The organism is Cytobacillus oceanisediminis (assembly GCF_007830235.1).
Taxonomy (GTDB): domain Bacteria; phylum Bacillota; class Bacilli; order Bacillales; family Cytobacillaceae; genus Cytobacillus; species Cytobacillus oceanisediminis.
The window spans coordinates 1-53682 of the sequence record NZ_VLKI01000011.1 but is presented as its reverse complement, the minus strand read 5'-3'; the positions used below and the strand labels follow the sequence as shown (position 1 = coordinate 53682).

Sequence of the window (53682 nt, the reverse complement as noted above, 5' to 3'; positions counted from 1 at the left end):
TAATCCAGGTGATTAACGACGAAAAAATGTCCGGTTGATCAAAATGGTAGTTAATCTGGCTGATTAACGACGCAAACATGCCCCGGTTGATCAAAATTGCAGTTAATCCAAGTGATTAACGACGAAAAAATGTCGAGGAGATCAAAAATGGCAATTATTCCGCGGATACCGATAAAGTTCCCAACTATACAAAAGTCCACTTGGTAACCCTATTCTAAAATTAAAGATTTCCAAAACCAGATTCATCGAATCCCTTAACAAAACAAAAGAACTGCCGACATATATTGGCAGTTCTTAAGCAAATATTAACGAGAGTAGAATTCAACGATTAGAGATTCGTTGATTTCAGCTGGAAGTTCAGAACGTTCAGGCATACGAGTGAACGTTCCTTCTAGCTTGTCTGCATCGAAAGATACGAAGTCAGGTACGAAGTTGTTCACTTCGATTGCTTCTTTAACGATGTCAAGGTTGCGAGATTTTTCGCGAAGTGTGATTGTTTGACCAGGTGCAACGCGGTATGATGGAATATCAACACGAGCTCCATCAACCATGATGTGGCCATGGTTAACAAGTTGGCGAGCCTGACGGCGAGTACGTGCAAGACCTAAACGGTATACAACGTTGTCAAGACGTGATTCTAAAAGAATCATGAAGTTTTCACCGTGCTTACCAGGCATTTTGCCTGCTTTATCAAATAAGTTACGGAATTGGCGCTCATTCACTCCGTACATATGACGAAGCTTTTGCTTTTCTTGCAATTGCAATCCGTATTCAGATAATTTTCTGCGTTGGTTTGGACCATGTTGTCCAGGAGCGTAAGGACGCTTTTCTAATTCTTTACCAGTACCGCTTAGAGAGATTCCAAGGCGGCGGGATAATTTCCAGCTTGGACCAGTATAACGAGCCATTTAAGACTCCTCCTTTTGTGTTTTTATTTTGGTAAAATAAAAACAGAAACAGATGTGCACAACAATCAAGACCATTTTGTTTTCATGTACCTTCGCCCTAGCAGCAGAGGGTTACACAGTACCCCATCCCCAGAAATGCTTGTCGCCGATGGCGCCTGAAGCTAGACAAAACTAACTTCAAAGCTCTGGTTGAGGAACAAAATGAGTACATCAAGGTGCTCACATAGGCTGCAATATTTTACACAAGGAGTATTATATAATTTTTATTGGATATAAGTCAAGGTGTTATTGCTTAATTTAACTATTAGTTTTAGCAAACGATATATGCAATTATATAGGAGAAATAAGGACTAAGCTATTTTTTGCGTAAAATTATTAAACAACTAAAGAGTCATTTGGAAAGATATGATATAATGAAGAAAAAATTGGAATAGATACAGATATGGTTCTAATGAATGAAACAAGAAAAGAAAAGCGGCTGCGCTTTTTTTTAATTTTAGTGTTTATTTCTATAGCCGCTGCAGGATTTTATATGCAGCTGGTGCCTGAAACTAATGATCCGAAAGTGCTGGTTCTTCGGCAAAGCAGTGACGAAGGTTCTCCCAGAATAGCTGTATATGAATATAAAAATGGAGAACATCTGATGGCAGTATATGAAGTAGAAAGAACAAGCCCCTTTAAGTTTAAGACTTTCTATGCTTCCGCACTGAGCCAAGCTCCAGAGGAACTTGCCCCTGATCGGGAAGGGAATGGCTTCTGGGTTAAAACCGGAAATGGCTGGAGTTATTTTGCCGGGAACCTTCAGCAGGCGAAGAGGGATGAGGGGTTTAGAATGGCTTCATCACCCTATCAAATAGAATGTTCTGCAAATGGACAAACGCTTTACATTAAAAATAATACAATCAATCTGCCGAGCGGAACAAAGGCGAAAGAGATCCATTCTTTATCTGAGGATGGCCTGCTTTGGCTGATACTTACTGAAGAAGATATTAAAATTGCGCAAATTGATACGAAATATCCATAAATTTGCCGAAAAAAAATTATCTGGTTAGCTATTATAGTCTTATTGATTTAAAAATTCCTGATCTGAAACAATTGATAGGTGATGATGGAGATGGATGCGCTCGAACGCAAAATCATTTATAAATTGAAAAGCCGCTTCTTTGATATTATCGATACAGAGAACGGGTTCTTTCATTATGAAAAACTGCTGGATGAAATGCTTTCGGCCATAAAAACTCTGACCGGTGCGGAAGAAATCATTTTATATGGCTGCAATGAATGGAAACAGGAGTTTTTTGTAGAAGCTTCGACCAGCCCAGACGATCAGGCAAGTGCTGTGCCGCCTGTTATTTCCTGTAACGGCCTTAAGGCATGGGTAAGGGAAAGCAGGGAACTCAGCAGTGCGGGTATAGGGAATCAGGGGGAGGAATTAATCCTTCCATTGATGAAGGGTGACCAATTACTTGGCTGTATGATCCTCAAAGGGGGACTGGATTCTTTTAGGTTTCTGCCAGAAAATATCTTGCAGGAGCTTAGCGGAGAGTGCGGACAATTTTTAGATAAAGCCCATGGGCTTGCCAAGATTGTATCTGAGGAGAAACGGTATAAACAGCTATACCGTGTAACGGAGAAATTTCACTCTTCGATGGATATGGATATGGTGCTTGGGGAAATCATCTATACTTTGCAAGAAGTGTATCCTACCTTTACGTACTATCTATTATTGTCCCAGGACAATAATAGTCACGGAGATTTGCCGATTAGGGATCTGGAATATGACAGCGAAAATATCGCAGCCATGCAGGCATATGTAACAGGGTCTGTCCAATTTGAAGATTCCATTCAGGAAAAGCGCTCGGTACTTTATGCCCCGCTGAAAGGCAAACAGGGGGTATATGGAGTCCTGCAGGTGATTGCGCCCAATACCCTGATGTTTCCTAAAAATGAGGTGGAATTTATCACGCTGCTTGCCAATACGGCAGGGAGTGCGCTGGAAAATGCCCAGCTTTATCAGCAATCTAAGCGCCTGATAGCAGACCTTCAATTAATCAATGAAACCTCCCACCGCCTGAATTCGAATTTGCGCCTGACGGAAACGATGACGTTTATGTCGGAGCAAATATTGCGTTCATTTGACGCTGAGGAAGCGGGGTTTATTCTGTTATCGCCTGAAGGTGTCAATACAAATGTAATTAATGGGAGTACCGGCTTCTTCCAAACTAAGGATGCGGATCCCTATATTCGGTATATTAAGGAAAAAATTATTAAGGAGAGGGAATCACTTTTTATAGGGGATTTTAGCTTGCAAAATCAGGAGCTGATTTCCCGCTTTAAGTCCATTATGGCAGTGCCAATGACCCAATCAGGAGCATTAAAGGGCTTTGCGCTGGTCATGCACCGCTCTCCTTACCATTTTCCATTTGAAACGTTTAAACTCCTGCAATCATTGATTCATCATTCCACTTTAGCTTTTACCAATTCGATGTTAAGGGAAGAACTGGAGAAGATGGTTGTGACGGATCACTTAACAAAGCTATACTCCAGGAGCTATTTGGACGACCGCATACATCAATCGATGAATGAAGACCATGAAGGAACATTTATGCTGATTGATATTGATGATTTTAAAGCGATAAATGATACATATGGACATCAGGTTGGCGATGATGTTATTATCCAGGTCGCCAATGTAATTAATGGAAATATACGCGGCACTGATATAGGAGCAAGATGGGGCGGCGAGGAGCTGGCTGTCTACCTTCCGGCTGTTTCACTGTCAGCAGGGACAATCATTGCTGAAAGGCTCGTTAAAAAGGTATTTGAGAGTTCAAATCCTCGAGTGACCATTTCCTGTGGAGTCTCTTATTGGAGCAGGGGACGGAAAGACTCCTATCCGGCTTTATTTAAGAGAGCAGACAGAGCATTATATACTGCAAAGCATTCAGGCAAAAATAAAGCGGTCATCGAGTCAGCTGAAAATTCATTTATATAGGGACTGCCTCTAATTCGTTAGGCAGTCTCTTTTCTGTGAAAGTCACATTACTTTTTTCAAAACAAAACACTTTCAAAAAATAGACATTTATCATATGCTGAAAGAGAGGTTTTTTTACAGAAAATTATGAAAGCGTTTACATCGAGAGGGAGAGTTATATGGAAAGGAAATATCAGGTAAAGTTTGAGACACAAGTTATTCATGAAGGCTATGATTCAGAAATGTTCAATGGAAGCCTTGCACCGCCAATTTTTCAAACATCAACTTTTACATTTGAAACTGCACAGCAAGGTGAAAAGCGCTTTGCTGGTGAAGAGGAAGGATATATTTATTCACGTCTGGGCAATCCGACGGTTAAAATGCTTGAAGAAAGAATGGCAGCCCTTGAGAAGGGGGAATCTGCCCTTGCTTTCGGGTCCGGCATGGCTGCGGTATCCGCTGTGCTATTTGCATTAACTAAAACCGGTGATCATATATTATGCTCTCAGGGCGTTTATGGATGCACATTTGGTTTGCTTGCGATGATGGATGAAAAATATAAAACCAGTCATGATTTTTCCACAATGGAAACAAAAGAACAGCTTCTGGAGGAAATAAAACCTGAGACAGCCTGCATTTATGTTGAAACGCCCATTAACCCAACAATGAAACTGGTAGACTTGAAAATGGTTGCAGAAGTAGGGAGAGAGAAGGGGATACCTGTTATAGTCGATAATACATTCTGCTCCCCTTATCTGCAAAACCCGATTGAGCTGGGCTGCGATATTGTCATTCACAGTGCGACAAAGTATATAGGCGGCCATGGGGATGTCGTGGCAGGGATTGTCATAGGTCCAAAAGCATTTTTGGATAAAGTTTCAATGACCACTCAAAAAGATATCGGGGGAATTATATCTCCATTTGATGCCTGGCTGCTCCTCCGGGGATTAAAAACGCTAGCTGTAAGGCTAGACCGCCATTGCGAGAATACTGAAAAGCTTGCGGGATATTTATTGGAGCATCCAAAAGTTAAGAAAATTTATTTTCCGGGGGATAACCATAATCCCGATTACGAAATCGCCAAAAAACAAATGAGGAAACCAGGCGGAATGATCTCTTTTACACTGAAAGGAGATAAAGGAACAGCCCAGGCATTTATGAATGAGCTAAAGTTAATCAAAATTGCGGTGAGTCTTGGAGATGCTGAGACCTTGATCCAGCACCCGGCTACCATGACCCATGCGGTTGTGCCACAAGAATCCCGGGAGCGAATGGGGATTGAAGATACACTGCTGAGACTTTCTGTCGGCCTTGAATCATGGGAAGATATCCGCGATGATCTGGCACAGGCACTTGATAGGATTTAATAGTCAAAAAAGGAGATGCCCTTTGAAGGGACATCTCCTTTTTGTTATAGATAAGATACCAGCACTTTTGTAAATTCTTCTAAGTATTCCTGATCGAGTTCATCAAAGCGGTTTTTTTCAGGTGAGTCGATATCCAAAACACCTAGCAGATTCCCGTCTTTGATAAGAGGAACAACGATTTCCGACTCAGAAGCCGCATCGCAGGCAATATGTCCAGGGAATTGATGGACATCTTCCACACGTACAGTTTCCATTTGTTTGGCTGCCTTTCCGCAGACCCCTTTTCCAAGTGGAATCCTTACACAGGCAGGCAGTCCCTGAAAGGGCCCAAGCACAAGCTCCCCTTCTTCCATCAGGTAAAACCCTACCCAATTTGTACGGCCAAGGAATTGATTGAGCAGCGCAGATGCATTGCTGAGATTGGCAATTTGGTTCTTTTCTCCTTCAAGCAATGCAGAAAGCTGTTTGATGACTAATTTATAATTTTCTTCACGGGTTCCCCGGTATGATTCGACATTAAACATCATTATTCACCTTACTCTCTAAAAAATATGTGAATTTCCTGGCAGAAACGCAGGAAATAAGGAAGACATTGTCGAGAACTTAAAAAAGGATAAGACGATTTTAGCAAGAATGTTTAATTATAACAACTAATCCGCGTATTAAAGTGAATTTGACGAAAGAAAGCGAGGCGGGAACGGTGAGGAAAAATTCTAAAGAGGCAATTGTTTCGGCTGCTATATCCTTATTCAATACGAGAGGTTTTTCCGGGACATCCATTCGTGATATTGCCGGGAAAGCAAAAACCAATCCGGCAAATATATCCTACTACTTTGATAACAAACATGGTTTGCTTGAATATTGCTTCACTGCTTTTTTTGAAGGCTATATCGAGGAGATTGAGATGGGATTTTCCCTTATGGACCAAGGAGCAGCCCTCAGCTTGAAAAAAATAGCGGAGAATATCATGGCTTACCAATTTGATAATAGCCATTTGACTAGGCTTATTCTCCGCGAAATATCGATTGATTCACAAGTGGTCCGAGAAATTATGTCCACTTATTTGGCTAAGGAAAAATTCTATTTCAGCAAGGTTTTGGAACGCGGCTTGAAAACAAAAGAGTTTCGGTCCCATTCAGCCAATTATATGATTATCCAATTAAAAGGGCTGCTGTCCATGCCATTTTTGAATACACATTATATGGCAGAGGTGCTGCATGTGTTTCCTCACGAAAAGTACTTTGCAGAGAAATACACGAAGGAAATCTTTAATTGGATTGACGGAGTCCTATGCAATCATCATGCAGGAAAACCATATGCTGCTGTGTTGTGAAATCTGCCCAAAAACGTTAAAGACCAATTAGAGGTATTTCATGACACTGCGGCCCTGTCCCATTTCCTTTACCTGGTGCGCATCTGAACCATAAATAAGTGCAATCCCTTTTTTGAGGGCTTCTTTAGCTGCCCAATCAGGAGGATATGGTTCTTTGCAAAGGGGCTTGGAGAAACCTGCTCCATTATAGTCAAGTTCATACCCCTGAATATGTACTGCATCCAGAATCTCCGAAATTTCTTCCCTGTATTCCCTATCAACGGGATATTTTTTTTGGAATTTTTTAACCAGTGTAATATGGCCGATTCTTTTAGGTTTAAACGGACCCAAATCAGACAGGACTGATAAAAAAAGTGTTCGGAAATAATTTTTGTATACTTCTTCTATAGAACCGTATTGCTCGATCATTTTTCCAAAAACATCTGGGCTGTAGTCCAGGCATTCGTATTGGTTATCATGCCTTAAAAAGTGGACAGATAAGATGGAATCATCCAAATATTTTCCTGCATCATTTAAAAAGTTCCGGGTTTCCTGTTCAAACCCTTCAATAAAATCTACCTCGAGCCCTGCATTGATTTTGATTTTTCCTTTATAAGCCGCTTTGACCCTTGAAATATCTTCAAAATATTGTTCCAATTCTTCTTGCCTCATAGCACTGTCAGAAGCAGGAGCAGGATCCTTAAAACCCTTAGGCAATGGGGCGTGTTCAGTAAAGGAAATTTCCCGGAAGCCAAGCTCCAGTGCTTTTTCGACATAATTTTCCAATGGATCTTTCGAACCATGCGGACAGAATGATGTATGGATGTGGCCGTCTTTAAACATAAGGAATATCACCTTTCTTTTACAATTAGGAAGGAAATAAGCAATAAAAAGCGAATTGTTTGTAATTGAGAATCTCATATTGTTCAATAAAAGAGAAGGCGAGTGTCTTTTTCGTTTCTCTTACTTTTGAAAAACACCAGTCATACTCAAAAATTACTGACTGATGAATGCAACAAATTCATAAAAATATGAAATAAATAGTCAAAAAATGTCGTTTACATGGTATCATAAAAACATTGAAAATAACACACGAAATGGGAAGCGCCTTCGGGCATGCAAAACCAACTTAAATAAAACCTATACATATACATATCGGCTCGGGATCAGAACAGGGGGCTTTAACATGGAATACATAATTGGAGGTATAGTCATTCTTATATGCCTATATCTGACGGGATATTTTTTGAAGAAAAAACATTATAAAGAAATTGACAGGCTTGAAACATGGAAGATGGATATAACTGATCGCCCTGTTCTCGATGAGATGTCAAGGGTTAAAAAGCTTAATATGACAGGCCAAACCGAGGAATTATTTGAACGCTGGAGAAATGAGTGGGACGAAATTGTTACAACACAGCTTCCTGATGTGGAGGAGTATTTATTTGATGCCGAAGAGAATATCGATAAATACCGGTTTAAAAAAGCCCAGGAAATTCAGCAGAAAATTGAACAGCGTCTAAACGAAATTGAAGAGAGCATTAAAAAGCTGCTTGGTGAATTGAATGAGCTTGTTGGGAGCGAAGAAAAGAACAGGGCGGAAATTGAAGAATTAAAAGATATGTACCGCGAATGCAAAAAATCACTGCTTGCCCATCGCCATACATTTGGGAAAGCAGAAACCCTTCTGGAAAAACAGCTCGATGAGGCTTTGGCGAAGTTTGAAGAATTTGATGAGAAAACAGAAAAGGGCAATTATCTCGAAGCCCGCGAAACTCTTCTAATGATCAAAGTACTGCTGGAGGATGCCCAAAGCAAAATGGAGGCTATTCCGAACTTGATGGTGGAGTGCCAATCCAAAATTCCTTCCCAGCTGGAAGAATTAAAGGATGGATACAAGGAAATGCTGGAACAGGGCTACATCCTGGATCATTTGCAAATGGATATAGAAATTGAGCGGCTTGAACAGGAAGTAGCTGCATATGCCGGCTATGTTGACAAGGCAGAGACTGCTGAAGTCCAGAAAGGTGTAGAGGAGATCAAAGACAAAATTGAGCTGCTATACGATCTTCTGGAAAAGGAAGTTCACGCAAGACACTACTTAAGCCAGCAGGATGAAGCAACCAGAAACATGCTGTATAATAACAAAGATATTAACAGCCATCTGAAAGCAGAAATGTCGGTTGTCCGGCAGAGCTACCATGTTTCGGATAAGGATCTGGAAGTTCAGGTGCAATTAGAAAAGAAACTGACCCAGCTGTTTAAAAAGTTTGAGGTGCTCGAGCATAAGATTAATAGCCAAAGCGCTCCTCACACTGTTTTGAGGGAAGAGCTTGCTGAAGTCAAGGAACAGCTTGAGGAAATCTCGGATGAGCAGACAGCATTCGCAGAAAAACTCCAGGCATTAAGAAAAGATGAATTGTCTGCCAGGGAAAAGGTAAAAGAGCTAACCAAAAAAGTTACTGAGACCATGAGGTTTATTTCTAAAAGCAATGTACCTGGCGTTTCCCAGGAATATAAGTATTTAATCCAGGATGCAAAAGAAAGCATAGATAATGTGCTGGCGAAGCTGGATGAGAAGCCATTAAACATCCCGGCTGTACAGCAGTATCTTGAAGTGGCAGTTCTTACTGTAGACAAGGCTGCTGACTCGACCAATGACATGATTGAGACCATTCTTCTTGCAGAGAAAGTGATTCAATATGGAAACAGATATAGAAGCAGGTATCCGTCCATAGATAAAGGTCTTAAAGAAGCGGAGTCTTCTTTTAGGAGCTATGATTATAAAACAGCATTGGAACAGGCTGCTGCTTCTATAGAAGAGGTAGAGCCAGGGGCCATAAAGAAGATCGAAGAGATTATTAAAGAATAAAAAGACCAGATCCAATCGGATCTGGTCTTTTTTTGGACTTAAGCTTGTTTACTCATGAACAGGAATTGGTTTCTTGGATTCCCCAAAAGCCAGAGCCAGGAAGTAGCCAATTATGGCTCCTGTGATGGCAGGCACAAGCCAACCGATTCCCTGGGCAAAGAATGGAAGGAATTGAAGAGAGTCCGTTATGAATGCTACATCCATACCAGCTGTTTTTAATCCATCAATAAAACTGATTAGGCCTGTTGGAATTAAAGCACCTATATAGACCAAAGAGTATCCATTAAATGCATTATGCATAAAGGATAGCAAAATCAACACGATTGCCAGCGGGTAGATCATGATCAATATTGGCAATGAAATTTGAATCAGCTGAGTTAAACCGATATTTGCCACGACCATGCTAAATAAAGAGAGAATGGCCACAATGGTTTTATAAGAAATTTTCGGAAGAAGCTTAGAGAAATACTGAGCACATGCAGAGACAAGACCGACAGAAGTTGTCAGGCAGGCAACTGTAATGGCCAGTGCCAGTATCGCTGCTCCGGCCGATCCAAACAGGTATTGTGCAGAAGCGGAAAGGATAGCGCCGCCATTATCCATTTTTCCTAAAGCATCCATGCTGGTCGCTCCTATATAAGCAAGGGATAGATAAACCGCTGCTAAACCTGCAGCTGCGATCAGTCCTGCTGTAATGCATATCTTCATAAGAGCCTGTTTATTTGTAACGCCCATTCCTTTAATAGAACCAATGACAACAATCCCGAATACTAGAGCCGCAATTGTATCCATTGTCAGATAACCTTCAATAAATCCTTTAAAAAATGGCCCGTCCGCATATGCACCCTGTGGAGCTTTAAGATCACCAAGCGGTGTAATCAAACTTTTTATCACAAGGACTGCAAGAATAATGAGCAGTGCCGGTGTAAAAAGCTTGCCAATCCTGTCCACCAATTTGGAAGGGTTTAATGAAAGCCAGGCGGTGATGCCGAAAAAGATTACAGTATACAGAAAAAGTGGCAACCCACTTTTGGAAGCGGTTTCAGGCAAGAACGGAGTTACCCCAATTTCATAAGCTACAGTCCCTGTACGCGGAATTCCAAAAAGTGGCCCTATGGCCAAATACATGACGATGGTAAATACAATTCCGTATAAGGGGTGTACACGGCTTGCAATCGTCTGCAAGTCTCCATTTTTCGCTATTGCAATAATTCCTAAAAGCGGCAATCCAACACCTGTAATCAAAAATCCAACAATGGCAGTCCAGACATTTGTTCCGGCTTCCTGGCCCAGGAAAGGAGGAAAAATCATATTCCCTGCTCCAAAGAAAAGAGCAAATAACATTAGTCCAACCGCCAGAATTTGCTTTGATGTTAGTGTTTTATTCTCCATATATATCCTCCTGAATAGATAGGTCTATTTCTTAATGTTTAGAACATTTTCATATTAGCACACGTAATGAAAAAATTGTCGAATAAAAATGAAGTCTTAATATTTAGTATTTTATGATAACATCCAAGTAAACAATCAATGCTGTAAGTCTAACATTTAACAGCCTTCCACAGAGAAATAAATTCATTCACTTACTAAAAAAGGGCAAATTTGAATAATTTAATAAAGTGCCATTTCCTATCATTATCAATCATTTATATGGATGTAATCAAATACGTTTTCATTCGGAGCAGGTTATGATATGATTTACAGTTGGCAAAAGGGTTTTCGCAACGGAAGGAGAAGACCATGATTTATTTTGATAACAGTGCAACAACAAAACCATATAAAGAAGTGCTTGATTCATTTATAAAGGTTTCTTCGGAATACTATGGAAATCCATCTTCACTGCATGGCATGGGAGGCCAGGCAGAAAGGCTTTTGAAGCAGGCAAGGGAACAAATTGCTCAATTGATGAATGTCCAGCATAATGAAATTTATTTTACCTCAGGAGGGACAGAAAGCAATAATTTGGCTATAAAGGGTACGGCATTAATGCACAGGAACAGGGGCCGCCATATTATTACAACGGCAGTAGAGCATGCTTCAGTTAGTGAAACCATAGCACAGCTCCGGGACTTGGGCTACCGTATTACGATTATACCGCCAGACAGCAGCGGAATTGTAAGTGCGGAGGATATTGAGAAAGAGATAACATCCGAAACGATTTTAGTATCGGTTATGCATGTAAATAATGAAATAGGTACTATTCAGCCCATTAATGAAATAGGTAAGCTGCTGAAAAAGCATTCGAAAATTGTATTCCATGTGGATGATGTTCAGGGGATTGGAAAGGTTCCGCTTGATCTTTATGAAGCCAATGTGGACCTGTGTACCATTTCGGCCCATAAATTTCACGGTTTAAAGGGAAATGGGGCCCTGTACATCCGTGATGGCATCCGTCTTTCACCATTATTTTCAGGTGGGAATCAGGAATGGAAGCAAAGAAGCGGTACAGAAAATGTAGCCGGCATTGTGGCGATGGCAAAGGCATTGAGACTTACGATGAATAACAAGGAAAAATTTCTTGATCGGCTTTTATCTATTAAAAAGCTCCTTATGGAGGAACTTGGAAAAATGGAGGATATCACTGTCCATACTCCTGAAAGCCATTCTGCTCCGCATATTATTAATTTTTCCATAAAAGGGTTTAAAGCTGAGGTATTTGTCCACGCTCTTGAAGAGAAGGGCATTTATGTTTCCACGACAAGTGCTTGCTCGTCAAAGAAAGCGGCTGCCAGCAGTACACTGATTGCAATCGGAGTTCCGGAAAAGGATGCAAAAAGTGCCATAAGGGTCAGTTTGACTTATGGAAATTCACTGGAAGAAGCCGCAACTTTTATAGTGGCAGTGAAAGAGACTGTTAATCGGCTAAGAGAGGTTATGAAATAATGATAAATTATGATCGAATTCTTATAAGATATGGAGAAATTTCCACAAAAGGCAGGAACCGCAATAAGTTTGTAGATAAATTGAGGAAAAGCATATCCAATGTACTTCATGATTTTACCGGAATCAAAATTGAGGCTACCAGAGACCGTATGTATGTCATTCTGAATGGTGCAGATGGCAAGGAGGTTTCAGAACGGCTTAAGGGTGTGTTTGGGATCCAATCCTTCAGCCCGGCTGTTAAAACTAATAAAGATATGGAAGCGATGAAGGATGCTGCGCTGGCCTTGTTTCAAAAAAAGTATGAAGAAGGAAAGACATTTAAAATCACAGCGAAGAGGGCCGATAAGAGTTTCCCTTTAAATACAGACGAACTCAATCATGAATTTGGCGGGCATTTGCTAAAAAATGTACCGGGCTTGAAGGTAAACGTTAAAAAGCCGGATATTAACCTCCAAATTGAAATTCGGGAAGAAGCTGCCTATTTATCGTGCGAAACGTTCCAAGGAGCAGGAGGCCTTCCAGCTGGTTCCGGCGGCAAGGCGATGGTGATGCTTTCTGGGGGGATTGATAGCCCTGTAGCCGGTTATTTGTCCATGAAAAGAGGCCTGGAGGTGGAAGCTGTCCACTTTTACAGCCCGCCTTTTACAAGTGAACGAGCAAAGCAGAAAGTCATTGATCTTACGGAAAAATTGTCAAATATTACGGGGGCAGTTGCACTTCATATTGTTCCATTTACAGAAATCCAGCAGCTGATTCAGCAGCAGGTTCCCCAAAATTATACAATGACAGCCACAAGGCGCCTAATGCTTCGGATTACAGATGAAATCCGAAGGAAAAATGACGGGCTTGCCATCATAACAGGGGAAAGCCTTGGCCAGGTGGCCAGCCAGACGCTGGAGAGCATGTACGCCATTAATGATGTAACGAACACTCCTGTCCTCAGGCCCCTAATTACAATGGATAAATCCGAAATCATTGAGATTGCTCAAAAGATTAATACACATGATATATCCATCAGGCCTTTTGAAGATTGCTGCACGGTATTTGTTCCGGCTTCTCCAAAGACAAAGCCGAAACGGGACAAAGTCCGTCACTTTGAAAGCTTTGTTGATTTCGAGCCTCTTATTGCAAAAGCGGTTGAGAATACAGAGAAGATGATCATTAAGCCTCAATCAGGCAAGGAAGAGTCTTTTGAAGATCTATTCTAATCTTGTTGGATTTTTAGGTCCGGAATACGCTGCTGTACTGCAAGATTCTTATTGTGAATAATACAATAATTACCAGTAAATATTTGAATATGGCCATGTGATTCTACACATTCTATACTCACAAGGAGGTGAAATCACATGGCAAACAACAACAGCTCAAACCAACTTCTAGTTCCTGGAGTTCAACAAGCTCTAGACCAAATGAAGTACGAAATCGCTACTGAATTCGGTGTAAACCTAGGTGCAGAAACTACTTCTCGCGCTAACGGTTCAGTAGGAGGAGAAATCACTAAGCGCTTAGTTCAAATGGCTGAACAGCAAATGGGCGGTTTCCAAAAATAATTAAATAATATGGCTACAAGGAGCAGGAATTCTTTCCTGCTCCTTATTTATGTTTAAGCTATGTTAAAGCTCATTGTTGATTTTGGCCATTTGTTGATTGGAGCGGAAGGGTACGACTCCTGAAAATGCATTTGCATTTCCTTCGTGCGGTGTTTATTCGGCGATGATGGTTCAATGTCCTGCGGGGAAAAGCGTTTCATAGGGAGACCCCGCAGGCCCGCGGGCCGAGGAGGCTCCCTGGCCGCTGCGGTTGGCTTGGCTTCTTGAGCAGAATCAACAGGCAAGTCCTATGGTAAAACAGAAAATATTTTTCAAAAAATAAATAATTTAAAATTTTAGAATAATTTAGTATAATAATTTCTATAGAACAGCATCTCAGGTCAAGGCATCAGCAAAAGACATTGTTAGGGGGAGATTTGATGAAACGGGAAGATCTAATTGCACCGGAGAAATACAATCTCGTATCAGAAATGGAGCGTTATGCCGGGGATAAGGATAAGCTTGCAATCAAATGGGAAAATGAGCAGGGAGAGAAAAAAGAGGTTACATACAGAGAGCTTCTCCGTAATGCGAACAAAATTGGAAACGTTTTCTTAGAAAACGGTCTACAAAAGGGAGATGTTATTCTCATTATCGTTCCAAGGCTGATTGAAGCATATCAAGTATACATTGCTTCATTAAAAGCCGGAATTGTCGTGATACCGAGTTCGGAGATGCTCCGTACAAAAGACCTTCAATACCGAATTAATCATGGGGATGTTAAAGGTATTGTAAGTTATTATCCATATGTGGATCAATTTAAAGATATGAAGGAAGCAGGCAGCATTCCGAAATTTGTGATTGGGGGCCAAGCGGAGGATTGGATCCAACTGGACGAGGCAATGAATGAGGCTTCCGACGAACTGCCATTGGCAGATACAACCAGGGATGATATGGCGTTCCTATCCTATACATCAGGAACCACAGGAAATCCGAAAGGTGTTGTACATACACATGGCTGGGCATTCGCCCATCTAAAAACAGCTGCACCGAACTGGCTTTGCATTGAAGAAGGAGATACAGTATGGGCGACAGCAGGACCTGGCTGGCAAAAGTGGATTTGGAGCCCGTTCCTTTCCGTCCTTGGTTCAGGTGCTACTGGCCTTGTGTACAATGGGAAGTTTGAGCCGAAAAAATATTTGCAGCTTTTAGAGGATTATAAGGTAAATGTCCTTTGCTGTACGCCTACAGAATACAGGCTTATGGCAAAGGTGGACAATATCCATGAATATAAGCTTCCGGATCTCCATAGTGCTGTTTCAGCTGGAGAGCCGCTGAACCGCGAAGTGATTGATACATTTAAAAAGCATTTTAATGTAAACGTGCGTGATGGCTATGGCCAAACAGAAAATACCCTGCTTGTCGGCATTACAAAAGAAATGGAGCTTAAAGCAGGCTCGATGGGCAAACCGACTCCTGGCAACAGGGTTGAAATTGTAAATGAGGACGGAGAAGTTTGTGCTGTAGGCGAAGTAGGCGATATTGCTGTCCATGTAGAAACGCCTGCATTATTTAAAAATTACTATAAGGACCCGGAAAGAACGGCTATGCAATTCCGCGGGGATTACTATATTACTGGAGATAAAGCAAAAAAAGATGAAGACGGATACTTCTGGTTTGAAGGGCGCGGCGATGATATTATTATAAGCTCTGGCTATACCATAGGGCCTTTTGAGGTTGAAGATGCTCTGGTAAAGCACCCGTATGTAGCTGAATGTGCAGTTGTCGGCAGTCCGGATGAGGTACGCGGAAGTATTGTCAAGGCCTTCGTTGTATTAAGGGATGGCGTTGACCAAAACGATCCAAACCTTGTATCAGCTCTTCAGGAGCATGTGAAGGAGCTGACAGCGCCATACAAATATCCACGCAAAATCGAATTTTTAACCGAGCTTCCTAAAACAACATCAGGAAAAATTATGCGAGTTGAATTAAGGAAAAAAGAAGCGGAAACAGCTTCAGCACAAAACTAAACCCAATATAAAAATACAGGCGGGAAATCCGCCTGTATTTTTGTTATACTATGTGAAAATGAAATTTTTAGTATGGTAAAGGGGAAAAGATTTATGGGAACGCTATGGCACGGGGGTACTATTTATACCCTCCAGCAAGAAAATCATCAGACAGAAGCCGTTTATACAAAAGGAAACAAAATCGTTGAGCTTGGCGATTTCCGCGACTTAAAGGAAAAGTATAAAGAAGAAATACAGGAAGAAATAGATTTGAATGGGAGCACAATGCTTCCAGGATTTGTGGATAGCCATATGCATTTGATCGGGCATGGCGAAAGGCTGATTAGGCTGGATCTTTCAAAACATACCTCCAAGCAGGATGTTCTCATGGCAGTAAGGCAATTCTCAGAAACAGTTGAGGAAGGGGATTGGGTAATAGGCGAAGGCTGGAACGAGAACCTTTGGGAACAGCCTGAACCTATATACGCCCATGAACTGGATCAGGTTGTGCCTAATCACCCTGTAATGCTTAAACGTGTATGCAGACATGCACTGGCAGTCAACTCGCTTGGTCTGAAAAAGGCTAATATTTCAGAAGAAACAGAGTGCCCTCCTGGGGGAGTTATTGATATAGATGAACAGGGAAAGCCCAATGGACTATTAAAAGACCAGGCACAGGAGCTGCTATTTCATGTCCTTCCAATTGTTTCGGAAAACTATTTAAAGAAGGCGCTTCATGCAGCTATAAACGATGCTTATAAACTGGGACTAACAGGCGGACATACAGAGGATCTCAATTATTATGGAGGCTTCGGCCAAACCTATCAGGCTTTCAAACAGGTAATCGAGGGAGATGAAATGCCGTTTCGCGCCCATCTTCTTGTCCACCACGAGGTTGTTGAAGATATGGTGGAGGCAGGAGGAAGCTTTTTGGGGGGGAGCGAACATATAGAGTTCGGGGCAATGAAGATTTTTGCCGATGGAGCCCTTGGAGGGAGAACAGCTCTGTTAAGCCATCCATATGCTGACGACCCCTCCACATCGGGAGTCGCTATTTATTCCCAGGAGCAGCTTGATATCCTTGTGGAAAAAGCACGTATGCATGAAATGCCTGTTGCGATCCATACGATTGGGGATCTTGCATTTGAAATGGCATTAAATGCGATTGAACAGCATCCTTTAAAAGGAATGGGAAGAGATAGGCTAATCCATGCGCAGATTTTGCGGAAGGATCTGATTGACAGGGCTAAAAAGCTGCCTCTAATCCTGGATATCCAGCCAAGGTTTACAGCATCCGACTTTCCTTGGGTAATTGACCGCATTGGCGAAGAAAATATGGAATACTGTTATGCCTGGAAAACTCTTTTAGAGGAAGGAGTACCTTGTGCAGGCGGCTCGGATGCGCCAATCGAACCGGCCAATCCGTTTCTCGGCATCCATGCAGCTGTCACAAGAACCAATATCGATGATCCCAATACAACAGTTTATTATCCAAACCAAGCACTATCTGTTTACGAGGCAGTGAGCTTATTCACCAAAGGAAGTGCCTTTGCCGCATCTCACGAATCCGACCTTGGAATAATCAAAGAAGGCTATTTTGCAGATTTCACCATATTAAAAGAAGACATCTTTAAAATACCGAAGCAGCAAATTGCGGATATAACCGTCGATAAAACGGTAATTGACGGCAAAATTGTTTATGATGCATAAATTTTAAGTACCAGGTACCTATACCACTTCGCTGAACTGGTATAGATACCTGGTACCCGTTTAAGGAAAAAAAGATTGCCAACATTTTTCCGTTCGACTTATAATATTAATATTTCGATACTAGAAAGAATTGAGGCAATGATAATGAAAAATAATGAAGTGCAAATGGGTGCTCTTTATGCCGGGTTCGCTTACTTTTTGTGGGGAATCCTGCCGATTTACTGGAAGTATTTAAATCATGTCAATGCAGATGAGATTTTAGCAAACCGGGTTATTTGGTCGTTGTTCTTTATGCTGTTTATTCTGCTGGCCACGAAGAAGCGGCACTCTTTCATTACGACACTAAAAGGGTTCCGGACCAACAGAAAGCAGCTTTATGCTCTTGTCATTGCTTCGCTGTTAATCAGTACAAACTGGTTTTTGTACATTTGGGCGGTTAACACGGACCAAATGATCGAGGCAAGCCTGGGCTATTATATAAACCCGCTTGTAAGTGTCCTGCTTGGAATGATTGTTTTTAAAGAAAAGCTTTCTCCTGCCCAATATGTATCTTTTGGGCTGGCGTTTGCGGGAGTAATGATCTTAACCTTAAGCTACGGACGTTTCCCGTGGATTGCTTTTGTTCTGGCTCTGTCCTTTGGCCTTTATAGCTTAACAAAAAAGCTGATAAAAGTAGACTCCGCCATTGGCCTTACACTCGAAACGCTTGTGGTAACTCCTATTGCATTCCTGTATATGATTTCTCTTTTTATAAATGAAAAACAAGCTTTCTTAAATGTTTCAGCAAGCACCGACTTGCTTCTTATTGGGGCTGGAGCGGCAACTGCAATACCGCTTCTGTACTTTGCAAAAGGCGCCCAAAAGATACCGATGTCCATGCTTGGATTTTTGCAATATATTGCTCCGACTATCACATTAATCCTCGGTGTGTTTATGTACCATGAGCATTTTACAAAGCTTCATCTGCTTTCGTTTATGTGCATTTGGCTTGCACTGACCATTTATTCGATCTCAAGGACAAAGCTTTTTATTCATTTGGAAACAAAATGGAAACGTGGCAGAGATGTTGGTATTTAGAAAAAGAGTTTCGCATGATTTTGCGAAACTCTTTTTTATGGCTCTGTTATTTTTACCAGTGATTTCCACTCAAGAAGCTCAGTGAACCGCGGGCGGTCCGACGCTCCACGGCGGGGGCGCCTGCGGGGTCTTCCTTGACACGCTCCATCTTCCCCGATTTTAAACCGAACGAAGGAAATGCTGTGTAAATTCGGGGATCCCGCGCCTTCCGCTCCAACCAGCAGGGTGCTAAAATCAACATGAACTTTAATGCAGCCTTTTTACAAAAATGATCTCTTCACTTTTTCCCAGAAAGAATTGTCTTTAAGTTTTACGGTTTTGATGATTTTTTCACTGAGTATTATATCAATCTTTTCTACATGCTGGATGCTTAGAGCTTCATTGTCCATGCCCATAGTAGGGTGGTCGTTGCCGTCCTGGACAACCCTTAAAGTTAATTTGCGGTTTCCGCTCAGGATAAAAGAGGAACCGAGCGTACGATAGCGGTTGTTATTAAGAGATGCCAGTTCACTCACCTGCATACAAGGAAGCATTGGATCAACCACAGAGCCATTAACAGACTTGTTATAGGCAGTGCTTCCGGTCGGTGTGGCAACAATCATTCCGTCTCCCCTAAAGGTTTCAAAATGAAGATCATCAATAAATACATCAATTACAAATGTTTTAATAATGGCAGACCGGATGCTGAATTCATTTAAGCACTGAAAAGATGTCTGGTCATCAACCGTTACATTGATGGTTGGATAGCGCCTTACTTCCACTTGTTCATATGTCATTGCTTCCACCATTTTTGCAGTGTCGTCCAAATTAAAATCACAATAGAGGCTCAGGCTGCCGGTAGTTGAGATACCCGCATATAAGCAATCATCTCTGTAGCCGGTTTTGCGGACTGCCTGCAAAAACGTCCCGTCTCCTCCAATGCTTACAATGATATTTGCTTGCTTGTAATCAGTTACGATATTAAAATTATGCTCTTTAGCCAGATTGTATAGAGGGCTGACTTTTTCCATCATTTCGTCGTCTCGTTTGTGATAAAAATAAATGTTGCGGCGTGTAGGCATATTCATTCCTCCAAACAATAGGTTATATAAGAAGTCTAATACATGGCTTTTCTTTCCCATATAATTCATATTTTGCTATGATTATGGTTGTTGAATTCAGTTTACCTGTTTTTGAAACATTTTAAAAGTTTATACGTATGAAGAATATGTGACGGATTGGTTTGCCTTAATAATCAGTTTATGGTTATGTAACTCTGGCTGATTATGATATGGAGAGCGATGATTAAAAGGAGGATATTCAATGAATGGAAAACGTTGGGCTGCTCTGGGGATAGCGGCTGGTTTGTTTGTTTTTTCGGTCGTGCTGAATTTTGTCACGGCATTTGCTTTTACAGATATTGAAAGTTCGGTTACGGATCTGTTTGCCGGCACCAATGAGGCATTTATGGAGGAAGTGATTGAGGAAGGGAATGAAATGAAAAAAATTGCTGTCCTGGATGTGAATGGGGTTATTCAGGATACGGGAGACGCTGCTTCTTTATTTGCGAGTCCGGGATACAATCACAAGGGCTTTATGGAAAATCTCGAATATGTTAAAGATGATAATGCTGTAAAAGCCATTATGATTCGCGTTAATTCCCCTGGCGGAGGGGTAGTTGAAAGCGCGGAAATTCATGATAAGATCGTGGAAATCCAGAAGGAAACAAAGAAGCCGGTTTACATATCGATGGGGTCCATGGCTGCTTCAGGGGGATATTATATTTCCGCTCCGGCTGATAAAATTTTTGCCAGCCCTGAAACATTGACGGGTTCCCTTGGCGTCATTATGCAAGGCTATAATTATGCCGGGCTGGCTGAAAAATATGGTGTTGAGTTTGTTACCATCAAGAGCGGCCCTTATAAAGATATAATGAGCCCAACCAGGGATATGACGGAAGAAGAACGAAAGATCCTGCAATCCATGATCAACAATTCCTATGAGGGCTTTGTTAAAGTAATTTCGGAAGGCCGGAGCCTTCCTGAGCAAAAGGTAAAAGAAATCGCAGATGGCCGCATCTATGACGGACGCCAGGCGAAGGAGCTAAACCTGATTGACGGCTTTGGTTATGACGATGATGTGATTGAACAATTAAAGAAAGACCATAATTTAAAAGGTGCGCAGGTTGTAGAGTATACCGAGAATCTTGGCTTCGGTTCATTGTTCAGCATAGGCGCGCGCAAAATCATGGGCGAAGATCTTGAAATGGCAGGATTAATGAAAATGCTGTCCCAGCCAAATTCACCGCGCTTAATGTATCTTTATGCTGAATAGGGAGGTGCGAATAAATGACTTCAAATGACCCGAATGAAAAAGAGTTTGTAAAATCCGATTCAGATCTATTGTATAAAGATGGAGATACCGATTTACGAAACTCCCAACATGAAAAAGCTCTAGTAGGTAGGCAGGCTGTTGAACAAAGAAGCTTCCTCCCAGATCAAAAAACAGCAGATCCAATGAGGTTTGCCGGATTTTGGATGAGATTTTGGGCTTATCTTTTAGATTTAGTTGTTGTTAGCAGTATTGATAGGATTTTGATCAATCCGATCTTCAGGGCAATGGATATCCCTTTAAATGAAAACAGTTTATTTGCACCGATTACGATAGCAACAGCCATTACTTTTTACGCCTACTTTGTGCTAATGACAAAATTCTTTGGCCAGACACTTGGTAAAATGGTCTTTGGGTTGAAGGTAGTTGGTCTCGAAGGCAAAAAGCTAACATGGGGCACGATTATTTTCCGTGAATGGATTGGGCGTTTTATATCTATGACCATTTTTATCGGCTATGTGATCGTCGCCTTCCTTCCGAAAAAACAAGGCCTGCATGATCTCTTTGCTGACACCTCTGTTGTTCATGAAAGGCAGATGCAGCAACCATAATAAGGTAATTGTAAATAAACCTGTCACCCATATGGTGGCAGGTTTATTTTTATCCAATTGGGCATAATACAAGGCTGAAAGGGGTGAAAAAAGTGAAGTGGCTGCTGATCGCCGTAATTGCCCTTATAATTCTTTTTATTTTAATTATGGTAACGAAGCTAAAAGTATTATTTCATTTTTATCACGGAAATGATAATGATCACTTAAAGATTCAATTCAAAGCATGGTTCGGGCTGATCAGGTACAAGGTTGAAGTCCCGCTTATAAAAGTCGATGACAACTCCCCAACACTCGTTGTTGAAGAAAAGAAAGCCGCCGGGACGCAGGAAGACGCAACAAATAAAAAGACGGAGCAATTCTCTGCAAAGGATCTTATTAATAGCTTGCATGATACGAAAGAACTGATAAACCATATTGTGTCACTTCATCGGATCATCCGAAAATTCCTTCGCCATGTGACCATCAGGAAACTTGAATGGCATACTTTTGCAGGAATCGGGGATGCAGCCCATACAGGTATGCTTACCGGAGCACTTTGGGCGATTAAAGGCAGCATTATCGGGTTGGTCAGCCACTATATGAAACTGAAAGCACCGCCCGATATCACGGTCACTCCCCATTTTCAATTTGCCGTTTCACAAACAGCTTTTTCATGTATGATTCATTTTCGTGTCGGGCATGCTATGTTAGCAGGAATTAAACTGATTAAATATTGGAAAGGCGGACGGCCTGATTTCAAAACAAAGCCGCTCTCTGCCTTATCTGATGATGGTACAAAATCTGTCTAAAAGAGGAGGAGCAGTTTATGTCTGACCATCCAATTCAAGGGCTTATGACTACTGCAATGGAAAACCTGAAGGAAATGATTGATGTTAACACCATAATTGGAGACCCTGTTGAAACCCCAGACGGCAGTGTGATTTTAACTGTTTCGAAGGTAGGCTTTGGCTTTGCGGCAGGAGGAAGCGAGTTTATGCTTGACGGGCCTTCAGGCGAGCAGAAGGGCCACCCTTTTGGCGGAGGTAGCGGAGGCGGTGTCTCCATCACCCCGATTGCATTTTTAATTGTTAACTCCCATGGGGTGAAAATGGTCCACCTTGATGAAAGTACTCATTTATATGAGAAAATTCTTGACCTTGCCCCTCAGGCTGTCGATAAGATTCAGCAAATGTTCAACAAGAACAATGATAACAGCAATGGGAATCAGCAAAGCCAAAATCAAAACAGCCAAGACTATAATGGCCCTAAAAAAGACCTTGATATTTAATAGAAGAAAGTTAACTTTCTTAAGGGGAGTTAACTTTTTTCTTGGATCTTACCCTTAATAATTGCAAAAAAGATTCTGAAAAGATATGATTTACACTGTACATAAGTGATTAAGGAGGATGATTTATATGGCATCTATTACATTTAAAGGAAATTCGGTAACATTGCTTGGAAATGAAGTAAAGGCAGGAGATAAAGCTCCTGAATTTAAGGTGTTGGCAAACGACCTTTCAGAGGTAACACTTGCTGATTCAAAAGGGCAAGTTCGTTTAATCAGTGTGGTTCCTTCAATCGATACAGGCGTTTGTGATGCACAAACACGCCGTTTTAACGAAGAGGCTGCTAAGCTTGATAACGTAAAGATTCTTACAGTATCCGTGGATCTTCCTTTTGCTCAAAAGCGCTGGTGTGCAGCAGCAGGCATTGAAAACGTCCAAACTGTTTCAGATCACCGCGACCTTTCTTTCGGGGAAGCTTACGGAGTTGCAATCAAAGAACTTCGCCTATTGGCTCGTGCCGTTTTTGTTGTTGATTCAAATGACACTGTTACTTATGTAGAATACGTAAGTGAAGCAACGGATCATCCAAATTACGAAGCAGCAGTAGAAGCTGCCAAGCAAGCCAAATAATAGAATGATGAAGCCCCGGATATTTTTCCGGGGCTTTGGTTTTTTCGGGCTAAAAGAATGGTTTTGCGGATAAAATCAGACTATCGCAGTTATATTTCATTTTTCGCGGATAAATCAAAAATTTCGCGGTTATATTCGATTTTTTACAGATAAAATTAAATATTAGCGGATAAACCAGTATCGAACTTAGCACTAAACTTGTGAATGGCACAAAAGCCCGTTAAAATAGGAAAATAGAATAAGAACGGGAGGAATATGCTGTGAAAATAGCTCCGGTTGAGGATTTATTTACAATTTTTAATGAAACGGCAACAATCATGCAGGAAGAACTGCAGTGTACATATTTGGAAGCTCTTGCTGAAACGGGGGAAAATCTTTTCCATGAAAGCATTCTTCAGGAAGAACTGAGCGAATTGACGGTAAAAAGGCTAAAGAAGAGCTATGAATCCGTTAACTTGAGCGATTATACAAAAGAGGAAATCAGAAAGTCCTTTCAGCTATCGATTTTAAAAGGAATGAAAGAAAACGTGCAGCCCAATCACCAAATGACCCCGGATGCTGTGGGTATGCTAATTGGCTATCTGGTTGATAAGTTTGTCCAGGAAAAATCTTTCCGCCTTCTCGATCCGGCAGTGGGGACAGGGAATTTATTAACAACCGTGATGAACCACCAAAAAGATAAAACAGTTGAAGCAACCGGTGTGGAAATTGATGACCTATTAATTAAGCTCGCCTATATTAATGCCAATCTGCAGGAACATCCGATCCAGTTTTTCAACCAGGATAGCCTTGAACCGCTGTTTATCGAAGCTGCGGATGCAGTGGTCAGTGATTTGCCTATTGGTTATTATCCAAATGATGTCAGATCGGCTGAGTATAAACTAAAGGCAGATGAAGGGCATTCCTACTCTCATCACCTGTTTATCGAGCAAAGCATTAATCATGTGAAGCCGGGCGGATTTTTATTTTTCATCATTCCAAATGGCATGTTTGAAAGCGAACAAGCACCGAAGCTGCACGAGTACTTAAAGGAAAATGCTTATATCCAAGGTTTAATGCAGCTCCCACTTACCATGTTCAAAAATGAAAAAGCAGCTAAAAGCATTTTCATTCTCCAGAAGAAAGGGGAAGGAGTTACTCCTCCTAAACAGGCTCTTCTGGTTAATCTGCCAAGCTTATCGAAAACAACAGAAGTGGAAAAAATCCTTAAGAAAATTGATGCCTGGTATAAAGAAAGTAAACAATAAACAAAAGGAAGAAGCCGTGCTGTTAAAGCTGGCTTCTTTTTCGTGTATAGCACGGAGTCTGTCTTCTCAATAGTCTTCTTAATATAGCGAAGTATCAGAAATTCAGAAAATATTTAATTTAACATGAAAACGATACCATTGCAAGGTATTTCTTGAAATGTGCCGCTGACAGTGTTTAAATGGGGAATTGAGAGATATTAATGATGTCCGTTGTACAAAATAAGTTTGTACCATTTTGACATCTCACAGATGTTTTTTATATAAAAGTATGAGTTCAAAGAGGAGGACAAAAAGAGCCGAGAAAATCAAGGAAGTGAAACTTTGAGCAGCGGAACGTATGTTTTTGATACGTGAGCAGCGGAGAAGCAAACTGACGCAGATTTTCGACCGCTATTTTTCCCGGACTATTTGAACATCATCTAAAGGAGCGGTTGCTTTATGGCAAAAATCATAGCAATTAACGCCGGCAGTTCCTCATTGAAATTTCAGCTTTTTGAAATGCCGAGCGAAGAAGTTATCACAAAAGGTTTAATTGAGCGCATTGGATTGGATAACGCGGTTTTCAACATTTCCGTTAATGGCGAAAAAATTAAGGAAGTTACAGATATTCCTGATCATGATATAGCTGTTAAAATTCTGCTTGATAAATTAACGAATCTTGGAATCATTCAATCACTGGATGAAATTGAAGGAATCGGCCACCGTGTCGTTCACGGCGGAGAAGCATTTAATGATTCTGTTATCATTTCAGATGAAGTACTTGCGAAAATCGATGAGCTTTCCGAGCTTGCACCTCTTCACAATCCAGCAAATATCACTGGAATTAAAGCATTCCAGCAGGTGCTTCCAAATGTGCAGGCTGTTGCTGTGTTTGATACAGCATTCCACCAGACAATGCCTGAAAGTTCATTCTTATACAGTTTGCCATATGAGTATTATGAGAAATATGGCATACGTAAATATGGATTCCATGGCACATCACATAAATATGTATCAGAACGTGCGGCAGAAATGCTTGGCCGTCCGCTTGAACAGCTTCGCCTTATCTCCTGCCACCTGGGAAATGGCGCAAGTATTACTGCTATTGAAGGCGGAAAGTCTATTGATACCTCAATGGGATTCACTCCCCTTGCAGGTGTAACAATGGGAACCCGATCAGGTAATATTGACCCGGCCCTCATTCCATTCATTATGGAAAAAACGGGTAAGAATGCAGATGAAGTTCTGGATATACTTAATAAAAAGAGCGGTATGCTTGGCGTTTCAGGCTTCTCAAGCGACCTTCGCGATATTGAAACCCAAGCTGTGGAAGGGAATGAAAGAGCGGAATTGGCTCTTGAAGTATTTGCCAACAGAATCCACAAATATATCGGATCTTATGCATCCCGCATGTATGGTGTAGATGCAATCATCTTCACAGCTGGAATCGGCGAAAATAGTGATGTTATCCGTGAGCGTGTCCTTCAGGGACTTGAATTCATGGGCGTATACTGGGATCCAGCTTTGAACAAGGTACGCGGTGAAGAAGCGTTCATCAACTATCCTCACTCACCAGTAAAAGTCATGATCATCCCTACAAATGAGGAAGTCATGATTGCTCGCGATGTTGTGAGATTGGCTAAATAATAAACTTAGGCAGGAGCATTGCGCTCTTGCCTTTTTTGTATGGGCTCTGTTAAATTGCCGGTTGATTTGCGCTCCATGCGCTCGCTTTCCGCGGGCTGTCCGGGAATCTCCTCAAGCATTAAGCCTGCGGGGTCTCCCTTTGATCCGAACTCCCACAGGACTTTGAATAAGCTTCCTTGTATAAACACCGCACGAAGGAAATGCGAATGCATTTTCGGGATTAGCGCCTTCCGCTCCAATCAACAAAGTGCAGAAATCAAATTGAGCTTTAATACAGCCTTTACATTAATAATGCAAGCAGGTAGAAGGAGAATTTACCAACTTAGTTATGCTATACTGAGACCAATAAGAAGTTTTTGGGAGGAATTGCGATGCCATTGAGTGAACGGGAAAATAGTGTTTTGGCCGGAATTCGTGACTGGGAAAGTAAATTGTATAGCTATGAACCGAATGATTTGGAGTTGGTCTATGACAAGTCATTGGAAAGGTCTTTTTCACTGTTGCCTGAAGAGGCGCAGCAGCAGTTTTTTTCAGCCCTGGACAGCTGGCTGTTCCATCTTCATGCACTTATCCAGGGGTCACAGCTGCAGATGGATGCCAAAGAACGTATTTTGACTGCAGGCCGTGTCTTTCATTCTGATATTGAGACAATTGGAGATCTAAAAGCATTAAATATCGACCAGCTTCAATACATAGCACAGCAGCAGATAGCGCGCCATCGGCTATATTCTTTTGCTCAGGGAGGAATTGCCGGTACAGGCAGCTCTCTGATGCTTGGTGCAGATATTCCCGCAATGGCTGTCATTAATCTTCGGGCTGTACAGCTTATAGCCATGACCTATGGTTTCGAAGTCAATACTCCATACGAAATGATGAGTTCTCTTAAGGTTTTCCATGCTGCCACCCTTCCGCCTCGAATGCAGGGAAGTTCCTGGGAAGAATTAATGTATGAGCTCCAAAATCAGGAAGAGTTCTATTTCTATGAAGGGAAGGAAGATCTAACCGATATTACGTGGGTTGAGCAGCCAATGAAGCAGCTGTTCAAAGCGATGGCTATTTACTTTTTCCGGAAAAAGTCGGTTCAAGGGATTCCTTTTATCAGCATGGCAATTGGAGCAGGAGCCAATTACCAGCTGACAAGAAAAGTTACAGATTTCGCCCATAAGTATTATAAAATGAGGTATTTGCAGGAAAAGAAAAAGCGCAGCTGAGAATTTAGATAGGCGAAACGACTGAAGCTAACTAGGAAAATAAGCAAAGGTGATGCTAAATGAGTACATTCCAGCATAAAAAGGAAGCGCCAAAAAAAGTAAGATGTAAAATTGTAACGGTCAGCGATACAAGGGAAAAAGATACGGATAAAAGCGGCAAGCTGATGATCCAGCTATTGGAAGAAGCAGGACATATCATTGCTGATTATGTGATTGTAAAAGATGAATCTGGTCCGATCCGCAAGGCAGTGTTAAAAGGGTGCGAAAACCCCAATATAGATGTTGTGCTCACTAACGGAGGTACGGGAATCGCTTTGCGAGACGTCACAATTGAAACAGTGAGAGATATGTTTGATAAGGAAATAGACGGATTCGGCGAACTCTTCCGTATGTTAAGCTACACGGAGGATATCGGCTCGGCAGCCATTCTTTCAAGAGCAGCTGCCGGCACAGTAAAAAATAAAGCAGTATTCTCAACCCCAGGGTCCTCCGGGGCAGTACGTCTTGCCATGAATAAGCTGATACTTCCTGAACTTGGACATGTTGTCAGGGAATTGAAGAAAGACTTATAAATAAGAAAAATCCTTTCCGTTTGGGAAAGGATTTTTTTATGAATGCATTTTTCCTGTAATATCCTGATTGGTTCTATACCAGAGCCATAAATCATTTATAACTGATGCGAGCTCGGAAATTTCGCTGTTTAGTTTGCACGATCTTTCGAAATTGCCTTCATCCGACAGCTCAGCCTGTTTCCTGTTTATATTCGCTTCAAGCTCAGCAATTCGATCTGGAATACTGCCTCTAATTCTTTCCCACTGAAACAAAATCACCTGCTGCGTTTTCCGGGAATATTCATCCCATTCGCGGTCAAAATCCGGAATAGGGATGCCAAGCCGATTATCTTGTGAAAAATGCTCCTCCATTATAAAGCCCCCAAACAATGATCTTGCTTTCATTTTACTATAAAGCTATTAAAGCTTCCATGAGTTATTATGTTTAAGGCTAAAAAGCTCGCCATTCAAGGGGCGTCATAGAGGGGTTTTAAAGTTTTTTTGTTAATTTTTATACATTTTTAAGAATAGCTATTGATTTTTAAAACAAAGGTTGTTAAAGTAAGAGAATAATAAATGAATAAAAACATAATTTTGTTGTATATTTATACGTATATTCACGAGGAGGAAATATAAATGTCAAATAATAAAGTAGTTCTAGCTTACTCAGGCGGTTTAGATACATCAGTTGCTATTAAATGGCTTCAGGAACAAGGTTATTCAGTCGTTGCCTGCTGCCTGGATGTCGGTGAAGGAAAAGACCTGAACTTTATCCAAAAAAAAGCTTTGTCTGTTGGAGCGGTCCAGTCATATGTAATTGATGCGAAAGAAGAGTTTGCTAATGAATATGCACTTGTTGCACTTCAGGCACATGCACTTTATGAAAATAAATATCCATTGATTTCTGCTCTTTCACGTCCGCTGATTGCCAAAAAGCTAGTTGAAGTGGCAGAAAAAGAAGGCGCTGTTGCTGTTGCACATGGATGCACAGGTAAAGGGAACGACCAGGTTCGTTTTGAAGTAGCCATTCAGGCTCTAAATCCTGACCTACAGGTATTGGCTCCGGTTCGTGAGTGGAGCTGGTCACGTGAAGAAGAAATTGAATATGCAAAACAAAATGATATTCCAATTCCAATCAACCTGGATTCTCCATACAGCATTGACCAAAATTTATGGGGAAGAAGCAATGAATGTGGAGTGCTTGAAGATCCATGGGCAGCTCCTCCGGAAGATGCATACGATTTAACAGTTTCATTGGAAAAAGCTCCTGATAAACCTGATACTGTTGAAATCGGATTCGAAAAGGGAGTTCCGGTCAGCTTAAATGGAAAAGCAATGCAGCTTTCCGAGCTTATTGTCGAACTGAACGAGCTTGCTGGCAAACACGGTGTTGGACGTATTGATCATGTAGAAAACCGCCTTGTCGGCATCAAATCCCGCGAGGTTTACGAATGCCCGGGTGCAATGACATTGCTTAAAGCTCATAAAGAGCTAGAAGATTTAACACTAGTAAAAGAAGTGGCTCACTTTAAACCGGTTATAGAGAAAAAAATTGCTGAGCTTATTTATGAAGGCCTGTGGTTCTCACAGCTGAATAATGCATTGGCTGCATTCCTTAAGGAAACGCAGAGCTTCGTTACAGGTACAGTAAGAGTCAAGCTGTTTAAAGGGCATGCTATTGTAGAAGGCAGAAAATCTCCGTATTCTCTATATGATGAAAAACTGGCTACTTATACATCTGAGGATGAGTTTGACCATAATGCGGCAGTTGGCTTTATCAAGCTATGGGGCTTGCCGACTAAAGTTCAAAGCATCGTACAAAACAAGAAGGTGACAGTGTGAAAAAATTATGGGGCGGCAGATTCACGAAATCTGCTGAAGAATGGGTAGATGAATTCGGAGCCTCGATTTCATTTGACCAGGAATTAGTAATGGAAGATATAGAGGGAAGCATGGCCCATGTTGCCATGCTTTCCAAAACGGGAATTATTACAGAGGACGAAGCAGCTAAAATTAAAAATGGCCTGCAGCAGCTGAAGGAGAAAGCTGCTAATGACGAACTGTCTTACTCCGTAAAACTGGAAGACATCCATTTAAATCTTGAAAGCTACCTGACTGAATTGGCAGGGCCGGTCGGTGGAAAGCTCCATACAGCAAGAAGCCGAAATGACCAGGTGGCAACCGATATGCACCTATACTTGCGCAAACAGGTTAAGCTGATTGTTGAATTGATTAATGAAATGCAGGAAGAGCTGATTGAGCAGGCTGGAAAAAATGTAGAAACCATTATGCCAGGATATACACATCTGCAAAGAGCCCAGCCGATTTCCTTTGCACATCATTTAATGGCCTACTTCTGGATGCTCGAGCGCGATAAAGAACGCTTTGCAGAAAGCTTGAAACGAATCAATCTTTCTCCGCTGGGTGCCGGTGCGCTTGCCGGAACGACTTTTCCGATCGACCGCGAGTATTCTGCTGATCTGCTCGGTTTTGAAGGCATCTATGAAAACAGCCTTGATGCTGTCAGCGATCGAGATTTTATCCTTGAATTCTTATCATCAAGCTCCATTCTGATGATGCATCTTTCTCGCCTAAGCGAAGAATTCATCCTTTGGTCAAGCCAGGAATTTCAATTCATTGAATTGGATGACAGCTTTGCGACAGGCAGCAGCATTATGCCGCAGAAGAAAAATCCTGACATGGCTGAGCTTATACGCGGCAAAACCGGACGTGTATACGGAAACCTAATGGGTTTGCTTACGGTGCTAAAGGGTCTGCCACTTGCCTATAACAAGGATATGCAGGAAGACAAGGAAGGCATGTTTGACACGGTTAAAACTATTACCGGATCACTAAAAATCTTTGCCGGAATGATCCGTACGATGAAGGTAAAAAATGAGCAAATGGAAAAAGCGACAAAAAATGATTTTTCCAATGCCACTGAATTGGCTGATTACCTATCAGATAAAGGAATTCCCTTCAGGGAAGCCCATGAGGTCGTCGGCAAGCTTGTACTTACTTGTGTAGAAAAAGGCTGCTTCCTTGGAGATTTGCCGCTTGATGAATTTAAGAAGGCCAATACATTGTTCGAAGAAGATATATATGAAGTCCTGGATCCTTATACAGCTGTCAAAAGAAGAAATAGCGCTGGGGGAACCGGCTTTAAGCAAGTGAATATTGCTATTGAAAAAGCTAAGAAGTTCCTTGCGAAAAAAGAGCAGGATGTGAACTAATTATTATTTCTATATAAAAGAAAGGACGCTGTTTTTAAAACAGCGTCCTTTCTTTTATATAAGGCTTACTCATCTTCTTTATCCGTTCTTACAACGAGGACATCACAGCGGGCATAGCGGGTAATATGTTCAGAAACACTGCCGATCAGGAATCGTTCAACTGCATTCATGCCGGTAGCACCGCAAATGATTAAGTCCACGTTATGCTTTCTGGCAACATCTTTTGGAATCTTCACTTTTGGAGAACCGTAATCGATTTCGAATCTTACATTTTCAATACCAGCCTCCATTGCAGTTCTTTTATATTTTTCCATTAATTCAGTTGCAAAGCGGTCAGCTCTTTCAGCAATCGTGCGGTCATAAGCTTCTACAGTGGCAAAAGTGCGGGTATCAATAATATGTGCCAATACCATAGAGGCATTATTCCGTTTAGCAATTTCAATTGCTTTTTTAAACGCCCATTCTGCTTCAGTTGAACCATCTACGGCAACTAATATGTTCTTATACTTCATGCCCATTTTAATCTCCTCCTTTACCTATATTATACAGCTGCCAAATGTGAATATCTGTAACAAAAAATCGAACAATAGTAAAGCTGATGAAAAATTTTTAAAAAGGAGCAGATGACATGGAAAAGCGGGAACCGAAAGCACAGTCACCATATTTATACGATGAGCAGGGTACGAATGAGGTAAGCGCACAAATTATGAATGCCTATAACAGCGGTGTTATTGACCAGTCGAACGCGCATTTTGACATGGAAGCACAGGAACGCAATGAAGGAAGATTACAATAAAGAAGATTCCAAAAAGCTGTCATGACGATGACAGCTTTTGTTTTTGTTGTCTTTTTAATTGGCGGCGATCTTTTAATCTTATATATCTGTGAAAAATAAAATATCCGAAACCAGTTAAGAAAAACGAGAGGAATCCGGGTGAGATAAGATCGGGCAGGGCAAGATATACCAGTGCGCCGAAAATGATCGCTATAAGCCCTTCTCGGTTCTGATCAGATTGGCTGATAAACAGCTTTGTTAGATGTTCTTCTGAAAGAGTGCCTTTTTTTACGAATATAAAGTCTGCTATGATAACAGCGGAAATCGGAATAATAAAAATACCGAGTATGGATATATATTCCTGTGCTTTATTCACAACTGCAGGAAAACAGCTGAGAACAACGGCAGCAGCTCCAAATATAAGTGTACTTTTTACTCTGCCCAGGTTTTGAAAGATATTTAATAGGCTAAATCCACCTGTATAAGCGTTGTTCATGTTTATGGAAAGCATGGATGTCATGGCACAAATAAAAATGAGAAGCAATACCCAGCTGGAGGACGCAAGGCTGCTAGCCGAAACAAAGGGATTCCATTCACCGAATAGGGATGCGGATAAAGCTCCCAGTATAGCAGTAATGGAGAAGCCAAATGTGTTGCCTGCAAACAATCCCCAAAAGGATCCTTTTGCTGATGCAGCATAACGGGCCATATCGGAAGATGCGCTCACCCCGGAAACATATTGAATAAAAACAAGAGATGAATACAGAAAGAACGATCCAAAGCTCCATTGAGAATGCGATAAGAAGCCAAAAGATTGGATGCTGGAAAGTTCTTTTATAAAAAGTACAAAAAGGACAACCTGCCCAATGATTAAAAATGGCATAAAATATTTTATAGCTTTCTTGACTGCATCAAAGCCAATCAAGGCAAGCAAACCCATCAATCCTGCCAGAAGTACCGATACAAGCACTAACGGCAGCTTAATTTCAAAAGCTTTCTCCAGCAAACTGATCAGGACTGCAGATCCGCCGATTGCCTGGACAGAGAACCAATAAAGGGACGTCACCGATCGGATAGGAGAAGAGATATACCTTGCCGCAGCAGTGCCAAGTATGGATCTAATGGCAAACTGGGCTGGTATTCCATGCCTGGAGCCAGGCAGTGATAACAAAGACACAAAAAGGAAAGCAGCGGCAGCCCCCATAATCGTTGATGCAACAGCCGCAAAAAAGGAGAGGCCGCCCGTCAAAACAGCGAGCGCGGGAACAAGAAAATTTCCGGAATTAACGGAAAAAGCCGCCTGCAAATAAAAATAATCATACCATTTGGTCGTTTTTAATTCGGCAGGAACCGCCTCCAGACCGAATCTTTCTATGGATGGAAATAAGGTTGACTGCTTTTTATCGGAAGATGGCATTAGAAAATTCCTTTCTTAAAATACATTAATTTCATTCTACCTGAGGACATTCCAGAAAGGGCAATATTTTTGCCCCACTGGTATATTTTCCGATAGAAAAGCCAAATAAGTGGATAAAGAATTCTATTTTACAGGAGGTATGCATCATGCGTATCGGGGTACCGAAAGAAGTAAAAAACAATGAAAACAGGGTAGCAATGACGCCGGCTGGTGTCGTCAACCTAATCCGCTTTGGGCACGAGGTTTACATTGAAACTGGTGCAGGAACAGGTTCGGGCTTTCTCGATGAAGACTATGTAAATGCTGGGGCAAAAATTGTTCAAACTGCAGAAGAAGCGTGGTCAATGGAGATGGTTATGAAGGTAAAAGAGCCGCTTCCAAGTGAATATGCCTATTTCCGTGAAGGGTTAATTCTGTTTACATATTTACATTTGGCTGCAGAACCTGAACTGACACGGGCTTTGATTGAGAAAAAAGTGGCCGGCATTGCCTATGAAACCGTCCAACTTCCAAATCGGACACTACCCTTGCTTACTCCAATGAGTGAAGTAGCCGGGAGGATGGCAGCCCAGGTTGGGGCACAATTTTTAGAAAAGGTATACGGAGGAAAAGGAATTCTGTTATCGGGGGTACCGGGTGTCCAGCGCGGAAAAGTAACAATTATCGGTGGCGGTGTCGCGGGAACCAATGCGGCAAAAATGGCCATTGGCCTTGGGGCAAAGGTTACGATTATCGATCTAAACCCTGAACGTCTTCGCCAGCTTGATGATATTTTTGGAAAAGAAGTGACAACACTAATATCAAATCCTTACAACATTGCGGAAGCTGTTAAGGAGTCTGACCTAGTGATCGGGGCTGTCCTGATTCCCGGGGCAAAAGCGCCAAAGCTTGTAACAGAGGAAATGATCAAGACGATGAGCTACGGCTCTGTTGTTGTGGATATTGCCATTGACCAGGGCGGGATTTTTGAAACAACTGACAAAATTACAACACATGATAATCCAACCTACGAAAAGCATGGTGTAGTCCATTATGCTGTTGCAAATATGCCTGGTGCTGTTCCGCGCACTTCGACACTTGCATTGACAAATGTAACGGTCCCGTATGCAGTTCAAATTGCCAATAAAGGCTACAAGCAGGCATGCTTGGAGAACGAGGCCCTAATGAAGGGCATTAACACATTGAACGGCTATGTGACATACAAAGCAGTAGCCGAAGCACATAATCTTGACTATTCAGATACCAGGACGCAGCTGGTGCAGCAATAAATGAACAAATCCGGAGTCTTAAACCTCCGGATTTTTTATGGGTTTCTCTGGGCGGGCTGAACAGTATTTACATGAGGGATCACTGCATGCACTTTCTTTCCACTCGTTGCAGGAAGGGCAGAGTGTGGCATCAAAATGATCCGAATAGACCAGCGGGCCTTTGCATTTTCGGCATCCTGCTGGATCTGTTATATTTCCTTCGTATTCTTTGCCATCCACAAAAAGAATCCCTTTTTCAAGATCGTATTTGATTTTCATAGCCTACTTGATGATTTGAAGTTCTTTCGGAAACTTGGTCAGAGTTTCGACTCCGTCTGCTGTTACGGCAAGGTCGTCTTCAATCCGGACGCCGGCAACGCCTGGAACATAGATGCCCGGTTCAATCGTGAAAACCATGCCTTCCTCAAGGAGAAGTGAATTGGTTTCGGTTAACGAAGGGTATTCATGCACGCTTACACCAAGTCCATGGCCCAATCGATGTGGAAAATAATCTCCATAGCCGGCTTCTGCAATCAGATTTCTTGCCGTTAAGTCTATTTCAGAGCAAGGCACTCCCGGCTTACTTGCTTCAACAGCCGCAAGCTGTGCCTTTAAAACGGTATCATAAATCTCCTTTTGTTTATCGTTAATATCACCGTATGCAACGGTTCTTGTGATATCTGAACAGTATCCATTCCAGACAACACCCAGGTCAAAAAGCACTAAATCCCCTTTTTGGATTTTTGTCATTCCAGGTGTTCCATGAGGGGAAGCTCCATTTGCACCTGTAAGCACCATTGTAGAAAAAGACATTTCGTTTACGCCTTTTTTCTTTAAAGCATATTCAACAGCAGCTAATACCTCAAGCTCTGTTTTTCCTTCCTGGATTTCAGCACAGCCTGTTTCGATGGCAAAGTCAGCCAATGCACAGGCTTCGCGAATGATTTCCATTTCCTTTTCGTCTTTGACCATTCGAAGCTTCCGGAGTTTTTCTTCTGCTGAAACAAATGCTGCTCCTCTGAACAGATTTGAAATTGCTTCATATCGTTCCACATTCATATGTTCTTTTTCGATAGCTGCTTTTTCCACTTTGCCCATTCTGCTATGTATGGATTTCTGAATAAATTCCCATGGGTTTTGGATATCGCTGTAGCCAATGATTTCGTGGCTCCAGCCTGCGTTTTTGGCATCCTCTTTTTCCATGGCCGGGCATACAAGGAAAGGCTCTTCATCCTGAAAAACGGCCAGCCCAAGCAAGCGTTCGTGCGGATCGCTTAAAAAGCCGCTCAAATAAAAGACATTATCTGGTGATGTCACAAAGCTGACTTGTATATCATTATCCTTCATCCACTGTGATAGTTTCTGTAATCTGTTGTTCATACTGAACCTCCTTATGTACTGTTACCTTGAGAGTAGCAACTAAATAAGAAAAAGTAAACTTTTTAATGGCTATTAATTTGGGTATATATTTAAATTGGAGGCAGGATTAACCCGTTTTTCGTTGAAGTAAAATTACATAACATGATTTTTGAGAGGAGCAATAAAATGAAAGTATCGTATCATGGCCATTCAGTTGTTAAAATTGAATCAAAGGGAAAAACAATTTTAATCGACCCATTTATTACAGGCAATGGGCTGACAGATTTAAAAGCGGATGAGCAGAAACCTGATGTTATTATTGTCACACATGGGCATGGTGACCATCTTGGCGACACGATTGAACTGGCAAAACGCAATGACTCTCTTGTCATTGCCAACTTTGAGCTTGCCACTTACTTAGGCTGGCAGGGAGTGAATGCACATGGCATGTCTATCGGCGGAGGCTATGATTTCGATTTTGGAAGAGTAAAGCTAACCCCTGCATTCCATGGAACAGGCCTTGAGACTGAAAATAATGAGATCATTTACCTTGGAATGCCTGCAGGCGTACTCATCACTTTAGAAGGAAAAACGATTTACCATGCAGGGGATACAGGGCTTTTCTCTGACATGAAACTAATCGGCGACCGCCATCCAATTGACCTGGCATTCCTGCCGATCGGCGACAATTTTACAATGGGTCCGGATGATGCGTCATACGCTGCCAAGCTTTTGGGTGCCAAAAAGGTAGTGCCGATTCATTTCAACACTTTCCCGCCAATCAAGCAGGATCCGCATAAATTCACAAGCATGCTAGAGAATGGCGTAGGCCAGGTGCTCGAAGCAGGAGAAATCATCGAATTATAATGGTAAAAGCGCAGCTTCTGCTATGGCAGGCTGCGTTTTTCTATGAGATTTAGCATGGAAATTAAGTTTTATCAATGAAAAAATCAATATATCAACGAAATGTCAGATTATATCAACGAAAATTTAAATATATCAACGAAAATAATAATTCACCGTATTCTATTTTCGGAAGCCAGCCCCAATCTAAAAAAATCATTTTCCTTGCCTGTCCGCATACATTTTAAAGAGGATGTTATAAAGGAGGAAGCCAAGATGAACAAAAATCGATATTTACTATGTCTGCTGCTGTGCGGGTTGATGCTTTATTATGCTGCGCCAAGGCTTGGCGTTTTTAATGGCGGAACAGAAGGGGTTTTTGCAATTAGCTGGCTGGCATTTGCCCTATTTGTCATCGCCGGAAATCTGACTGCTTTGCTGTATGCTCCGAAAAAAGCGGCAGATGCCCAAAAACGCACACGCCAAATGATGGCCAAAAAGAGAGTCCGCTCGTTCAGCAGATAAGGTTAGATTTCCATTAGTGGTTTTATTTCACTGATGGTTAGTCACGCGAGTGTCGGTAAGATATTCGTTTTCTCTGGAGTCAAACCGACACTGCGAGCCTAATTAATTCAACTGAACCTTTGAAAAGACCAAAGAGAATATCACTGTAGCTCACCAATCGGGCTTTTGCGGGAAATTGGCTCATCCGATTTTCTCTCTCTTTACATTTTCGTCTACCAAATGAATGAGAACGAATGCGGGATAGACCAATAATGCCGAAGTCAATTGTATCAAGGCCTTTTTACCCTTATAATGAAAATATAGGAATAATTTGTAGAGGGTGAAAGTCTTGGCTACTAAGCATGAGCAAATTTTACAATACATTGATGAACTGCCGGTAGGGGAAAAGATATCAGTCAGACAGATCGCCAAGGCGCTTGCAGTCAGTGAAGGGACTGCTTACAGAGCGATTAAGGATGCAGAAAATAAAGGGTATGTGAGCACGATTGAACGTGTGGGCACGATACGCATAGAACGCAAAAAGAAAGAGAATATCGAGAAGCTGACTTTTGCAGAAGTTGTTAATATTGTTGATGGCCAGGTGTTGGGCGGAAGAGCCGGCCTTCACAAAACGCTAAACAAGTTCGTTATTGGGGCCATGAAGCTTGAAGCGATGATGCGGTATACAGATGCCGGAAATCTGTTGATTGTCGGAAACAGGACTCAGGCCCATGAACTGGCATTGAAGGCAGGAGCTGCGGTTTTAATAACAGGCGGCTTTGATACCGAAGACCACGTTAAGAAGCTGGCTGATGATCTCCAGCTGCCGGTCATCTCAAGCAGCTATGACACATTCACCGTCGCGACAATGATTAACCGCGCAATTTATGACCAGTTGATTAAAAAAGAAATTGTTCTTGTGGAGGACATTCTAACCCCTCTTCATGAAGCAATTGTCTTAAAAACGACTGACACTATTGCGGATTGGCTGAAGTACAACCGCGAAACCAATCATAGCCGTTTTCCGGTGGTCGACCATAACTTGAAGGTTCAGGGAGTGGTTACATCCAAGGATATTATGGGCCATGATACGGAAATGCCTATTGAAAAAATCATGACCAAAAACCCAATGACTGTTGGCGGCAAAACAAGCGTAGCTTCTTCCTCCCATATGATGGTTTGGGAAGGCATTGAACTTCTTCCTGTTGTAGATGAAGCGAACAAATTGGAGGGCATTGTAAGCAGGCAGGATGTGCTAAAAGCACTGCAAATGATTCAGCGCCAGCCGCAAGTGGGTGAAACCATTGATGATATCGTCACAAACCAGCTTGTGCTGACAAGAGGCAAAACGAAAGGCGAGGATGTTTATCGCTGTGAAGTTACGCCGCAGATGACCAACCATCTTGGAACGATTTCTTATGGAGTATTTACGACAATCGTTTCTGAAGCAGCAAACAGAGTTTTAAGAAGCTATAAAAAAGGGGATCTGGTTGTAGAAAATATGACGATCTATTTCATTAAGCCCGTACAGATCGACAGCACGCTTGAGATCTATCCAAAAGTACTGGAAGTAGGACGCAAATTCGGGAAAGTGGATGTGGAAGTATTTAATGAAGGTGTCCTCGTTGGCAAGGCCATGATGATGTGCCAGCTGATTGACCGGCATTAATTGAAAAATGGAGCCCGGTAGAGGCTTTGGGCATAAGAAAAGCCGTTCCCACCGGAAACGGCTTTTTTTAAATCTTAATTTAAGCAATAGGCCTGCCATCGCTCTTCTTAATTCTTCCTTGCTTCCTCAGCTTCTTTTGCTGCGTGAGGCAGGTAAAACTTATAGGCTTTTATGCCGCCCCAAATGCTTAATCCTCCAACAAGGATAAAAATAATACCGACAATAAGCGCTGTGGTTGTATCATATAAAAACAGCTGATTTAACCCAAAGAAAGCAACGAATGCACCAAGAGCCATTTTAGACTTCGCTGAGATCCAATGTCTTTCAGCCGGCTGCTTACTTCTGAAGAGTTTGATTTTGTAGAAAATATAGAAAGAAAAAGAGATAATGATCAGGATTACAAAGATAGGCATATCGTAACCTCCAAGTTTCGACAATCTCTTATTATTCTACCTTCATAATTGAAAAAATGCCATAAGTGTGCTGAGTTTTCTTTTTCTTTTTCACCATGATGTGGTAAAAATAAAGTATTCCGAATAAAAGGAGCGCGCCATGAAACAAAAGATACTTGATGAAATTAAAAAATATGAAACGATCATTATTCATAGGCATGTCCGTCCCGATCCGGATGCGTACGGGTCACAGGGAGGACTTGCTGAAATCCTGAAGGCTTCGTTTCCTGAAAAAAATATTTTCACTGTAGGCAAGGAAGAAGAAACACTTCATTTTATGAGAAGACTCGATGAAATACCTGATGATACATATAATGAGGCACTTGTAATTGTCTGTGATACGGCAAATGCTGAGCGTATATGTGATGGCAGATACGATCAGGGCGACAAGCTAATTAAAATTGACCATCATCCGAATATGGATCCATATGGAGACATGATGTGGGTCGATACAGATGCAAGCTCAACCAGTGAATTGATTTATGAATTTTACCTTTTTGGAAAAGACCAGGGCCTAAAGATCTCTGATGAAGCTGCAAGACTATTATTTGCTGGCATTATAGGGGACACCGGCCGCTTTCTTTATCCAAGCACAACAGAAAAAACATTTGCTTACGCAGGAGAGCTGATTCACTATAATTTTTCGCGGCCTGAACTTTTTAATAAAATGTATGAGCTAAAAGCGAATATTGTTAAATTAAAGGGCTATGTACTGCAAAACTTTGAAATGAAAAAATATGGGGCGGCTATAATGGTTCTGAAAAAAGAACTGCTTGAGGAGTTTCAGGCAATACCATCGGAAGCTTCCCTTCTTGTAAGTGTCCTTGGGGATGTAAAGGGAATAAAAGCGTGGGTTTTCTTTATTGAGGAAAGTGATCAAATCCGTGTCCGCTTCCGGTCAAAAGGTCCGATTATTAATGAGATTGCTAGAAAGTATAAAGGCGGGGGCCATCCGCTTGCTGCCGGCGCATCGATTTATTCATGGGATGAACTGGATTCAGTAGTAAGGGATTTGGAGGAAACCTGCAAAGAAAACTAGTATGGATTGCCCGGCTTTTCGCCGGGCCTCAATCCAGCATAATATTCAATTCGATCGAAACAGTTGTGTAGATCACCATCTCTTTTACTTCAACTCGATATCTTTTTTCATTCACTCTATGTGTTCTATTTTCTATTATTTTTTTGATCAATTCACTGCTTTTATAAACAGTATCAATATCTTTGGCCACCATCATGCTAATGTCCTCTTTAATATCATCTTCAAGCTGAAAGACACTGAAAGAATCCAGCTTATATTTCTCGCCGTTTACAATCTTGATGGTAATATCCTGGACAGTCAGCTTTTTCTGATTTTCTTTATTAAGCTTTTTAAATTCCTCCTGCCAAATTTCTTTATCCTTTTCCAATTCATAAATGGTGTCTTTTTGCAGCTCGATTTCCTTGCTGTATCTTTCCTGCCATTCACCAAAAATATATAAAAAAATAAACCAGCTGATCATGCCCCCTATAGCCATGCCCGCAAAAAAACGCTGCCAGGAAGGCAGGCGGTAGTATGGCGGGATTCTCATGATGAAATATGCTCCTGTGTCAGCCAGTTAATAAGCATGGCACCGGTTTGGGCTCCTCCAAGAGCAGAAAGAATTAACATAAACTGTTTAAATATATCTTTAGTCTGTCCATCCAATACACCCTTTTCGAAGCTGTAAACTGTATCAAAGGTGCCTCCGATTGCTGCAATGATGGCCCAAATACGAATCATGTTGGAAATCTTGAAGACTTCATTCAAAGGCGGCTTGCCCGTCAAAAAAGCCGCCAATCCTCCAATGATTGAACCGCCTATTAAAACACCGAGAGCAATGAAATAACTCTCAATTAGAGTAGAAAAAAAAGGCTGGGTTTTCATTTCATCCATCCTAACTGCAGGGGGGGAATCCTGCCTGAATTATCTTGATACTTCATCATATGGACAAACTTTGGAAAATATGTTTTTAGCTGCTTTTAATAAAAGGCTTTAATAATGCTAATACCTTACTTTGCACCGTATTGATTGAAACAGAAGGCGCGAGATCCTCCAAACTGCATTCGCATTTTCTTCGTGCGGTGTTTGTTCGAGGAAGCCTATTCAAAGTCCTGCAGGAGTTACGTACCCAAGGAAGACCCCGCAGGTGTAAAACGCCGAGGAGCGTCGGAAGCCCGCGGTTCACTGAGTGCCTGCAGCGGAAATCAACACTCAGGTTAACAGCCATCCATGCAAAATTTTTCCTGCATAAGGGGTTGAAAAAAAGCTACCCAAACATTCAGGGTACAGACTTATAAAAAGAGAACATATTTTCTTTTTGGAAACGGGCGTTCTATAATAAAGTGAAACTGTGATCAGCGGGGAGGCCTTATTCCCCGCTGGTCACTAGTTGAACCAATCGGGCGTTGGCCCTATCTATTCTTTGAAACTTGCTCAAGTCTAAAATGGGGCTTACTGCCCGTTAGACTGCAATAAAAATAGCAGAGAAATTAAGGGTGTGAGAAACGTGTCATTTATTCATCTTCATGTATATAGCGCTTATAGCCTGCTGTCCAGCACAGCAAGGATAGAGCAGCTGGTTACAAGTGCCAGGGAAAAGGGGTTTTCCGCTCTGGCTTTAACAGACAAAAATGTCATGTATGGTACGGTCGCCTTTTATAAAGAGTGCTTAAAGCAATCCATTAAGCCAATCCTGGGCTTAACTGTGGATGTACTGAGTGAGGCGGATGAAGGCGAGGCTTATCCAATTGTCCTTCTGGCCAAAAACCAGCAAGGGTTTCAAAATCTATTAAAAATCACAAGCACAGTCCAGACAAAATCACCGGAAGGAATTCCGGTTAAGTGGCTAAAGCATTATGCTGGCGGCCTATTCGCCTTAACACCTGGATTCGAAGGCGAGATTGAGAGATATCTGGTGACTGGAGAATTCGAAAAAGCCAAAGAGACTGCTGAACTTTTTAGTGTGATTTTTGAAAGAAACTCATTTTTTCTTTCCTTGCAGGAGCATGGATTGCCTGAGGAGAAAATAATTCAGGAAGGCCTGGCCCGGCTCTCAGCAGAAACAGGCATTGAGCTGGCGGCAGCCAATAGTGTTTACTATCTGAAGAAGGAAGACGCTTTTTCCCATGAATGCCTGCTGGCCATAAAAAATGGGGAGAAGCTGCAGGATGAAGGCAGAGAACGCCTGGCAAGTGATGAATACTACTTAAAAACTTCGCGGGAAATGGTAGAGTTATTGTCCGGATACCCGGATGCTTTGGAGAATACCATTAAGATTGCCGACCAATGCAACGTCATGCTCGAGTTGAACAAACAGAACCTTCCGAAGTATCCCGTTGAAAGAGGTTTAAGTGCAGATGGGCTATTAGAGGAAATTTGCTGGCAAGGCTTTGCTGAAAGATATCCTTATGCAGAAGTTGAACATAGCGACCGCTTAAAATACGAACTGAAAATAATAAAAGAAATGAAATTCAGCGATTATTTCCTAATTGTCTGGGATTTTATGAGATTTGCCAGGGACAATGGCATTCTAACAGGCCCTGGGCGGGGTTCGGCTGCTGGTTCGATGGTTGCTTATGTACTGTACATAACAGATGTGGATCCAATCGAGCATAAGCTGCTGTTTGAACGATTCCTTAATCCGGAAAGAATATCCATGCCTGATATTGATATCGATTTTCCAGATCACAGAAGGGATGAGGTGATCCAGTATGTATCCAAAAAATATGGAGAGCTGCATGTTGCCCAGATCCTTACGTTCGGAACACTGGCGGCAAAAGCGGCTTTGCGGGATGTCGGCAGGGCATTTGGGTTAAATCCAAAAGAGTTAGACATTCTGTCGAGAAAAATTCCTTCCAAACTGGGTATCAATCTTAAAGAGGCTTACAAAGAGTCTGAACCACTGAGAAGGTTCACTCAAGAATCTGAATTAACCCGCAGGCTATTCGAAACAGCCCTTAAACTGGAAGGACTGCCGAGGCATACCTCTACACATGCTGCTGGAGTTGTTATCAGCGAGCATCCCCTTGTAGAGGCGATTCCAATTCAAAAAGGCCATGAAAATGTCTATTTGACTCAATATTCAATGGAGCATCTGGAGGATGTCGGCTTATTGAAAATGGACTTCCTTGGGCTCAGGAACCTGTCATTGATTGAAAATATTTTAAGCTCGATCCAGAGAAAAACAGGTAAACGAATTGATATCAAAAGGATTCCGCTGGATGATGCAGCGGTGTATAGCCTTCTTGGAAAAGGGGACACAACCGGTATTTTTCAGCTTGAATCAGCGGGGATGAGAAGTGTCCTGACCAGGCTGCTGCCAACCCGTTTTGAAGATATTGTAGCTGTCAATGCGCTTTATCGTCCGGGGCCAATGGAAAATATCCCGCTTTTTATCGACAGAAAGCATGGACGGCAAGAAGTATCTTACCCCCATCCCGATTTAAAGCCTATTCTTGAAAATACTTACGGAGTTATTGTCTATCAGGAGCAAATTATGCAAATTGCCGCCAAAATGGCAGGCTTCTCGCTGGGAGAGGCAGATTTGCTGCGGCGGGCAGTCAGCAAAAAGCAAAAAGAAGTGCTTGACCGCGAGCGCAGCCATTTTGTGGGCGGGGCCTTAAAAAAAGGGTACAGTGAACCAACTTCCAATGAAATTTATGATTTGATCGTACGTTTTGCGAACTACGGCTTTAACCGAAGCCATGCTGTCGCTTACAGTTTTATAGCTTACCAGCTTGCGTATTTGAAAACCCATTATCCGCTGCACTTCATGGCTTCCCTTCTGACATCAGTTATCGGCAATGAAGGGAAAATTGCCCAATATATCCGAGAGCTAAAGCAGATGGGCTTATCCATCCGTTCTCCTTCTATCAATCAAAGCGGCTATTCCTTTTTAGTTGAAAAAGACTCGGTCAGATACAGTCTTGCAGCTATTAAAGGAGTAGGGGCAGCGGCATTAAAAGATATTTTTCAAGCCAGAAAAAATAAGCGGTTTGATGATTTATTCGATTTCTGTATAAGAGTATCAACTAAAGCTGTGAATCGGAAAGTTCTGGAAGGTTTAGTCCATTCAGGCTGCTTTGACGAGTTTGGTGAAGACAGAGCTGTCCTGCTTGCCAGCCTCGATGTTGCTGCAGAACATGCCCAGCTGGTTAAACCGGAAGACGATCAGTTCGATTTCTTTGAAGACGATGAATTTTTTCCAAAACCAAAATATACTCAAGTGGATCCTATACGGCCTGAGGATAAGCTGAAATTCGAAAAAGAAGTCCTTGGCCTGTATTTATCCGACCATCCTGTTTCAATATATGAACCCCATTTTACCCTGCTGGGAGCTGTTCCGCTGTTGGAGCTTGAACCTTCAACCAAAAAGGCGAGGGCAGTTGTATATGTGTCGGATGTAAAGAAAATCCGCACGAAAAAAGGGGAGCCAATGGCTTTTCTTTCCTTAAGCGACCAATCGGGGGATATGGAGGCCGTCGTATTTCCCAAGATTTTTAATCGTTATTCGGTTCTATGTTCTCAGGGAAACATTATTTTTTTGGAAGGAAAAATGGAAGAGCGGGAAGGAGAGAGGCAGCTGATCGTGCAGCACCTTGAGGCTGCAAAGGAAGCTATTGAAAGAATGGAAAACATGGATCCGGTTTTGTATCTGCGAATTACAAAGGAAAAAGAAGCAGCAGACAATCTGCGTTTCCTTAAGGAATTATTTAAGAAAAATGAAGGATCTATACAGGTTGTGCTATATTACGAAAGCACCCAAAAAAGTATTCGTCTTGGAGAAGAGGACCTGGTTAAGCCATCGGATGAATTTATGAACCAGCTAATTAATCTACTGGGAAAGAATAACGTGATTTTAAAGTAGTTTCCCTTTACAACAATAACAATTATGGTATATTTGTAAGAAGAAAATAAACTGGTCTGACCACTATAAAAAATAAGAACAAGCTAATCTATAAGATAAAAAATAGCTGTGAATGATGGAGCCTGCACGCATTATTGCGCGGATTCGTTATCGTGCCGGTGATCCGGCCATTTAGAAATGGTTCATTATGCTATGTTAATATATACAAAGTCCTGTCCGTCTGCGGATAATTGAGGAGTGAATATTTTGACCTTACGTGAAGAAGCCCTTCATATGCATAGAGTTAATAAGGGGAAATTGGAATCAAAATCAAAAGTACAGGTGCGCAATGCGAGAGATTTGAGCCTTGCCTACTCTCCTGGTGTCGCCGAGCCTTGCAAGGAGATTTACGATAAGCCTGAGACTGTATATGAGTATACAATGAAAGGCAATATGGTCGCTGTGGTTTCCGATGGTACAGCTGTGCTTGGACTGGGGAACATTGGACCTGAAGCTGCTCTGCCTGTTATGGAAGGAAAGGCTGTTTTATTCAAGAGTTTCGCAGGAGTAGATGCTTTCCCAATCTGTCTGAACACTACAGACGTCGATAAAATTGTTGAAACGGTCAAGCTTCTTGAGCCGACTTTTGGAGGCGTGAATCTTGAAGATATTGCTGCTCCTCATTGCTTTTATGTAGAGGAGCGTTTAAAGAAGGAAACAAATATCCCTGTATTCCATGATGACCAGCATGGCACTGCGATTGTGACGGTTGCAGGCCTTGTGAATGCATTAAAGCTTTCCGGCAAAAAAATGAATGAAATCAAGGTTGTTGCGAACGGAGCGGGAGCAGCAGGCATTGCGATTATTAAGCTTCTGTACAGTTACGGTGTCCGCGACATTATTATGTGCGATACAAAGGGCGCTATTTATGAAGGCCGTCCTCAGGGCATGAATGAGATTAAAAATGAAGTAGCGAAATATACAAATCGAGACGATGTAAAAGGCAGTCTAGCTGATGTTATAAAAGAGGCAGACGTATTCATCGGGGTATCGGCAGCAGGAGCATTAACCGCGGAAATGATCAGCACAATGAATCAGGACCCGATTATATTCGCCATGGCTAATCCCACTCCTGAGATTATGCCTGATGAAGCAAAGGCAGCCGGGGCAATGGTAGTCGGAACAGGAAGATCAGATTTTCCTAACCAGGTGAATAATGTATTGGCATTCCCAGGGATTTTCCGTGGAGCATTGGATGTAAGGGCTACTCATATCAATGAGAAAATGAAGGTAGCTGCGGTAGAAGCAATTGCAGGCTTGATTAAAGAGGACGAACTTAATGCTGATTATGTCATTCCAGGGCCATTTGATCCGCGTGTGGCACCAGAAGTTGCGGCTGCAGTGGCTAAAGCAGCAATGGAAACGGGAGTTGCACGTATTAAGGTTGATCCTGATGAAGTGAAGGAAAAAACGAGAAGTCTTGCGGTCATTGGAAAAGGTGAGTGATTCCATACGTGAATTCACCCCAAAATAATACGAAGGTCTATATCGAAATAGTAAAACAGCTTAGGTTCATGATCCAGCATGATGGCCTTAAGCCTGGAGATAGATTGCCTTCCGAACGAGAGCTTTCAGAGCGCCTGGGTGTCGGGCGCTCTTCCGTTCGGGAAGCTTTAAGGGCCCTTGAACTTCTTGGTTTAATCGAAACAAGGAGAGGCGAGGGTACTTTTATCAGGGACTTCAGAGGAAACCAGCTTGTACAGCTGCTCAGTACATTTATTCTTCAGGACCAAAAAGCAATTCGGGATGTAAAAGAGACAAAGTTTCTGATTGAGCTGGATTGTTTATGGCTAATCATTCAGAAGGCTGAAAAGGACCAGCTCCTTAAGTTCAAAAATTGGGCTCTGGAGGCAGATTACACAGATGATGAGTTTTTCCTGGAGGTTGTCACCCTTGCGGACAATCATCTTTTTCTACGGATATGGATGATTTTAAAAGATTATTATAATTCCTTAGAGTTAAAGAAAATGATCGTGTCCCAAACAGAGTACGCTGAGCTTATTGATACATTAATTTCTAAGAATGAATCTGAAGTTATTCGTGTATATAAAAACTTAAGAAAATTGTCGAAAGGTTAACGACAATTTTTTGCAGATTTTACAGCTGCTATACTCTATATTAAAAGAATCAGACAAGCAGTATATGAGCCTATGATATAGGCATTCATTTTTAAATTAGTGGTCTGACCACTGTTGAAATTATGGAAAATGATTCGGTTTTTTTCTAACAGCAATATTCAGGGAGGTTTCATCTTGCTTAAAGATATTTTTACAAAGACGAAGAAAAAGAAATATGCAACCATTCCATCGGAAACGGCAAAGCAGGATGTGCCGGAAGGAATCATGACCAAGTGTCCAAATTGCAAAAAAATCATGTATACTAAGGAGCTTGTCAAAAACTTAAAGGTTTGTTTCAACTGCCATTATCATCATTCAATGAACTCAAAAGAGCGATTGGCAAGTTTTTTGGATTCCAATAGCTTTGAAGAAATTAATGCAAATATGATTTCTGAAAACCCTCTGAACTTCCCGGACTATATTGAAAAACTTGAAAAGGATCGGGAAAAGACAAAAATAAATGAGGCGGTTGTCACTGGAACAGGCACTGTTAATGATCAAAAAATAGTAGTGGCAGTGATGGATTCTACGTTCAGGATGGGAAGTATGGGATCTGTAGTCGGCGAGAAAATCACCCGTGCCATCGAAAAAGCTGATGAATTAGCTGTTCCTTTTATTATTTTTACTGCTTCAGGGGGTGCGAGGATGCAGGAAGGGGTCCTCAGCCTCATGCAAATGGCCAAAACGAGTGTAGCCTTAAAAAGGTTCAGTGATAATGGCGGACTGATTATTTCCATTATGACTCACCCGACCACAGGCGGCGTGTCAGCAAGCTTTGCTTCCCTCGGAGATTATAATTTGGCTGAACCGGGTGCTTTGATCGGTTTTGCCGGCCGTCGAATCATTGAGCAAACAATCCGGGAAGAATTGCCGGAGGATTTCCAGACAGCTGAGTTCTTATTGAAACACGGCCAATTGGATGCAGTCATTTCAAGAACTGAATTAAAGGAAAAGATATCAGCGATTTTATCAATACACCAACCAGGAGGTGACTTCCAATGGCAGGAGAATTAGAATTTGAGCGTCCGGTAACGGAGCTGAAAAAAAAGATTGCAGAATTGAAAGAGTTTACGAAAACGGCCGATGTGGATCTGTCCTCTGAGATAGAGAAACTGGAAGCACGCTTGGAAAAATTAGAAACGGACATATATGAAAATATGAAACCTTGGGATCGTGTGCAGATTGCCCGCCATCCAGCACGGCCAACTACACTGGACTATATTTCATATCTTTTTGAGGACTTTTTCGAATGCCACGGGGACCGTGCGTTTGGGGATGATGAAGCGATTGTCGGCGGTATAGCGAAATTTAAAGGCCTTCCGGTGACAGTTATCGGGCATCAGCGCGGAAAAGATACGAAAGAGAATATTCGCAGAAACTTTGGAATGCCTCATCCAGAGGGATACCGTAAAGCGTTAAGGCTTATGAAGCAGGCGGATAAGTTCCGAAGGCCGATTATTTGTTTTATTGATACGAAAGGCGCTTATCCTGGCAAAGCAGCCGAGGAACGTGGACAGAGCGAAGCGATCGCCAAAAACCTATTTGAAATGGCCAGCTTAAAGGTTCCTGTCATTTGCATCGTCATTGGTGAAGGCGGAAGCGGCGGTGCGCTTGCACTGGGTGTGGGCAACCATATTCATATGCTGGAAAACTCTACTTATTCTGTTATCTCTCCTGAAGGTGCTGCTGCCATTCTTTGGAAAGATGCTTCTCAGGCTAAAAAAGCAGCAGAATCAATGAGAATTACCGCGCCGGATTTAAAAGAACTTGGCGTTGTGGATCAGATTATTGACGAGGTAAAAGGCGGGGCCCATAAAGATGTTAAAACCCAGGCAGCAGAAATTGAATCTGTTCTTTATAACTCTTTAAGGGATTTAATGAGTTTGTCGGAAGAACAATTGGTTGACCACAGGTACAACAAGTTCAAATCTATTGGTGAATATTCGTTTTTAAAGGAATTTATTGGGGTAAAATAAAACGTGCTTTCGGGCACGTTTTTATTTTATGAATGTGCTCGATCCCAGTTGAATTGACAAAAATCACTGCTTTTCCAATATAAAACGCTTCCAGTTCACCGACAATTCTGTCTTTGATTTAAATCGTCTGATTAAGTTGAGATGCTTCCTTCTTCATGGTATTTTAGAAATATTCACAAGCGTTTTGTTCATAATAAGATAAGCAGCCATGCGGCTTTACATAAAGAGCCTATCATTACATACAAATTATGTTCGGTCATTATTAAAGAAAAATATTTAGGCTGGTGAAAGCAGCGCTATAAACAACACGCTTTTTCATCTTTATATAAAAACTAATCTGGGGTGGTTATTTTGAAAAGAATAGGAGTATTAACAAGCGGAGGCGATTCGCCGGGCATGAACGCTGCTGTTCGTGCGGTTGTCCGTAAAGCTATATATCATAATATCGAAGTTTATGGCGTTTATGGCGGGTATTCAGGATTGATGACCGGGAATATTAAAAAGCTTGACCTGGGTTCTGTTGGCGACATTATCCATCGCGGGGGAACCGTATTGCATTCTGCAAGAAGCGAAGAGTTTAAAACGAAGGAAGGCCAGCAAAAGGGCATTGAACAAATGAACAAGCACGGCATTGATGGACTGGTAGTTATTGGAGGAGATGGTTCATACCGCGGGGCAAGAGCGCTGACTGAACAAGGCTTCCCATGCGTTGGCGTCCCTGGCACCATTGATAATGACATTCCGGGGACTCAGTACACAATCGGCTTTGACACCGCATTAAATACGGTTATTGATGCGATTGATAAAATCCGTGATACAGCTACTTCACATGAAAGAACGTTTATCATTGAAGTAATGGGAAGAGATGCGGGAGATATTGCTCTTTGCGCAGGTTTAGCCGGAGGAGCCGAAACCATCCTGATTCCTGAAGAAGGCTATAATATGGACGAAATAGCTGACCGCCTAAAAAAAGGGCATGAACGCGGCAAAAAGCACAGTATCATTGTGGTTGCGGAAGGTGTTTGCAGTGGAGTAGATTTTGCCAAGCAGATCAAGGAAACAACAAACTTTGATACTCGCGTATCTGTACTAGGGCATATGCAGCGTGGAGGATCACCAACAGCTTTTGACCGTGTACTTGCAAGCCGTCTAGGGGCGCGTGCAGTAGAATTGCTTATTGAAGGCAAAGGCGGACGCGCAGTCGGGATTGAAAACAATAAGCTTGTTGACCATGATATTATCGAAATTCTAGATAGAGAGCACACACTTGATTTAGACCTTTATAAATTGTCAAAAGAACTTTCCATCTAACTTTTTTGTTATTATAAAACCAAACAAGCAGACATGCCCTACAAGCTGCCTGCTAAATTAAGCTTCATTCATATCAGGAGGTAGAATTATATGCGTAAAACGAAAATCGTTTGTACAATTGGCCCTGCCAGTGAAAGTGTTGAAAAGTTAACACAGCTGATCGAGGCAGGCATGAATGTGGCCCGTTTGAATTTTTCCCATGGTGATTTCCAGGAACATGGCCAGCGGATTCAAAATATTCGTGGAGCAGCAAAAAGCACTGGTAAAACGGTAGCAATCCTTTTGGATACAAAGGGCCCGGAAATACGTACGAACAATATGCGTGAGGGTGCGATTGAGTTAAAAGCAGGGGAAGAAATTATCATTTCCATGAATGAGGTTGAGGGAACACCTGAGAAGTTTTCTGTTACATATGCCGGCCTTATTGAAGATGTTCATACTGGAAGCAAAATTTTGCTTGATGACGGGCTAATCGGCCTGGAAGTTACGAAGATAGATAAAGCAAATAGTGAAATCTATACAAAAATATTAAATAGCGGAACATTGAAGAATAAAAAAGGCGTAAATGTTCCTGGAGTATCTGTGAATCTGCCTGGAATTACAGAAAAAGATGCGCAGGATATTCTGTTTGGAATTGAACAGGGAGTAGACTTTATTGCAGCATCATTTGTCCGCAGGGCGTCAGATGTATTGGAAATCAGACAGCTTCTTGAAGAGCACAATGCGGCCCATATTAACATCATTCCTAAGATTGAAAACCAGGAAGGCGTTGATAATATCGACGAAATCCTTGAGATCTCAGATGGTCTGATGGTAGCGCGCGGTGACCTTGGTGTTGAAATTCCTGCAGAGGAAGTTCCTCTTGTGCAAAAGAAATTAATTAAAAAATGCAATGCACAGGGCAAACCTGTAATTACTGCCACACAAATGCTTGATTCCATGCAGCGGAATCCGCGTCCTACGCGTGCGGAAGCCAGTGACGTAGCGAATGCCATTTTTGATGGAACGGATGCCATCATGCTATCAGGCGAAACAGCTGCGGGGTCTTACCCTGTTGAAGCGGTTCAAACGATGCACAACATTGCATCCAGAGCAGAGTCTGCACTGGATCACAAAGAAATTTTATCCAACCGCAGCAAAGATAATGAGCATAATATTACAGATGCCATTGGACAATCGGTTGCGCATACGGCATTGAACTTGGATGTAAACGCGATTATCACACCGACTGAGAGCGGCCATACAGCAAGAATGATTTCTAAATACCGTCCTAAAGCTCCAATTGTAGCTGTAACATCCAATGACCATGTATCACGCCGTCTTTCTCTAACATGGGGCGTATATCCTCAAATTGGTCAAAGAGCAACTACAACAGATGATATGCTTGATATTGCTGTTGAAGAAAGCTTGAACAGCGGAATTGTTGCTTCTGGGGATTTGGTGGTCATTACTGCAGGAGTCCCTGTTGGTGAAGCTGGCACGACTAATCTGATGAAAATTCATGTTGTCGGCGATGTCCTCGCAAAAGCACAAGGCATTGGGCGCAAATCTGCTTTCGGTAAAGTTGTTATTGCCAGAAATGCAGAGGAAGCACTTGCGAAGGTTACGGAAGGATCTATCCTGGTAACAATCGGTTCGGACCGTGAAATGGTTCCGGCAATTGAAAAATGCAGCGCACTTATTACAGAAGAAGGCGGCCTAACAAGCCATGCAGCAGTTGTTGGGCTTAATATTGGTATTCCAGTCATTGTAGGAGTCGAAAGAGCGACAACCCTGTTAAAAGACGGACAGGAAGTGACAGTTGACTCCCAGCGTGGTGTTATCTATAACGGACACGCCAGCGTACTATAGGTTTTCACTTTGAAAAGGAAGGGGCTGCCCTTCCTTTTTTTGAATGTTTCATCTGAAAAGCGAATACAATGAAAAAGAGGATGGACTAATTGTTATAGGTGCCGTTCATTATTTGGTATAATAAACTTAAGTCTTAAACTAAAAGAGGTGGCAACATGCGCTACATTCTCTTGTTGCTGATAATTGTTCCAGCGGCTGAAATAGGGGTATTGCTATTATCGGGAAATACAATCGGTCTATGGCCTACTCTGATAATCATCATATTCACAGGCATTCTAGGAGCTTATCTGGCTAAAAAGCAAGGCCTGGAAACAATCAGAAAAATGCAGGAACAGCTACGATATGGCCAAATGCCCGGAGACACAATTCTTGATGGAGTATGCATTCTTGTAGGGGGAACTTTGCTGCTTACCCCCGGCTTCATAACAGATGCAGTTGGCTTTACTCTTCTGGCTCCTCCGACAAGAGGGCTTTATAAGCGAATCTTGCTTACCGTGATCAGAAAATGGATGGAAAAGGGTACGATCACTATCCTTAGATAAAAAAGCTGTATATATAAAGAGAAAGCCGCTCCTTTAATCGGGAGCGGCTTTCAGCTTGTAGACAAAGTCTGCTTTACGGACCACGTCTACAAGCTTTTTTTGTATAATGAAGTTGAAAAGATTTTTTGTGGGGGATTCAAATGTTATCAAAACACGTAGAAGATGGAAGAAATCAAATAGAAATGGTCGCTCTTGACCAATTAGTGCCTGAAGATCATCTGGTTAGAAAGATCGAACAAGCTATTGATTTTGAATTCATTTATGACCTGGTAAAAGATAAGTATAGCTTAGACAATGGGAGACCTAGTATTGACCCTGTTGTCCTTATTAAAATGGTGTTCATTCAATATCTTTTTGGCATACGCTCGAT

At 41.9% G+C, this 53682-nt stretch carries 49 protein-coding genes; 37 read left to right on the top strand and 12 right to left on the bottom strand.

What is annotated here, in order from left to right; translation table 11 throughout:
• Window positions 1-305 precede the first annotated feature (305 nt).
• Entirely contained in the window at window positions 306-908 is a 603-nt protein-coding gene (gene rpsD / locus IQ19_RS17265) for a 30S ribosomal protein S4 (RefSeq protein ID WP_026583503.1), read from the bottom strand.
• A 451-nt stretch (window positions 909-1359) separates the two neighbouring features.
• Here rpsD and IQ19_RS17260 point away from each other — a divergent pair, with 451 nt between their 5' ends.
• The 3 genes from IQ19_RS17260 (at window position 1360) to megL (ending at window position 5249) form a co-directional block, all read left to right on the top strand.
• Complete coding sequence (locus tag IQ19_RS17260) at window positions 1360-1932, top strand: hypothetical protein (RefSeq protein ID WP_144543613.1); 573 nt, start codon at window positions 1360-1362, stop codon at window positions 1930-1932.
• A 90-nt stretch (window positions 1933-2022) separates the two neighbouring features.
• On the top strand, window positions 2023-3903 hold the full coding sequence (locus tag IQ19_RS17255) for a sensor domain-containing diguanylate cyclase (protein ID WP_144543612.1): 1881 nt from the start codon (window positions 2023-2025) through the stop codon (window positions 3901-3903).
• Window positions 3904-4061: 158 nt separating this feature from the next.
• Entirely contained in the window at window positions 4062-5249 is a 1188-nt protein-coding gene (gene megL / locus IQ19_RS17250; protein ID WP_144543611.1) for a methionine gamma-lyase, read from the top strand.
• A 44-nt stretch (window positions 5250-5293) separates the two neighbouring features.
• On the opposite strand, the gene IQ19_RS17245 is transcribed toward megL, so the two are convergent.
• A complete protein-coding gene (locus IQ19_RS17245) occupies window positions 5294-5773 on the bottom strand; it encodes a GAF domain-containing protein (RefSeq protein ID WP_144543681.1) in 480 nt (159 codons plus the stop codon).
• Window positions 5774-5949: 176 nt separating this feature from the next.
• Here IQ19_RS17245 and refZ point away from each other — a divergent pair, with 176 nt between their 5' ends.
• Window positions 5950-6582 (top strand): forespore capture DNA-binding protein RefZ, encoded by a 633-nt coding sequence (refZ, locus tag IQ19_RS17240; RefSeq protein ID WP_144543610.1) that lies wholly within the window; start codon window positions 5950-5952, stop codon window positions 6580-6582.
• 27 nt (window positions 6583-6609) lie between these two features.
• Here refZ and hisJ read toward each other — a convergent pair whose 3' ends face one another.
• Window positions 6610-7404 carry a histidinol-phosphatase HisJ gene (gene hisJ, locus IQ19_RS17235; protein ID WP_144543609.1) on the bottom strand — a complete coding sequence of 265 codons (795 nt, stop codon included), beginning with the start codon at window positions 7402-7404 and terminating at the stop codon, window positions 6610-6612.
• Between the two features lie 343 nt (window positions 7405-7747).
• Between hisJ and ezrA the strand changes: the two genes are divergently transcribed.
• A complete protein-coding gene (gene ezrA, locus IQ19_RS17230; protein ID WP_144543608.1) occupies window positions 7748-9433 on the top strand; it encodes a septation ring formation regulator EzrA in 1686 nt (561 codons plus the stop codon).
• A gap of 48 nt (window positions 9434-9481) precedes the next feature.
• On the opposite strand, the gene brnQ is transcribed toward ezrA, so the two are convergent.
• Window positions 9482-10825: a branched-chain amino acid transport system II carrier protein gene (brnQ, locus tag IQ19_RS17225; protein ID WP_144543607.1), complete on the bottom strand. Its 1344-nt coding sequence runs from the start codon at window positions 10823-10825 to the stop codon at window positions 9482-9484.
• 348 nt (window positions 10826-11173) lie between these two features.
• On the opposite strand from brnQ, the gene IQ19_RS17220 reads away from it, so the two are divergent.
• The 6 genes from IQ19_RS17220 to rarD all read left to right on the top strand — a co-directional run bounded on the left by IQ19_RS17220 (window position 11174) and on the right by rarD (window position 18641).
• On the top strand, window positions 11174-12316 hold the full coding sequence (locus tag IQ19_RS17220; protein ID WP_144543606.1) for a cysteine desulfurase family protein: 1143 nt from the start codon (window positions 11174-11176) through the stop codon (window positions 12314-12316).
• Window positions 12317-12318: 2 nt separating this feature from the next.
• Window positions 12319-13524, top strand: coding sequence for a tRNA uracil 4-sulfurtransferase ThiI (gene thiI, locus IQ19_RS17215; protein WP_199749493.1), 1206 nt, complete (start codon window positions 12319-12321; stop codon window positions 13522-13524).
• A 138-nt stretch (window positions 13525-13662) separates the two neighbouring features.
• A complete protein-coding gene (locus IQ19_RS17210; RefSeq protein WP_144543604.1) occupies window positions 13663-13866 on the top strand; it encodes an alpha/beta-type small acid-soluble spore protein in 204 nt (67 codons plus the stop codon).
• A gap of 419 nt (window positions 13867-14285) precedes the next feature.
• On the top strand, window positions 14286-15875 hold the full coding sequence (gene mbcS / locus IQ19_RS17205; RefSeq protein ID WP_144543603.1) for an acyl-CoA synthetase MbcS: 1590 nt from the start codon (window positions 14286-14288) through the stop codon (window positions 15873-15875).
• A gap of 93 nt (window positions 15876-15968) precedes the next feature.
• Entirely contained in the window at window positions 15969-17564 is a 1596-nt protein-coding gene (locus IQ19_RS17200) for an amidohydrolase (protein WP_144543602.1), read from the top strand.
• 144 nt (window positions 17565-17708) lie between these two features.
• Entirely contained in the window at window positions 17709-18641 is a 933-nt protein-coding gene (rarD, locus tag IQ19_RS17195) for an EamA family transporter RarD (RefSeq protein ID WP_144543601.1), read from the top strand.
• Between the two features lie 260 nt (window positions 18642-18901).
• Here rarD and IQ19_RS17190 read toward each other — a convergent pair whose 3' ends face one another.
• Window positions 18902-19702 carry an NAD kinase gene (locus IQ19_RS17190; RefSeq protein ID WP_144543600.1) on the bottom strand — a complete coding sequence of 267 codons (801 nt, stop codon included), beginning with the start codon at window positions 19700-19702 and terminating at the stop codon, window positions 18902-18904.
• A 241-nt stretch (window positions 19703-19943) separates the two neighbouring features.
• Here IQ19_RS17190 and sppA point away from each other — a divergent pair, with 241 nt between their 5' ends.
• The 9 genes from sppA (at window position 19944) to IQ19_RS17140 (ending at window position 28113) form a co-directional block, all read left to right on the top strand.
• Window positions 19944-20954, top strand: coding sequence for a signal peptide peptidase SppA (sppA, locus tag IQ19_RS17185; RefSeq protein ID WP_144543599.1), 1011 nt, complete (start codon window positions 19944-19946; stop codon window positions 20952-20954).
• A 14-nt stretch (window positions 20955-20968) separates the two neighbouring features.
• On the top strand, window positions 20969-21562 hold the full coding sequence (locus IQ19_RS17180; RefSeq protein WP_144543598.1) for an RDD family protein: 594 nt from the start codon (window positions 20969-20971) through the stop codon (window positions 21560-21562).
• A gap of 92 nt (window positions 21563-21654) precedes the next feature.
• The gene (locus IQ19_RS17175) at window positions 21655-22350 is read left to right on the top strand and encodes a DUF2953 domain-containing protein (RefSeq protein ID WP_144543597.1); all 696 of its coding nucleotides are present in this window, start codon (window positions 21655-21657) and stop codon (window positions 22348-22350) included.
• Between the two features lie 17 nt (window positions 22351-22367).
• Window positions 22368-22829, top strand: a complete 462-nt coding sequence (gene ytfJ / locus IQ19_RS17170; protein WP_144543596.1) for a GerW family sporulation protein — start codon at window positions 22368-22370, stop codon at window positions 22827-22829.
• A gap of 127 nt (window positions 22830-22956) precedes the next feature.
• Window positions 22957-23457: a thiol peroxidase gene (tpx, locus tag IQ19_RS17165; protein ID WP_144543595.1), complete on the top strand. Its 501-nt coding sequence runs from the start codon at window positions 22957-22959 to the stop codon at window positions 23455-23457.
• A 260-nt stretch (window positions 23458-23717) separates the two neighbouring features.
• Window positions 23718-24704 (top strand): class I SAM-dependent methyltransferase, encoded by a 987-nt coding sequence (locus IQ19_RS17160; protein ID WP_144543594.1) that lies wholly within the window; start codon window positions 23718-23720, stop codon window positions 24702-24704.
• Window positions 24705-25142: 438 nt separating this feature from the next.
• The gene (locus IQ19_RS17155; protein ID WP_144543593.1) at window positions 25143-26330 is read left to right on the top strand and encodes an acetate kinase; all 1188 of its coding nucleotides are present in this window, start codon (window positions 25143-25145) and stop codon (window positions 26328-26330) included.
• A 371-nt stretch (window positions 26331-26701) separates the two neighbouring features.
• Complete coding sequence (locus tag IQ19_RS17145; RefSeq protein ID WP_144543591.1) at window positions 26702-27541, top strand: EcsC family protein; 840 nt, start codon at window positions 26702-26704, stop codon at window positions 27539-27541.
• A 59-nt stretch (window positions 27542-27600) separates the two neighbouring features.
• Window positions 27601-28113 carry a MogA/MoaB family molybdenum cofactor biosynthesis protein gene (locus IQ19_RS17140; protein WP_144543590.1) on the top strand — a complete coding sequence of 171 codons (513 nt, stop codon included), beginning with the start codon at window positions 27601-27603 and terminating at the stop codon, window positions 28111-28113.
• Window positions 28114-28149: 36 nt separating this feature from the next.
• Here the strand turns inward: IQ19_RS17140 and IQ19_RS17135 are convergent, their stop codons facing one another.
• Window positions 28150-28464: a hypothetical protein gene (locus IQ19_RS17135; protein ID WP_144543589.1), complete on the bottom strand. Its 315-nt coding sequence runs from the start codon at window positions 28462-28464 to the stop codon at window positions 28150-28152.
• A gap of 264 nt (window positions 28465-28728) precedes the next feature.
• Here IQ19_RS17135 and IQ19_RS17130 point away from each other — a divergent pair, with 264 nt between their 5' ends.
• Together IQ19_RS17130 and argH are read left to right on the top strand one after the other, a co-directional pair.
• Complete coding sequence (locus IQ19_RS17130) at window positions 28729-29934, top strand: argininosuccinate synthase (protein WP_144543588.1); 1206 nt, start codon at window positions 28729-28731, stop codon at window positions 29932-29934.
• Entirely contained in the window at window positions 29931-31325 is a 1395-nt protein-coding gene (argH, locus tag IQ19_RS17125; RefSeq protein WP_144543587.1) for an argininosuccinate lyase, read from the top strand. Before IQ19_RS17130 ends, argH begins: the two co-directional genes overlap by 4 nt.
• Window positions 31326-31390: 65 nt before the next feature.
• Here argH and IQ19_RS17120 read toward each other — a convergent pair whose 3' ends face one another.
• Window positions 31391-31843 carry a universal stress protein gene (locus IQ19_RS17120; RefSeq protein WP_144543586.1) on the bottom strand — a complete coding sequence of 151 codons (453 nt, stop codon included), beginning with the start codon at window positions 31841-31843 and terminating at the stop codon, window positions 31391-31393.
• A 110-nt stretch (window positions 31844-31953) separates the two neighbouring features.
• On the opposite strand from IQ19_RS17120, the gene IQ19_RS28140 reads away from it, so the two are divergent.
• On the top strand, window positions 31954-32121 hold the full coding sequence (locus tag IQ19_RS28140; RefSeq protein WP_199749492.1) for a hypothetical protein: 168 nt from the start codon (window positions 31954-31956) through the stop codon (window positions 32119-32121).
• A gap of 19 nt (window positions 32122-32140) precedes the next feature.
• Here IQ19_RS28140 and IQ19_RS17115 read toward each other — a convergent pair whose 3' ends face one another.
• Entirely contained in the window at window positions 32141-33517 is a 1377-nt protein-coding gene (locus IQ19_RS17115) for a purine-cytosine permease family protein (protein ID WP_144543585.1), read from the bottom strand.
• 146 nt (window positions 33518-33663) lie between these two features.
• On the opposite strand from IQ19_RS17115, the gene ald reads away from it, so the two are divergent.
• Window positions 33664-34785: an alanine dehydrogenase gene (gene ald / locus IQ19_RS17110; RefSeq protein WP_144543584.1), complete on the top strand. Its 1122-nt coding sequence runs from the start codon at window positions 33664-33666 to the stop codon at window positions 34783-34785.
• 261 nt (window positions 34786-35046) lie between these two features.
• On the opposite strand, the gene IQ19_RS17100 is transcribed toward ald, so the two are convergent.
• Window positions 35047-36144: a M24 family metallopeptidase gene (locus IQ19_RS17100; protein WP_144543582.1), complete on the bottom strand. Its 1098-nt coding sequence runs from the start codon at window positions 36142-36144 to the stop codon at window positions 35047-35049.
• Window positions 36145-36309: 165 nt separating this feature from the next.
• Here IQ19_RS17100 and IQ19_RS17095 point away from each other — a divergent pair, with 165 nt between their 5' ends.
• The 3 genes from IQ19_RS17095 (at window position 36310) to IQ19_RS17085 (ending at window position 39139) form a co-directional block, all read left to right on the top strand.
• Window positions 36310-36990, top strand: a complete 681-nt coding sequence (locus IQ19_RS17095) for a metal-dependent hydrolase (RefSeq protein WP_144543581.1) — start codon at window positions 36310-36312, stop codon at window positions 36988-36990.
• A gap of 252 nt (window positions 36991-37242) precedes the next feature.
• Window positions 37243-37491, top strand: coding sequence for a hypothetical protein (locus IQ19_RS17090; protein ID WP_144543580.1), 249 nt, complete (start codon window positions 37243-37245; stop codon window positions 37489-37491).
• A gap of 328 nt (window positions 37492-37819) precedes the next feature.
• Entirely contained in the window at window positions 37820-39139 is a 1320-nt protein-coding gene (locus tag IQ19_RS17085) for a CBS domain-containing protein (RefSeq protein ID WP_144543579.1), read from the top strand.
• A gap of 107 nt (window positions 39140-39246) precedes the next feature.
• On the opposite strand, the gene IQ19_RS17080 is transcribed toward IQ19_RS17085, so the two are convergent.
• Window positions 39247-39552, bottom strand: coding sequence for a YtpI family protein (locus tag IQ19_RS17080; protein ID WP_144543578.1), 306 nt, complete (start codon window positions 39550-39552; stop codon window positions 39247-39249).
• Between the two features lie 139 nt (window positions 39553-39691).
• On the opposite strand from IQ19_RS17080, the gene IQ19_RS17075 reads away from it, so the two are divergent.
• The gene (locus IQ19_RS17075) at window positions 39692-40630 is read left to right on the top strand and encodes a DHH family phosphoesterase (RefSeq protein WP_144543577.1); all 939 of its coding nucleotides are present in this window, start codon (window positions 39692-39694) and stop codon (window positions 40628-40630) included.
• A 28-nt stretch (window positions 40631-40658) separates the two neighbouring features.
• On the opposite strand, the gene ytrI is transcribed toward IQ19_RS17075, so the two are convergent.
• Both ytrI and ytrH read right to left on the bottom strand, forming a co-directional pair.
• Window positions 40659-41159, bottom strand: a complete 501-nt coding sequence (ytrI, locus tag IQ19_RS17070) for a sporulation membrane protein YtrI (protein WP_144543576.1) — start codon at window positions 41157-41159, stop codon at window positions 40659-40661.
• On the bottom strand, window positions 41156-41494 hold the full coding sequence (ytrH, locus tag IQ19_RS17065; RefSeq protein WP_144543575.1) for a sporulation membrane protein YtrH: 339 nt from the start codon (window positions 41492-41494) through the stop codon (window positions 41156-41158). Before ytrH ends, ytrI begins: the two co-directional genes overlap by 4 nt.
• 622 nt (window positions 41495-42116) lie before the next feature.
• On the opposite strand from ytrH, the gene dnaE reads away from it, so the two are divergent.
• From dnaE to IQ19_RS17020, 9 genes are all read left to right on the top strand, one after another.
• The gene (dnaE, locus tag IQ19_RS17060; RefSeq protein WP_144543574.1) at window positions 42117-45476 is read left to right on the top strand and encodes a DNA polymerase III subunit alpha; all 3360 of its coding nucleotides are present in this window, start codon (window positions 42117-42119) and stop codon (window positions 45474-45476) included.
• 246 nt (window positions 45477-45722) lie between these two features.
• The gene (gene ystJ, locus IQ19_RS17055) at window positions 45723-46961 is read left to right on the top strand and encodes an NADP-dependent malic enzyme (protein WP_144543573.1); all 1239 of its coding nucleotides are present in this window, start codon (window positions 45723-45725) and stop codon (window positions 46959-46961) included.
• An 8-nt stretch (window positions 46962-46969) separates the two neighbouring features.
• Complete coding sequence (locus IQ19_RS17050) at window positions 46970-47593, top strand: FadR/GntR family transcriptional regulator (RefSeq protein WP_144543572.1); 624 nt, start codon at window positions 46970-46972, stop codon at window positions 47591-47593.
• A 174-nt stretch (window positions 47594-47767) separates the two neighbouring features.
• Complete coding sequence (gene accD / locus IQ19_RS17045) at window positions 47768-48646, top strand: acetyl-CoA carboxylase, carboxyltransferase subunit beta (RefSeq protein ID WP_144543571.1); 879 nt, start codon at window positions 47768-47770, stop codon at window positions 48644-48646.
• Window positions 48631-49608, top strand: coding sequence for an acetyl-CoA carboxylase carboxyl transferase subunit alpha (accA, locus tag IQ19_RS17040; RefSeq protein ID WP_144543570.1), 978 nt, complete (start codon window positions 48631-48633; stop codon window positions 49606-49608). Before accD ends, accA begins: the two co-directional genes overlap by 16 nt.
• A 351-nt stretch (window positions 49609-49959) precedes the next feature.
• The gene (gene pfkA, locus IQ19_RS17035; protein WP_144543569.1) at window positions 49960-50919 is read left to right on the top strand and encodes a 6-phosphofructokinase; all 960 of its coding nucleotides are present in this window, start codon (window positions 49960-49962) and stop codon (window positions 50917-50919) included.
• Window positions 50920-51009: 90 nt separating this feature from the next.
• Complete coding sequence (gene pyk / locus IQ19_RS17030) at window positions 51010-52770, top strand: pyruvate kinase (protein ID WP_144543568.1); 1761 nt, start codon at window positions 51010-51012, stop codon at window positions 52768-52770.
• Between the two features lie 155 nt (window positions 52771-52925).
• Window positions 52926-53312, top strand: coding sequence for an FxsA family protein (locus IQ19_RS17025; RefSeq protein WP_144543567.1), 387 nt, complete (start codon window positions 52926-52928; stop codon window positions 53310-53312).
• 140 nt (window positions 53313-53452) lie between these two features.
• Window positions 53453-53682 (top strand): transposase (locus IQ19_RS17020; RefSeq protein WP_199749491.1); only part of this gene is annotated, 230 nt, incomplete at its 3' end.

Excerpts from the sequence above, each read along its gene's own strand:
- IQ19_RS17210 (WP_144543604.1), top strand. The coding sequence starts at position 13,663 with ATGGCAAACAACAACAGCTCAAACCAACTTCTAGTTCCTGGAGTTCAA.
- IQ19_RS17115 (WP_144543585.1), bottom strand. The coding sequence starts at position 33,517 with ATGCCATCTTCCGATAAAAAGCAGTCAACCTTATTTCCATCCATAGAA.
- IQ19_RS28140 (WP_199749492.1), top strand. The coding sequence starts at position 31,954 with ATGGAAAAGCGGGAACCGAAAGCACAGTCACCATATTTATACGATGAG.
- accA (WP_144543570.1), top strand. The coding sequence starts at position 48,631 with ATGGCAGGAGAATTAGAATTTGAGCGTCCGGTAACGGAGCTGAAAAAA.
- brnQ (WP_144543607.1), bottom strand. The coding sequence starts at position 10,825 with ATGGAGAATAAAACACTAACATCAAAGCAAATTCTGGCGGTTGGACTA.
- pyk (WP_144543568.1), top strand. The coding sequence starts at position 51,010 with ATGCGTAAAACGAAAATCGTTTGTACAATTGGCCCTGCCAGTGAAAGT.
- IQ19_RS17025 (WP_144543567.1), top strand. The coding sequence starts at position 52,926 with ATGCGCTACATTCTCTTGTTGCTGATAATTGTTCCAGCGGCTGAAATA.
- sppA (WP_144543599.1), top strand. The coding sequence starts at position 19,944 with ATGAATGGAAAACGTTGGGCTGCTCTGGGGATAGCGGCTGGTTTGTTT.
- ezrA (WP_144543608.1), top strand. The coding sequence starts at position 7,748 with ATGGAATACATAATTGGAGGTATAGTCATTCTTATATGCCTATATCTG.
- rpsD (WP_026583503.1), bottom strand. The coding sequence starts at position 908 with ATGGCTCGTTATACTGGTCCAAGCTGGAAATTATCCCGCCGCCTTGGA.
- ytrH (WP_144543575.1), bottom strand. The coding sequence starts at position 41,494 with ATGAAAACCCAGCCTTTTTTTTCTACTCTAATTGAGAGTTATTTCATT.
- IQ19_RS17140 (WP_144543590.1), top strand. The coding sequence starts at position 27,601 with ATGAGTACATTCCAGCATAAAAAGGAAGCGCCAAAAAAAGTAAGATGT.
- hisJ (WP_144543609.1), bottom strand. The coding sequence starts at position 7,404 with ATGTTTAAAGACGGCCACATCCATACATCATTCTGTCCGCATGGTTCG.
- IQ19_RS17255 (WP_144543612.1), top strand. The coding sequence starts at position 2,023 with ATGGATGCGCTCGAACGCAAAATCATTTATAAATTGAAAAGCCGCTTC.
- IQ19_RS17100 (WP_144543582.1), bottom strand. The coding sequence starts at position 36,144 with ATGAACAACAGATTACAGAAACTATCACAGTGGATGAAGGATAATGAT.
- ytfJ (WP_144543596.1), top strand. The coding sequence starts at position 22,368 with ATGTCTGACCATCCAATTCAAGGGCTTATGACTACTGCAATGGAAAAC.
- tpx (WP_144543595.1), top strand. The coding sequence starts at position 22,957 with ATGGCATCTATTACATTTAAAGGAAATTCGGTAACATTGCTTGGAAAT.
- IQ19_RS17180 (WP_144543598.1), top strand. The coding sequence starts at position 20,969 with ATGACTTCAAATGACCCGAATGAAAAAGAGTTTGTAAAATCCGATTCA.
- megL (WP_144543611.1), top strand. The coding sequence starts at position 4,062 with ATGGAAAGGAAATATCAGGTAAAGTTTGAGACACAAGTTATTCATGAA.
- IQ19_RS17260 (WP_144543613.1), top strand. The coding sequence starts at position 1,360 with ATGAATGAAACAAGAAAAGAAAAGCGGCTGCGCTTTTTTTTAATTTTA.
- mbcS (WP_144543603.1), top strand. The coding sequence starts at position 14,286 with ATGAAACGGGAAGATCTAATTGCACCGGAGAAATACAATCTCGTATCA.
- IQ19_RS17090 (WP_144543580.1), top strand. The coding sequence starts at position 37,243 with ATGAACAAAAATCGATATTTACTATGTCTGCTGCTGTGCGGGTTGATG.
- IQ19_RS17130 (WP_144543588.1), top strand. The coding sequence starts at position 28,729 with ATGTCAAATAATAAAGTAGTTCTAGCTTACTCAGGCGGTTTAGATACA.
- IQ19_RS17190 (WP_144543600.1), bottom strand. The coding sequence starts at position 19,702 with ATGCCTACACGCCGCAACATTTATTTTTATCACAAACGAGACGACGAA.
- IQ19_RS17135 (WP_144543589.1), bottom strand. The coding sequence starts at position 28,464 with ATGGAGGAGCATTTTTCACAAGATAATCGGCTTGGCATCCCTATTCCG.
- ytrI (WP_144543576.1), bottom strand. The coding sequence starts at position 41,159 with ATGAGAATCCCGCCATACTACCGCCTGCCTTCCTGGCAGCGTTTTTTT.
- rarD (WP_144543601.1), top strand. The coding sequence starts at position 17,709 with ATGAAAAATAATGAAGTGCAAATGGGTGCTCTTTATGCCGGGTTCGCT.
- IQ19_RS17220 (WP_144543606.1), top strand. The coding sequence starts at position 11,174 with ATGATTTATTTTGATAACAGTGCAACAACAAAACCATATAAAGAAGTG.
- IQ19_RS17145 (WP_144543591.1), top strand. The coding sequence starts at position 26,702 with ATGCCATTGAGTGAACGGGAAAATAGTGTTTTGGCCGGAATTCGTGAC.
- IQ19_RS17120 (WP_144543586.1), bottom strand. The coding sequence starts at position 31,843 with ATGGGCATGAAGTATAAGAACATATTAGTTGCCGTAGATGGTTCAACT.
- IQ19_RS17080 (WP_144543578.1), bottom strand. The coding sequence starts at position 39,552 with ATGCCTATCTTTGTAATCCTGATCATTATCTCTTTTTCTTTCTATATT.
- ald (WP_144543584.1), top strand. The coding sequence starts at position 33,664 with ATGCGTATCGGGGTACCGAAAGAAGTAAAAAACAATGAAAACAGGGTA.
- IQ19_RS17200 (WP_144543602.1), top strand. The coding sequence starts at position 15,969 with ATGGGAACGCTATGGCACGGGGGTACTATTTATACCCTCCAGCAAGAA.
- IQ19_RS17245 (WP_144543681.1), bottom strand. The coding sequence starts at position 5,773 with ATGTTTAATGTCGAATCATACCGGGGAACCCGTGAAGAAAATTATAAA.
- IQ19_RS17095 (WP_144543581.1), top strand. The coding sequence starts at position 36,310 with ATGAAAGTATCGTATCATGGCCATTCAGTTGTTAAAATTGAATCAAAG.
- IQ19_RS17075 (WP_144543577.1), top strand. The coding sequence starts at position 39,692 with ATGAAACAAAAGATACTTGATGAAATTAAAAAATATGAAACGATCATT.
- IQ19_RS17155 (WP_144543593.1), top strand. The coding sequence starts at position 25,143 with ATGGCAAAAATCATAGCAATTAACGCCGGCAGTTCCTCATTGAAATTT.